Origin of the sequence: Streptomyces sp. NPDC004126, from assembly GCF_050275515.1 — a bacterium.
Lineage (GTDB): Bacteria > Actinomycetota > Actinomycetes > Streptomycetales > Streptomycetaceae > Streptomyces.
On record NZ_JBNNPF010000058.1, the window covers coordinates 1 to 46,305 of the forward strand.

Annotated in this window: 36 protein-coding genes and 1 riboswitch; of the genes, 16 read left to right on the forward strand and 20 right to left on the reverse strand. The window is 74.2% G+C overall.

The features are described from left to right. Positions 1 to 194: 194 nt before the first annotated feature. From ACQKM2_RS34635 to ACQKM2_RS34650, 4 genes are read left to right on the forward strand one after another with little or no spacing between them, the layout of a single operon-like run. Positions 195 to 1,415 (forward strand): MFS transporter, encoded by a 1,221-nt coding sequence (locus tag ACQKM2_RS34635; protein WP_427716911.1) that lies wholly within the window; start codon positions 195 to 197, stop codon positions 1,413 to 1,415. Then, on the forward strand, positions 1,412 to 2,716 hold the full coding sequence (gene cbiE, locus ACQKM2_RS34640) for a precorrin-6y C5,15-methyltransferase (decarboxylating) subunit CbiE (protein WP_427716913.1): 1,305 nt from the start codon (positions 1,412 to 1,414) through the stop codon (positions 2,714 to 2,716). Before ACQKM2_RS34635 ends, cbiE begins: the two co-directional genes overlap by 4 nt. Beyond that, entirely contained in the window at positions 2,713 to 3,462 is a 750-nt protein-coding gene (gene cobM / locus ACQKM2_RS34645) for a precorrin-4 C(11)-methyltransferase (RefSeq protein WP_427716914.1), read from the forward strand. Before cbiE ends, cobM begins: the two co-directional genes overlap by 4 nt. Then, positions 3,452 to 4,225: a cobalt-precorrin-6A reductase gene (locus ACQKM2_RS34650; protein WP_427716915.1), complete on the forward strand. Its 774-nt coding sequence runs from the start codon at positions 3,452 to 3,454 to the stop codon at positions 4,223 to 4,225. The genes cobM and ACQKM2_RS34650 overlap by 11 nt, the downstream gene beginning before the upstream one ends. A 57-nt stretch (positions 4,226 to 4,282) precedes the next feature. On the opposite strand, the gene ACQKM2_RS34655 is transcribed toward ACQKM2_RS34650, so the two are convergent. Genes ACQKM2_RS34655 through ACQKM2_RS34665 form a run of 3 tightly spaced genes read right to left on the reverse strand, consistent with a single transcriptional unit; the run spans position 4,283 to position 7,723 of the window. Continuing rightward, a complete protein-coding gene (locus ACQKM2_RS34655) occupies positions 4,283 to 5,803 on the reverse strand; it encodes a precorrin-2 C(20)-methyltransferase (RefSeq protein ID WP_427716917.1) in 1,521 nt (506 codons plus the stop codon). After that, positions 5,800 to 6,447, reverse strand: a complete 648-nt coding sequence (locus ACQKM2_RS34660; protein WP_007267284.1) for a precorrin-8X methylmutase — start codon at positions 6,445 to 6,447, stop codon at positions 5,800 to 5,802. Before ACQKM2_RS34660 ends, ACQKM2_RS34655 begins: the two co-directional genes overlap by 4 nt. A 4-nt stretch (positions 6,448 to 6,451) precedes the next feature. Then, positions 6,452 to 7,723, reverse strand: a complete 1,272-nt coding sequence (locus ACQKM2_RS34665; protein WP_427716918.1) for a cobalamin biosynthesis protein CobG — start codon at positions 7,721 to 7,723, stop codon at positions 6,452 to 6,454. Between the two features lie 415 nt (positions 7,724 to 8,138). Beyond that, positions 8,139 to 8,238: riboswitch (cobalamin riboswitch) on the forward strand. A gap of 53 nt (positions 8,239 to 8,291) precedes the next feature. Here ACQKM2_RS34665 and cobN point away from each other — a divergent pair. Together cobN and ACQKM2_RS34675 are read left to right on the forward strand one after the other, a co-directional pair. After that, a complete protein-coding gene (gene cobN / locus ACQKM2_RS34670; RefSeq protein ID WP_427716919.1) occupies positions 8,292 to 11,912 on the forward strand; it encodes a cobaltochelatase subunit CobN in 3,621 nt (1,206 codons plus the stop codon). Positions 11,913 to 12,118: 206 nt separating this feature from the next. Further along, positions 12,119 to 14,341 carry a terpene synthase family protein gene (locus ACQKM2_RS34675; RefSeq protein ID WP_427716921.1) on the forward strand — a complete coding sequence of 741 codons (2,223 nt, stop codon included), beginning with the start codon at positions 12,119 to 12,121 and terminating at the stop codon, positions 14,339 to 14,341. 3 nt (positions 14,342 to 14,344) lie between these two features. On the opposite strand, the gene ACQKM2_RS34680 is transcribed toward ACQKM2_RS34675, so the two are convergent. The 7 genes from ACQKM2_RS34680 to ACQKM2_RS34710 form a co-directional block, all read right to left on the reverse strand. Beyond that, the gene (locus tag ACQKM2_RS34680) at positions 14,345 to 15,580 is read right to left on the reverse strand and encodes a GNAT family N-acetyltransferase (RefSeq protein ID WP_427716922.1); all 1,236 of its coding nucleotides are present in this window, start codon (positions 15,578 to 15,580) and stop codon (positions 14,345 to 14,347) included. Positions 15,581 to 15,695: 115 nt separating this feature from the next. Continuing rightward, on the reverse strand, positions 15,696 to 16,961 hold the full coding sequence (locus tag ACQKM2_RS34685) for a YncE family protein (RefSeq protein ID WP_427716924.1): 1,266 nt from the start codon (positions 16,959 to 16,961) through the stop codon (positions 15,696 to 15,698). 126 nt (positions 16,962 to 17,087) lie between these two features. Then, positions 17,088 to 18,239, reverse strand: coding sequence for an XdhC family protein (locus tag ACQKM2_RS34690; RefSeq protein WP_427716925.1), 1,152 nt, complete (start codon positions 18,237 to 18,239; stop codon positions 17,088 to 17,090). A gap of 76 nt (positions 18,240 to 18,315) precedes the next feature. Continuing rightward, positions 18,316 to 19,779, reverse strand: a complete 1,464-nt coding sequence (locus ACQKM2_RS34695; RefSeq protein WP_427716926.1) for an NCS2 family permease — start codon at positions 19,777 to 19,779, stop codon at positions 18,316 to 18,318. A gap of 330 nt (positions 19,780 to 20,109) precedes the next feature. Further along, positions 20,110 to 22,509, reverse strand: coding sequence for a xanthine dehydrogenase subunit D (gene pucD, locus ACQKM2_RS34700; protein ID WP_427716928.1), 2,400 nt, complete (start codon positions 22,507 to 22,509; stop codon positions 20,110 to 20,112). Positions 22,510 to 22,511: 2 nt separating this feature from the next. Next, positions 22,512 to 23,111 carry a (2Fe-2S)-binding protein gene (locus ACQKM2_RS34705; protein WP_007267275.1) on the reverse strand — a complete coding sequence of 200 codons (600 nt, stop codon included), beginning with the start codon at positions 23,109 to 23,111 and terminating at the stop codon, positions 22,512 to 22,514. Positions 23,112 to 23,113: 2 nt separating this feature from the next. Continuing rightward, entirely contained in the window at positions 23,114 to 24,007 is an 894-nt protein-coding gene (locus tag ACQKM2_RS34710) for an FAD binding domain-containing protein (protein WP_007267274.1), read from the reverse strand. A gap of 253 nt (positions 24,008 to 24,260) precedes the next feature. Between ACQKM2_RS34710 and ACQKM2_RS34715 the strand changes: the two genes are divergently transcribed. Together ACQKM2_RS34715 and ACQKM2_RS34720 are read left to right on the forward strand one after the other, a co-directional pair. Then, positions 24,261 to 25,937, forward strand: a complete 1,677-nt coding sequence (locus tag ACQKM2_RS34715) for a PucR family transcriptional regulator (protein ID WP_427716931.1) — start codon at positions 24,261 to 24,263, stop codon at positions 25,935 to 25,937. Positions 25,938 to 26,129: 192 nt separating this feature from the next. Continuing rightward, positions 26,130 to 26,885 (forward strand): hypothetical protein, encoded by a 756-nt coding sequence (locus tag ACQKM2_RS34720; protein ID WP_185899378.1) that lies wholly within the window; start codon positions 26,130 to 26,132, stop codon positions 26,883 to 26,885. A 224-nt stretch (positions 26,886 to 27,109) separates the two neighbouring features. On the opposite strand, the gene ACQKM2_RS34725 is transcribed toward ACQKM2_RS34720, so the two are convergent. Beyond that, positions 27,110 to 27,805, reverse strand: a complete 696-nt coding sequence (locus tag ACQKM2_RS34725; RefSeq protein WP_427716932.1) for a GntR family transcriptional regulator — start codon at positions 27,803 to 27,805, stop codon at positions 27,110 to 27,112. 131 nt (positions 27,806 to 27,936) lie between these two features. Between ACQKM2_RS34725 and ACQKM2_RS34730 the strand changes: the two genes are divergently transcribed. Both ACQKM2_RS34730 and ACQKM2_RS34735 read left to right on the forward strand, forming a co-directional pair. Then, positions 27,937 to 28,782, forward strand: coding sequence for a (2Fe-2S)-binding protein (locus ACQKM2_RS34730; protein ID WP_427716933.1), 846 nt, complete (start codon positions 27,937 to 27,939; stop codon positions 28,780 to 28,782). 192 nt (positions 28,783 to 28,974) lie between these two features. After that, a complete protein-coding gene (locus tag ACQKM2_RS34735) occupies positions 28,975 to 30,033 on the forward strand; it encodes a DUF2637 domain-containing protein (RefSeq protein WP_427716934.1) in 1,059 nt (352 codons plus the stop codon). A gap of 59 nt (positions 30,034 to 30,092) precedes the next feature. Here ACQKM2_RS34735 and ACQKM2_RS34740 read toward each other — a convergent pair whose 3' ends face one another. From ACQKM2_RS34740 to ACQKM2_RS34750, 3 genes are all read right to left on the reverse strand, one after another. Then, complete coding sequence (locus ACQKM2_RS34740; protein WP_427716953.1) at positions 30,093 to 30,500, reverse strand: ATP-binding protein; 408 nt, start codon at positions 30,498 to 30,500, stop codon at positions 30,093 to 30,095. 183 nt (positions 30,501 to 30,683) lie between these two features. Then, complete coding sequence (locus ACQKM2_RS34745) at positions 30,684 to 32,426, reverse strand: pyruvate dehydrogenase (RefSeq protein ID WP_427716936.1); 1,743 nt, start codon at positions 32,424 to 32,426, stop codon at positions 30,684 to 30,686. A gap of 66 nt (positions 32,427 to 32,492) precedes the next feature. After that, the gene (locus ACQKM2_RS34750; protein WP_427716937.1) at positions 32,493 to 33,803 is read right to left on the reverse strand and encodes a protein phosphatase 2C domain-containing protein; all 1,311 of its coding nucleotides are present in this window, start codon (positions 33,801 to 33,803) and stop codon (positions 32,493 to 32,495) included. 233 nt (positions 33,804 to 34,036) lie between these two features. Here ACQKM2_RS34750 and ACQKM2_RS34755 point away from each other — a divergent pair, with 233 nt between their 5' ends. Beyond that, the gene (locus ACQKM2_RS34755; RefSeq protein ID WP_427716939.1) at positions 34,037 to 34,996 is read left to right on the forward strand and encodes a helix-turn-helix domain-containing protein; all 960 of its coding nucleotides are present in this window, start codon (positions 34,037 to 34,039) and stop codon (positions 34,994 to 34,996) included. A 24-nt stretch (positions 34,997 to 35,020) separates the two neighbouring features. Beyond that, complete coding sequence (locus tag ACQKM2_RS34760; protein WP_427716941.1) at positions 35,021 to 35,506, forward strand: DUF456 domain-containing protein; 486 nt, start codon at positions 35,021 to 35,023, stop codon at positions 35,504 to 35,506. Positions 35,507 to 36,089: 583 nt separating this feature from the next. Here ACQKM2_RS34760 and rsgA read toward each other — a convergent pair. The 4 genes from rsgA to ACQKM2_RS34780 form a co-directional block, all read right to left on the reverse strand. After that, positions 36,090 to 37,196 (reverse strand): ribosome small subunit-dependent GTPase A, encoded by a 1,107-nt coding sequence (rsgA, locus tag ACQKM2_RS34765; protein ID WP_427716942.1) that lies wholly within the window; start codon positions 37,194 to 37,196, stop codon positions 36,090 to 36,092. 234 nt (positions 37,197 to 37,430) lie between these two features. Next, complete coding sequence (locus tag ACQKM2_RS34770) at positions 37,431 to 38,096, reverse strand: response regulator (RefSeq protein WP_427716944.1); 666 nt, start codon at positions 38,094 to 38,096, stop codon at positions 37,431 to 37,433. Next, the gene (locus tag ACQKM2_RS34775) at positions 38,093 to 39,181 is read right to left on the reverse strand and encodes a sensor histidine kinase (protein WP_427716945.1); all 1,089 of its coding nucleotides are present in this window, start codon (positions 39,179 to 39,181) and stop codon (positions 38,093 to 38,095) included. The genes ACQKM2_RS34770 and ACQKM2_RS34775 overlap by 4 nt, the downstream gene beginning before the upstream one ends. Before the next feature lie 34 nt (positions 39,182 to 39,215). Beyond that, positions 39,216 to 39,680, reverse strand: a complete 465-nt coding sequence (locus ACQKM2_RS34780; RefSeq protein WP_427716947.1) for a DUF1453 domain-containing protein — start codon at positions 39,678 to 39,680, stop codon at positions 39,216 to 39,218. A gap of 230 nt (positions 39,681 to 39,910) precedes the next feature. Between ACQKM2_RS34780 and ACQKM2_RS34785 the strand changes: the two genes are divergently transcribed. After that, complete coding sequence (locus tag ACQKM2_RS34785; RefSeq protein WP_427716948.1) at positions 39,911 to 40,309, forward strand: VOC family protein; 399 nt, start codon at positions 39,911 to 39,913, stop codon at positions 40,307 to 40,309. On the opposite strand, the gene ACQKM2_RS34790 is transcribed toward ACQKM2_RS34785, so the two are convergent. Together ACQKM2_RS34790 and ACQKM2_RS34795 are read right to left on the reverse strand one after the other, a co-directional pair. After that, positions 40,243 to 40,974 (reverse strand): helix-turn-helix domain-containing protein, encoded by a 732-nt coding sequence (locus tag ACQKM2_RS34790; protein ID WP_427716949.1) that lies wholly within the window; start codon positions 40,972 to 40,974, stop codon positions 40,243 to 40,245. The two genes, ACQKM2_RS34785 and ACQKM2_RS34790, sit on opposite strands and share 67 nt — an antisense overlap. A 27-nt stretch (positions 40,975 to 41,001) precedes the next feature. Beyond that, positions 41,002 to 42,126: a YihY/virulence factor BrkB family protein gene (locus tag ACQKM2_RS34795; RefSeq protein ID WP_427716950.1), complete on the reverse strand. Its 1,125-nt coding sequence runs from the start codon at positions 42,124 to 42,126 to the stop codon at positions 41,002 to 41,004. A 17-nt stretch (positions 42,127 to 42,143) separates the two neighbouring features. Between ACQKM2_RS34795 and ACQKM2_RS34800 the strand changes: the two genes are divergently transcribed. The 3 genes from ACQKM2_RS34800 to ACQKM2_RS34810 all read left to right on the forward strand — a co-directional run bounded on the left by ACQKM2_RS34800 (position 42,144) and on the right by ACQKM2_RS34810 (position 46,034). Then, the gene (locus ACQKM2_RS34800; RefSeq protein WP_427716951.1) at positions 42,144 to 43,799 is read left to right on the forward strand and encodes an acyl-CoA dehydrogenase family protein; all 1,656 of its coding nucleotides are present in this window, start codon (positions 42,144 to 42,146) and stop codon (positions 43,797 to 43,799) included. Positions 43,800 to 44,199: 400 nt separating this feature from the next. Continuing rightward, positions 44,200 to 45,465, forward strand: a complete 1,266-nt coding sequence (locus ACQKM2_RS34805) for a GAF domain-containing protein (RefSeq protein ID WP_427716955.1) — start codon at positions 44,200 to 44,202, stop codon at positions 45,463 to 45,465. Positions 45,466 to 45,470: 5 nt separating this feature from the next. Continuing rightward, positions 45,471 to 46,034, forward strand: coding sequence for a GNAT family N-acetyltransferase (locus tag ACQKM2_RS34810; RefSeq protein ID WP_427716952.1), 564 nt, complete (start codon positions 45,471 to 45,473; stop codon positions 46,032 to 46,034). Positions 46,035 to 46,305 lie beyond the last annotated feature (271 nt).

The following is a 46,305-nucleotide window of genomic DNA, read 5'->3' on the forward strand; positions in this document are numbered from 1 at the left end:
GAATTTCGCTGCGCGAAATCCAGCCCGCGCGGCGGTTGAGGCGGAACGGGGTCAGGGGCGGAGCCCCTGGGAACGGTGGAAGGGCGGGTAGGGGACAGCCCCGCAGGGCCCACCCACCCGCACCGGCACCCGCTGGCTTTCGCGTGGGCGCGAAACTCTGCGGGGCCGGGCGGCCCCCGTCGCAGACTCCCCGCATGTCGCGCAGCTATCGCTCCCTCCTCGTCCGCACCCCCGAGTTCGGCCCCTTCTTCCTCGCCGCCGCCCTCCGCGTCGCCGCCTCCACCACCGGTGGGCTCGCCCTCGGGGTGCTGGTCTACGGGCGGACCGGCAGCCCCCTCCTGGCCTCCCTCGCCATGTTCGGCCCCTCCCTCGCCCAGGTGCTCGGCGCGACGCTGCTGATGGCCGCCGCCGACCGGCTGCCCCCGCGGGCCGCGCTCGCCGGGCTCGCCGCCCTCGCCACGGCCGGGACCGGGCTGCTCGCCGTGCCCGGGCTGCCGCTGTGGGCGGTGTTCGCGGTGCTGCTGGGGCAGGGGCTGGCCGACTCCCTCACCGGCGGGGTCTGGTACGGGCTGCTCACCGAGATCCTGCCCCCCGGGGACTACCTCCTCGGCCGCTCCCTCCTCGCCGTCGCGGCCGGTGTCACGCAGGTCGCCGGCTTCGCCGCCGGCGGGCTGCTGCTGGGCGCGCTGTCCCCGCGCGGGGTGCTGCTGGTGTCGGCCGGGCTCGGGGCGGCCGCCGCGCTCACGGTCCGGTTCGGGCTGCGCCGCCGGGCGCCGCGGGCCGGGGGCCGGCCGTCGCCCGCCGAGACCTGGCGCGTGAACGCCCTGCTGCTGTCCGACCCGGCCCGCCGGACCCTGTACCTCGCCCTCTGGGTGCCGAACGGGCTGATCGTCGGCTGCGAGTCGCTGTTCGTCCCGTACGACCCCGCGCACGCCGGGCTGCTCTTCGGCTGCGCCGCCGCCGGGATGCTGGCCGGGGACACCGTCGCGGGCCGCTGGCTGCCCGAGCGGTGGCGCGCGCGCCTGGCGGCCCCGCTGCGGCTGCTGCTCGCGCTGCCCTACCTGGTGTTCGCCCTGCAGCCGGGGCCGGTCCTCGCGACGGCCGCCGTCGCCCTGGCGTCGACCGGCTACGCGGCCGGGCTGCTGATGCAGGAGCGGCTCGTACCGCTGCTGCCCGAGGGGACGCAGGGGCAGGCGCTCGGTCTGCAGTCGGCCGGGATGCTGACGATGCAGGGGGTGTGCGCGGCCCTCGCCGGGGCGGTGGCGCAGTACACCTCGCCGGCGGCCGCGATCACCGTGCTGGCGGCGGTGTCCGTGGTGGTCACCCTGGCACTGGAGCCGGGTCTGCGCCCCGATAGGCTGCGGATCCGTCCGCCGCATTCCCCTTCTCCCGTTCCCCGAGGTACCGCGCAGTGAGCTCCGCAGCACCCCCCGCACCGGTGACGGTCGTCGGCCTCGGCGCCGACGGCTGGGCCGGGCTCACCGCCGGCGCGCGGTCCGCGCTGGCATCGGCCGAGGTGCTGATCGGCGGCCCCCGGCAGCTGGACCTGCTGCCGGGCGCGGACTGCGCCGGGCTGCGGGTGGCCTGGCCCAGCCCGCTGCGCCCGGCCGTGCCGAAGCTGATGGCCGAGCACGCGGGGCGCCGCATCGCCGTCCTGGCCAGCGGGGACCCGATGTTCTACGGGATCGGCCGCGCCCTCGCCGAGGAGCTGGGCCCGGACGCCCTGCGGATCCACCCGCACCCGTCGTCGGTGTCGTACGCGTGCGCCCGCCTGGGCTGGCCCGTGGAGGACACCGAGGTGGTGACGGTGGTCGGCCGGCCGGTGGCCCGGCTGGCGGCCGCGCTGCACGAGGGCCGGCGGGTGCTGGTGCTCAGCGCCGGAGCTGCGACCCCGGGCGAGATCGCCGCTCTGCTTCGAGAGCGGGGCTTCGGCCCGAGCCGGATGCGGGTGCTGGAACAGCTCGGATCCGAGCGCGAGGACGCGTACGAGGGCACCGCGGCGGACTGGCGGCGCGAGCCCGGCGACCCGCTCAACGTGGTCGCCGTGGAGTGCCGCCGGGACCCCGCGGCCGGGGTGCCCCGGCTCGGGGCGACCCCCGGCCTGCCCGACGCCGCGTACGAGCACGACGGCCAGCTCACCAAGCGCCACGTGCGCGCCGCGACCCTGTGCGCGCTCGCCCCGGCCCCCGGCGAGCTGCTGTGGGACATCGGCGGCGGCTCCGGGTCGATCGGCATCGAGTGGATGCGTACGCACCCGTCCTGCCGGGCGGTGGCGATCGAGCGGGTCCCGGAGCGGGCGGGGCGGATCAGCCGCAACGCCGCCGCGCTCGGCGTGCCCGCCCTGCGCGTGGTCGTCGGCGCGGCCCCGGCCGCCCTGGACGGGCTCCCGGCCCCCGACGCGGTGTTCATCGGCGGCGGGCTGACCGCGCCGGGGCTGCTGGACGCGGCCTGGGCGGCGCTGGCGCCCGGCGGCCGGCTGGTGGTCAACACGGTCACCCTGGAGTCGGAGGCGGTCCTCGCGGAACGCCACCGGCGCCACGGCGGCGAGCTGGTGAAGCTGGCCGTCGCGCACGCCGTGCCGGTCGGCGGTTTCACGGGCTGGCGGCAGGCCATGCCGGTCACCCAGTGGTCGGTCACGAAGCCCGTGGCGGACACGCAGCCCGCGCCGGACACGCAGTCGGCACCGGACGCGAAGACACAAGGAGAAGCAGCATGACCGTGTACTTCATCGGCGCGGGCCCCGGCGCCGCCGACCTGATCACGGTGCGCGGTGCCCGGACCCTGGCCGCCGCCCCCGTCTGCCTCTACGCGGGCAGCCTGGTCCCGCGCGAGCTGCTCGCCGAATGCCCCGACGGCGCCCGGCTGGTGGACACCTCGCAGCTGAACCTGGACGAGATCATCGCGGAGTGCGTGCGCGCCCACGCGGCGGGCCTGGACGTGGCGCGGCTGCACTCGGGCGACCCGTCCATCTTCAGCGCGGTCGCCGAGCAGATGCGGCGCCTGGACGCGGCCGGAATCCCCTACGAAGTGGTGCCGGGCGTACCGGCGTTCGCGGCGGCGGCCGCCGCCCTGAAGCGGGAGCTGACGGTCCCCACCGTCGGCCAGACCGTGATCCTGACCCGGATCGCCCAGCAGGCCACGCCCATGCCGCCCGGCGAGGACCTGGCCACGCTCGGCCGCAGCGGTGCGCTGCTGGTGCTGCACCTGGCCACCCGGTACGTCGACCGGGTGGTGGACGAACTGCTGCCGCACTACGGCGCCGAGTGCCCGGTGGCGGTGGTGGCGATGGCCAGCCGTCCCGACGAGCTGATCCTGCGCGGGACCCTGTCCGACATCGCGGCGCAGGTGAAGGCGGCCGGGCTGGTGCGGACCGCCGTCATCGTGGTGGGCCGGACGCTGGGCGCCGAGCAGTTCCGCGACAGCCACCTGTACTCGCCCGAGCGCGACCGGCATGTCTGCTGAACCGGCCGGAACCGGCGCGGCCGCCGGTCGGCACGTCCTGATCCTGGGCGGTACGACGGAGGCCCGCCGGCTGGCGGAGGCGCTGGCCCGCGAGACCTCGTACCGGGTGACGACCTCGCTCGCGGGCCGGGTCTCCGCGCCCGTGCTCCCGCCGGGCGAGACCCGGATCGGGGGGTTCGGCGGCGTCACGGGACTCGCCGCCTGGATCGTCGCCAACGACGTCACGCACGTGGTCGACGCCACGCACCCCTTCGCGGAGCGGATGAGCTTCCACGCGTCGGAGGCGGAGGCTTACACGGGCGTGCCGCTGCTGGCGCTGCGCCGTCCCGGCTGGACGCCGGGGCCGGGCGACGACTGGAGGTTCGCGGACTCCCTCGCCGACGCGGCCGCCGTGCTGCCCTCGCTCGGCGGCCGGGCGTTCCTGACCACCGGCCGGATGGGGCTGCACGCCTTCGCGCACCTCACCGGCACCTGGTTCCTGGTGCGTTCGGTGGACCCTCCGGCCGCTCCGATGCCGCCGCGGCTGGAAGTGCTGCTGGCGCGGGGCCCGTTCGGGCTGGACGAGGAGCGGGAGCTGCTGGCCCGGCACCGGATCGACGTGCTGGTCACCAAGGACAGCGGCGGCGACGCCACCTCCCCCAAGCTCACCGCCGCCCGCGAGGCCGGGATCCCGGTCCTGGTCGTACGCCGGCCCCCGGTCCCGGAGCACGTGCCGCGGGCGGCTTCGGTGGGGGCGGTCCTGGACTGGCTCCGCCGGGACTGAGGCCGGCCGCGGCCCGGGCGGTCGTCCCGCCCGGGCCGCGGCCGGCCTCCCGTCGGCTCACGGGTAGCGGCGCGGCGTCCACGTCACGTGCGAGCCGTCGGGCCGCGTGGTGACCTGGGTCTGCGAGGAGCCGATCAGCAGGATCGTCCGCATGTCCACCTCGGACGGGTCCAGTTCGGCGAGCGTCAGCACGCGCACCGACTGCTCCGGGCCGCCCACGTCCCGTGCCACGACCACCGGCGTCTGCGGCGCGCGCAGCTCCAGCAGCAGTTCCCGCGCCTGGGCGACCTGCCAGGTCCGGCTGCGCGAGCCCGGGTTGTACAGGGCGAGCACCAGGTCGGCGGCGGCGGCCGCGCGCAGCCGCTCCGCGATGACCTCCCACGGCTTGAGCCGGTCGGAGAGCGAGATGGTGGCGTAGTCGTGGCCCAGCGGGGCCCCGGCGGCGGCCGCCGCCGCGTTGGCGGCGGTGACGCCCGGCAGCACCCGTACGGGGACGTCCTCGTACGGGGCCTGCCCGGCCACTTCCAGGACGGCGGTGGCCATGGCGAACACCCCGGGGTCGCCGCCGGAGACGACGGCCACCCGCTTGCCGCGGCGGGCGAGGTCGAGGGCGAACTCGGCGCGCTCGGACTCCACCTTGTTGTCGGAGCCGTGCCGCACCTGGCCCGGCTTGACGGGCACCCGGTCCAGGTAGGTGGTGTAGCCGACGAGGACCTCCGCGTCGGCCAGCGCCCGCCTGGTCTCCGGGGTCAGCCACAGCGGTCCGGCCGGACCGGTGCCGACGACCGCGACCTCGCCGGGGCCGGACGGCACGCTGCCCGGGTTGCCGATGCGGCTGGGGACGACGGCGACGGCGAAGTACGGAACGCTGTCGGGGTCGGTGTCGGCGAGGACGCCGGTCCGCTCGCCCTCCATGGTGGCGCGCTCGACGTAGCGGGCCTCGGCGAGCCGGCCGCTGTTCTCCATGGCGCGGCGGACGGCGGGGAAGGTGCGGCCGAGCTTCATCACGACCGCCGAGTCGGTGGCGGCGAGGCGCGCGGTGAGCTCCTCCTCGGGCAGGGTGCCGGGCAGGATCGTCAGCACCTCCTCGCCCTCGACGAGGGGGGTGCCGAGGCGGGCGGCGGCGGCGCTCACGGAGGTGACGCCGGGGATCACCTCGGCCTCGTACCGGTCCGCGAGCCGCTTGTGCATGTGCATGTACGAGCCGTAGAAGAGCGGGTCGCCCTCCGCGAGCACGGCGACGGTGCGGCCGGCGTCGAGGTGCGCGGCCAGGCGGGCGGCGGAGGCCTCGTAGAACTCCTCCATCGCGCCCTGGTAGCCGCCGGGGTGGTCGGTGGTCTCGGTGGTGACCGGGTAGACCAGCGGTTCCTCGACGTGGTCGGAGCGCAGGTGCTTCGCGGCGATCGAGCGGGCGATGGAGCGGCCGTGGCGGGCGCTGTGGTAGGCGACGACGTCCGCTTCGGCGATCACCTCGACGGCCCGCAGGGTCATCAGGGAGGGGTCGCCGGGGCCGAGCCCGACGCCGTACAGCTTGCCCTTCACGGCGCCGTCCTCACGCGGTTCCTGACGGTCGCTCATTCTTCCTCGCTCGCGATCGCGTTGATCGCGGCGGCCGCGATGGCGCTGCCTCCGCGCCGGCCCCGCACGATGAGGTGGTCGAGGCCCGAGGGGTGGGCGGCGAGTGCGTCCTTGGACTCGGCGGCGCCGATGAAGCCGACGGGCACGCCGATGACGGCGGCGGGGCGCGGGGCGCCCTCCTCGATCATCTCCAGCAGCCGGAACAGGGCGGTCGGCGCGTTGCCGACGGCGATCACGGAGTTCTCCAGCAGGCCCCGGTCGCGCCAGACTTCGAGGGCGGCGGCGCTGCGCGTGGTGCCCATCTTCGCGGCGAGGGCGGGGACGGCCGGGTCGGAGAGGGTGCAGACCACGTCGTTGTCGGCGGGCAGCCGCTTGCGGGTGACGCCGCTGGCGACCATCTGCACGTCGCACAGGATCGGCGCGCCGGCGTGCAGGGCCGCGCGGGCCCGCAGGACGACGTCGGGGGTGTAGCCGAGGTCCTGGGGGAGGTCGGTCATGCCACAGGCGTGAATCATGCGCACCGCGACCTGGGCGACCGATGCGGGCAGCCCGGAGAGGTCCGCCTCGGCGCGGATCGTGGCAAAGGACTGGCGGTAGATCGCGGCGCCGTCCTTCTCGTACTCGAACACGGTGTACTCGCTCATTTCTTCACTGCGATGCGGGTGGTGTGGTGGTGCGTGCGGCCGTGAGGGCGGCCGCGAGGTCTGCGAACGGGGTGGGCCGGCCGTCGAGTTCGTACCCGTCGGGGGTGGCGACCAGGTCCACCCAGGCGGTGCCGCGGGGGTGTCCGCACCGGCGGGCGCACCCGGACCAGTGCACGGGCAGCGCGGCCGCGGAGTGGTCTTCCGTGGTGACGGCGCGCGCGTCGGCGCGTACGTCCGCGAGGGATTTGGCGCAACCGGGCCTGCCCGTACAGGCGGTGACGGACTGCCAGGGCCCGCCGGGTCCGGTCACCAGGCCGGCCGCCTCCAGCGCGGCGTGGCCGTCGACGTGGCCGCGGGTGGCCGCGCCGGGCAGGACGACGCTGCGCCACGGAGTGACGCGCAGCCCGCCGCCGGCGGCGTCGGCGGCCCCGGTCAGCGCCCGCCACTGGGCGGAGCCGAGCCGGCCGAGCGGGGGCAGCACGCACAGGGCGTCGCCGTGGACGCCGGGCCGGGGCGGTTCCGCGTGCGGCCACGCCACCTCGGGCAGGCGGTCGGCGCGGATCCCGGCGGCGGCCAGCCGCAGGGCGAACTCCCCGTCGTCCGGGGCGTGTCCGTCGGGCAGCTCGGCGACCCGCCAGGCCCGGGTCCCGGCGGCGTCGGCGGCGTCGAGGAAGTACTCGGCGGCCAGCAGCGCCGCCCGGGGCGCGTCGTCCGCGGTCACCTCGACGGCGCCGGCCGCGGCTCCGACCCGTACCAGCACCCGGTCGCCGCTGCCGAGGACGGTCACGTCGGGGTCGAGGGCGGCGACGTCCCCGCGCCCGTCGTCGAGGGCGAACAGGAACCGCCCGGACAGGCCCGTGGCCCGGATACTGGCGCACAGCAGGCGGTCCAGCTCCCGGACCCGGTGCACGACGCGGGGCCCGCCCAGCGGGGAGGCCACGACGTTGCGGACCCGCTCGTGTCCGGGCGCGGGCAGCAGCCCGGCGCCGTCGAGGAGCTCGGCGAGGCCGGTGCCGCAGCCGTCGGCGAGGCCGCGCAGCTGGACGTTGCCGCGGGAGGTGAGTTCCAGGTGCCCGTCCCCGAACCGGTCCGCGGCGAGCCCGAGCGCGGACGCCTGCGCGGTGGTGAGCAGCCCGCCGGGGATCCGGACGCGCGCCAGGTACCCGTCGGCGGCGGCGTGCAGCCGCAGCGCGCCGGGGCAGGCGTCGCCGCGGTCGCGTATGGCGGGTTTGTCCCGCGACGCGGCGGAGGGGGGCTGGGGCATGGCCGCGAGCATACCCACGATTCCCGACCCCCGACCTGTGTCCGTCACCACCCCGACCAGCCCGTCCACCCCGCCCACCTCCCGCACCCCACCACCCCCGGAGGCCCCGGAGCCTCGGGGCCCGGCCCGACCGGGGCCGAGACCCGGCCCCCACCGGGGCCCGGGGCGCAACCCCCAGGGGGCCGGGGCGCAGCCCCCAAGCGGGCCCGGGGGCGCAGACCAGAAGCGGGCCCGGGGCGCAGCCCCGGGGAACGGGCGAAGGGCGGGGCGGGGAGCAGCCCGCGCAGCGGCCCCGAGCGGCCCCCGACCCACACCACCCACACCACCCGGCCCACCCGGCCCGCGCGGCACCACCCCACCCACCCCCACTCCCGGCCAGGGAAAAGGCCGCCTAAGATGACCTTCCGACGGACCGTTCGGCCCGTCATCGCCGAGGACGGCGACATGGGAGGAAGCCCGGTGCGATTCCGGCGCGGTCCCGCCACTGTGAACCCCGCGGAGCGATCGGCCGGGTGAGTCAGGAACTCCCGCCGTCCTCACTGCCCGGGGCGCGGAAACCCCGAGGAAGGCCTGCCGCCGCATGATCCTGCTGCTGTCGACGTCCGACACCGATCTGCTCAGTGCCCGCGCCGCGAACGTCGCCGGCGGCCCCGTGCCGTACCGGTTCGCGAACCCCTCCCGCCTCCCCCTGGACGACCTGCCCGGTCTGCTCGACGGGGTCGGGCTGGTCGTCGTACGCCTCCTCGGCGGCCTGCGCGCCTGGCAGGAGGGCCTGGACGTGCTCCTCGCCGCCGGGCAGACCCGCCCGGTGGTCGTGCTGACCGGCGAACAGGCCCCCGACGCGCAGCTGATGGAGGCCTCCACGGTCCCGATCGGCATCGCCGCCGAGGCGCACCGCTACCTCGCGCACGGCGGCCCGGCCAACCTCGAACAGCTGGCCCGCTTCCTCTCCGACACCGTGCTGCTCACCGGTCACGGCTTCGAGCCCGCCGCCGCCTCCCCCACCTGGGGCGCCCTGGAGCGCCCCGCCACGGAGGCGACCGGCCCCCAGATCGCGGTGCTGTACTACCGCGCGCACCAGATGAGCGGCAACACCGCCTTCGTGCACGCCCTCTGCGACGCCGTCGAGGCCAAGGGCGGGCGGCCGCTCCCCCTGTACGTCTCCTCGCTGCGCACCCCGGAGCCGGAGCTCCTCCAGGCCCTGTCCTCCGCCGACGCGATCGTCACCACGGTCCTCGCGGCCGGCGGCACCCGCCCCGCGACGGCCTCCGCCGGCGGGGACGACGAGTCCTGGGACGCGGGCGCGCTCGCCTCCCTGGGCGTGCCGATCCTGCAGGCCCTGTGCCTGACGGGTTCGCGCGGCAACTGGGAGGAGAACGACGAGGGCCTGTCCCCGCTCGACGCCGCCACCCAGGTCGCCGTGCCCGAGTTCGACGGCCGTCTGATCACCGTCCCGTTCTCCTTCAAGGAGATCGACGAGGACGGCCTGCCCGCGTACGTGGCCGACGCCGAGCGGGCCGCCCGCGTCGCCGGCATCGCGGTGCGCCACGCCCGCCTGCGGCACATCGAGCGCCGCGACAAGAAGATCGCCCTGGTCCTCTCGGCGTACCCGACGAAGCACTCCCGCATCGGCAACGCCGTCGGCCTGGACACCCCGGCCAGCGCCGTGGAGCTGCTGCGCACCCTCATCTCCCACGGCTACGACTTCGGCCCCGCGGCCGAGATCCCCGGCCTGGTCTCCGGCGACGGCGACGAGCTGATCCGCGCCCTGATCGAGGCCGGCGGCCACGACCAGGACTGGCTGACCGAGGAGCAGCTGGCCCGCAACCCCGTCCGCATCCCGGCCGCGGACTACCGGCGCTGGTTCGCCGAGCTGCCCGCCGAGCTGCGCGGGAGCGTCGAGGAGCACTGGGGCGAGGCCCCGGGCAACATGTTCGTGGACCGCTCCTCGAACCCGGACGGCGACATCGTCCTGGCGGCCCTGCGCCGCGGGAACCTGCTGATCCTCATCCAGCCGCCGCGCGGCTTCGGCGAGAACCCGATCGCGATCTACCACGACCCGGACCTGCCGCCCTCGCACCACTACCTGGCCGCGTACCGCTGGATCCAGGCGGCGGCCGAGGACGGCGGCTTCGGCGCCGACGCGATGATCCACCTGGGCAAGCACGGCAACCTGGAGTGGCTGCCGGGCAAGAACGCCGGCCTGTCCGCGTCCTGCGCCCCGGACGCGGCCCTCGGCGACCTGCCCCTCGTGTACCCGTTCCTGGTGAACGACCCGGGCGAGGGCACGCAGGCCAAGCGCCGCGTGCACGCCACCCTGGTCGACCACCTGGTGCCGCCGATGGCCCGCGCCGAGTCGTACGGCGACATCGCGCGCCTGGAGCAGCACCTGGACGAGTACGCCCAGATCAGCTCCATGGACCCGTCGAAGCTCCCCGCGATCCGCGCCCAGATCTGGACGCTGATCCAGGCGGCGAAGCTGGACCACGACCTGGGTCTGCAGGAGCGCCCGGACGACGACGGCTTCGACGACTTCCTGCTGCACGTCGACGGCTGGCTGTGCGAGGTCAAGGACGCCCAGATCCGTGACGGCCTGCACGTCCTCGGCGGCGCTCCGACCGGTGAGGCCCGGGTCAACCTGGTCCTGTCCATCCTGCGGGCCCGTCAGATCTGGGGCGGCACCTCCGCCCTGCCCGGCCTGCGCGAGGCCCTCGGCCTCGACGAGTCGGCGGCGACGCGTACCGCGGCGGACACCGTCGAGGAGACGGCCCGCGCGCTGGTCCAGGCGATGGAGGACGCGGGCTGGTCCCAGGACGCGGTCGCCGCGGTCGCGGCGGGCCACCCCCAGGCGGTCTCCGACATCCTGGCCTTCGCGGCGAACGAGGTCGTCCCGCGCCTGGCCGGCACCACGGACGAGATCGCCCACGTCGTGCGGGCCCTGGACGGCGGGTTCGTCCCGGCCGGTCCGTCGGGCTCGCCGCTGCGCGGCCTGGTCAACGTCCTGCCGACGGGCCGCAACTTCTACTCGGTCGACCCGAAGGCCGTGCCCTCCCGGCTGGCGTGGGAGACGGGCCAGGCCCTCGCGGACTCGCTCCTGACCCGCTACCGCGCCGACCACGACGGCGAGTGGCCGGCTTCCGTCGGGCTCTCCCTCTGGGGCACGAGCGCGATGCGCACGGCCGGCGACGACGTCGCCGAGGCCCTGGCCCTGCTCGGCGTCCGCCCGGTCTGGGACGAGGCCTCGCGCCGCGTCACCGGCATCGAGGCGATCCCCCTGGAGGAGCTCGGCCGTCCCCGCATCGACGTGACGCTCCGCATCTCGGGCTTCTTCCGTGACGCGTTCCCGCACGTCATCGGCCTCCTGGACGACGCGGTCCGGCTGGCGGCCTCGCTGGACGAGCCCGCGGAGTCGAACTTCGTCCGGGCCCACGCCCAGGCCGACCTGGCCGCCCACGGCGACGAGCGCAGGGCCACCACCCGCATCTTCGGCTCCCGCCCCGGCACCTACGGCGCGGGCATCCTCCAGCTGATCGACTCCCGCGACTGGCGCACGGACGCCGACCTGGCGGAGGTCTACACGGTCTGGGGCGGCTACGCGTACGGCCGCGGCCTGGAGGGCCGTCCGGCGCGCACCGAGATGGAGACGGCGTACAAGCGCATCACCGTCGCGGCGAAGAACACGGACACCCGCGAGCACGACATCGCCGACTCCGACGACTACTTCCAGTACCACGGCGGCATGGTGGCCACCGTCCGCGCCCTGCGCGGCACGGCCCCCGAGGCGTACATCGGCGACTCGACCCGCCCGGAGACGGTCAAGACCCGCACCCTGGTGGAGGAGACCTCCCGCGTCTTCCGCGCCCGCGTGGTCAACCCCAAGTGGATCGAGGCGATGCGCCGCCACGGCTACAAGGGCGCCTTCGAACTGGCGGCGACGGTCGACTACCTGTTCGGCTACGACGCCACGACGGGCGTGGTCGCGGACTGGATGTACGACAAGCTGACGGAGACGTACGTCCTCGACCCGACGAACCGGGCCTTCCTGGAGGAGGCCAACCCGTGGGCCCTCCACGGCATCGCGGAACGCCTCCTGGAGGCCGAGTCGCGCGGCATGTGGGAGAAGCCGGACCCGCAGGTCCTGGAAGCGCTGCGCCAGGTCTACCTGGACACGGAGGGCAACCTGGAGGGCGAGGCCGAGTAGCCTCGGCCCGCACGCCGGAAGGACAGCCCGGTCTCCGCACGGAGGCCGGGCTGTCGCCGTCCGTGCCCGCTGCGCCCCCGGTCACCCGGTCACCCGAAACGGTGAACTCCCCCTCGTCCGGGCGACGCCGCGGGCGGGGCAGTGCTGATCTCGTGCGGGGGGCCGGAACGCCTGCCCCCGTACCTTGACGAAAGGCCGGCCCCGCAGTGACGCAGCCGTTCCGACTGCCGGAGTTCTACGTGCCGTACCCGGCGCGCCTCAACCCCCACCTGGAGGAGGCGAGGACCCGCAGCAAGCGGTGGGCGCGGTCCTTCGGGATGCTGGAGGGGTCCGGGGTCTGGGAGGAGTCGGACCTCGACTCGCACGACTACGCGCTGCTGTGCTCCTACACGCACCCCGACTGCGACGCCGAGGCGCTGTCCCTGGTCACCGACTGGTACGTGTGGGTGTTCTTCTTCGACGACCACTTCCTGGAGATGTTCAAGCGCTCCCAGGACCGGGCCGGCGCCAAGGCCTACCTGGACCGGCTGCCCGCCTTCATGCCGATGGACCTGGCGGAAGGTTTCCCCGAGGCCACCAACCCCGTCGAGGCGGGGCTCGCCGACCTGTGGGCGCGTACGGTCCCGGCCATGTCGGCGGACTGGCGGGAGCGGTTCTCCCTCTCCACGAAGAACCTGCTCGACGAGTCCATGTGGGAGCTCGCCAACATCGGCATCGGGCGGATCGCGAACCCCCTGGAGTACATCGAGATGCGCCGCAAGGTCGGCGGCGCGCCCTGGTCGGCCGGCCTGGTCGAGTACGTGGCCGCCGAGGTGCCGGCGCGGGTGGCGCACTCGCGGCCGCTGGGCGTCCTGCGCGACGCCTTCTCCGACGCCGTGCACATCAGGAACGACGTCTTCTCCTACCAGCGCGAGGTGGAGGACGAGGGCGAACTCTCCAACGCCGTCCTGGTGCTGGAGACCTTCCTCGGCTGCACCACCCAGCAGGCCGCGGACATCTCCAACGACCTGATCACCTCCCGGCTCCAGCAGTTCGAGCAGACCGCCCTCACCGAACTCCCCCGCCTCTTCGCCGAACACTCCCTGGCCCCGGCCGAGACCGCGGCCGTGCTGGCCTACGCGAAGGGCCTGCAGGACTGGCAGTCCGGCGGCCACGAATGGCACATGGCCTCCAGCCGCTACATGAACGAGGGGGCCCGCGCCACCGGCCGGACGCCCCTGCCCTTCCTCCCCTCCGCGCCCGGCACCAGTACCTTCGACCTGCGCTCCGCCTTCACCCGCCGCTCGGTGGAGCTGCGCCGCCGCTCCTTCTCCTTCACCCCCTACGAGCGCACCGGCCCGTCGGTGGTCCCGGACATGCGCCTGCCCTTCGAGCTGTCCCTCAGCCCGCACCTGGCACACGCGCGCGAGGGCTCGGTGGAGTGGGCCCGCCGGACGGGGCTGCTGGACCCGCAGCCCGGGGATCCCGGCTCGGCGGTCTGGTCCGAGGAGCAGCTGCGCGGCTTCGACCTGGCGCTCTGCTGCGCGGGCATCGCCCCCGCCGCCGGGCGCGACGCCCTGCTGCTCATCACGCTCTGGATGATCTGGGGAACGTACGCGGACGACTACTACCCGCTGGTGTTCGGACGGAGCGGGAACGTCGCCGGGGCCGAGGCGGCCACCGCGCGGCTGACCGCGATGATGCCCCTCGACACCACCGCACCCGCGGTGGCACCGGTCATCGCGATGGAGCGCGCCCTCGCCGACCTGTGGCTGCGCACCGCACCGGGCCTGGACCCGGCCGTGCGCGCCGAGTTCCGCGCGGCCGTCGTGGACGTGCTGGAGAGCTGGACCTGGGAGGTGGACAACCGTGCCCACCACCACGTCCCGGACCCGGTGGACTACGCCGAGATGCGCCGCCGCACCTTCGGGACGCGGCTGACCCTGCTCATGTGCCGGCTCGGCCGCGAAGGCGGCCGGGGTGTCCCGGACGAGGTCCTGCGGTCGGGCACGCTCCGGTCGCTGGAGAACGCGGCGGCCGACATCGGCTGCATCATGAACGACGTCTTCTCGTACCAGAAGGACGTGGAGTTCGAGGGCGACATGCACAACCATCTGGTCGTCACCCGGCACTTCTTCGACATCGGGTATCCGCAGGCCCTGCACATCTGCCACTCCCTCATGGACCAGCGCACCGGGGAGTTCCGGCACCTCGTCGCGGAGCAGCTGCCGCAGCTCTGCGAGGACCTGGGGCTGGACGCCGGCGCCCGGGCCGCCGTCGACGCCTACGTGGGGGAACTGCGGGACTGGCTGGCCGGGCTCCTCAACTGGCACCAGAACGCGCGGCGTTACCGCGAGGAGGACCTGCGGCCCCAGGGGGACCGGCTGTCCACCGCCGTGCTGGGCAGCGGCTTCGGCATGGCGGCGGCGCGGATTCCGGGACGCCGGTAGGTGCTAGAACTCGTCGGACGTGTGCGGCAGCGGCCCGGTGCGCAGCGCCGCGTCGAGGGCGGCCGCGGCGCCGGGCCGGTGCTCGGTGACCAGTCCGGCGGCGACGAGCTCCTCCACCCGGGTCCCGCCCAGGTAGCAGGCGGCCAGCTCCCGTACGTCCAGGGACAGGTCGGGTTCCGCGCGGGCGGTCTCGCAGGTCGCCCCGCCGGGCCCGGCCTTGAGCCGGAACCGGCCGGCGTTCGCGGGCAGCCGTACGTCGGACAGTTCCAGGACGAGTTCCACGGGCGCGGCCCACGAGCGGGCGGTGAGCGCCGCCCCGACGTCGACCAGGCGCAGCCAGAGCGCCGGGAACTGGGCGGTGACCCTGACCTGGTCGCGGTCGGCGGCGAAGTGCAGTAGCGAGTCGTCCGGGGGGCGGCCCCACGCGGACACCTTGCCGGTCAGGTCGAGGGAGGCCAGGTACTGCCACAGCGCGGCGGCGACGGCCGGGGTCTCGGCTTCCAGTTCGTCGACGCGGACGAGGCCCGGGCTGCGGGCGGGTGCCCCGTCGTCCTCGTGCTTGGTGCGGTAGAGGACGTAGCCCGCCACCGGTTCCCCTGGGTCGCCGAGGGCGATGATCCTGGGCGGGCCCAGCTCCTCGTCCTCCTCGTCCTGTTCGCAGAGCCATTCCTCGGCCCAGCGCTGCTCGCTCCGGCCGGGCCTGCCGGCCCGGGTACGGCGGGCGGCCTCGTGGAAGGGGGCGATGAGGGTGGGGACCTCGTCGGGGCCGACCAGCCGCAGCGGGCGCGGGTCGGGGTCGATGCGCAGGGCGAGGGGCCGGGTGGAATCGATCTCGATGGTGGCGCCCTGGGTGGCGGCGCCGTAGCCGAAGCGGCCGTAGATGGCGGCTTCGGAGGCCCACAGGACGACGAGGGGGCTGCCGTCGGCGCCGGCGCGGCGCAGCTGTTCGTCCATGAGGGCGGTCAGGACGCCCCGGCGGCGGTGGGTCGGGGCGACGGAGACGAAGGTGAGGCCGGGGCTGGCGAGGTCGGTGCCGCCGGGCACGGAGAGGTGGAAGGGGTGGGCGGCCATGAAGCCGACCAGGGCGTCGCCGTCGTAGGCGCCGAGGCGGGCGCAGCGGGCGAGCAGGGAGTGGTGCCGTTCGCGCGTCTCCGGTTCCGGGCGGTCGTGGAAGACCAGGTAGGCGAGCTCCTGAGCGCGGTCGATGTCGGCTTCGGGTACCTCGCGGATGTCCACCATGATCGGGAGACTAATCGGTCATCGCGGACTGCTCACACCATATTGGCCGGATCTGCCCGTCCGGCCGGTCCCGCTGCCGGGTCCGGCCGGTGTCCGGGCCTGTCGGCAGGGGTCCTCAGCGGGTGGCGGGCCCGCTCCAGTCCGCCGGGACGTGACCGATTCGTACCCGTTGGGGGTGGTCGCCGACGGGGACGGAGACGCGGGTGGTCCCGGTGGCGAAGTCGATGGCGGTGACCCGGTCGGCTCCGCTCTCGGAGATGACGCAGGCGGTGCCGTCGCCGTTGACGGTGGCCCAGTAGGGCTTGGCGGCGGGGACGAGCGGCCCCTCGGCGAGGGTGGCGCGGTCGACGACGGTGGCGTAGTCGTCCATGGTGCCGGCGATGCAGAGCTTGCTCCCGTCGGGGCTCATGGACATGCCGTGGTGGCGGGAGTCGTTGACCCACTTGGTGCGGTCGGCGGGGGTGGCGGGGTTCTCGGGGAGGGTCTTGACGCGGGTGATCCGGTCGGAGGGGACGTCGTACTCGACGAACCCGTTGAAGAAGGAGACCTGGAAGTAGAGCTTGGTCTCGTCGGGGCTGAAGGAGACCGGCCGTACGGCGTCGGAGAGGTCCCCCCGGCCGAAGGCGTCGAGGCGTTCGCGCATGTCGATGACGCGGACGGTGCGGAAGGTCCCGGTGTCGACGACGGTGATCTTCCGGTCACCCTTGGTCCAGTCGAGCCAGGGGGCGTCGAGGGCGGAGGTGACGTCGCCGATGGCGCTGTTCCAGAGGTACCGGCCGCCGTCGGTGAAGGTGTTCTCGTGGGGTTTGTCGCCGGTGGTGAAGGATCCGGTCTGCCGGCCGGTGGCGATGTCGAGGACGTGGACGGTGTTGGCGGTGGAGGCGGAGACGGCGACGCGGGTGCCGTCGGGCGAGACGGCCATGTGGTCGGAGCGGTATCCGGCGACCGGGAAGCGCCAGTTGATCCGGCCGGTGCGCAGGTCGATGGAGACGACGTCGGCGAAGCTGGGGCGGGAGACCACGACGGCGGAGCCGTCGGGGGTGGTGTACATGTCGTCGACGAACTGGTCGTGGCCTTCGCCGGCCGTGGCGCGGATGCCGAGGAAGAAGCCGAGCTTGACGGGGTTGAGGTAGATCTCGCGGAGGCGTTCGGCCTTGTCGGGGACGACGTCGATCCGGCCGACGCGGGCGAGGTCGCCGGTGGAGGCGAGGACGTCGGCGGTGCCCTCCCAGTTGTTGCCGACGAAGAGCACCTCGCGCAGGCCGCCGTCCGGCGGGGTCGCCGCCCGCGAGGCGGGGCCGAGGGTGGCCGCGAGGCCCGCCAGCGCCAGGGCGCACGTCAGGCGGAGGGCGCGTGCGGGGGTGTGACGGGTCCGGGACATCCGCTCAACTCCGATACGGGAAAGCGCTGTTACCGGCCGGTAAAATAGGCGGGACATGCAGAAGGCGCAACCCCCGGGAGGGTCGCGCCTTCGCTCGTGTCAGGGGGTCGCCCTTCAGGTCGCCCTTCAGGCGACCGAACCGATCCTGCCGATCACCGTGTTCGAGGTGTCGTGGTGGATCGGGATGTGCGCGCCGGTGAGGGCGGCGCCGCTGCCGCCGCGGCGGTTCGCGACGATCTCGGCGGCGATGGACAGCGCGGTCTCCTCCGGGGAGCGGGCGCCGAGGTCCAGGCCGATCGGGGAGCGCAGCCGGGCCAGTTCGAGCTCGGTCACGCCGACCTCGCGGAGCCGCTTGTTGCGGTCCTCGTGGGTGCGGCGGGAGCCCATGGCGCCGACGTAGGCGACGGGGAGCTTGAGGGCCAGTTCGAGGAGCGGTACGTCGAACTTGGCGTCGTGGGTGAGGACGCAGAGCACGGTCCGGCCGTCGACCCGGGCGGTCTCCAGGTAGCGGTGCGGCCAGTCGACCACGATCTCGTCGGCCTCGGGGAAACGCTTCTTCGTCGCGAAGACGGGCCGGGCGTCGCACAGCGTCACGTGGTAGCCGAGGAACTTGCCGATCCGCACCAGGGCGGAGGCGAAGTCGATGGCACCGAAGACGATCATCCGCGGGGGCGGGACGCTGGACTCGACCAGGACCTTGAGCGGCTCTCCGCAGAGCCGGCCGTCGGCGCCGATCTCCAGCACGCCGGTCTTCCCGGCGTCGAGCATGGCGCGGGCCTCTTCGGCGAGGGTCCGGTCCAGCTCGGGGTGGCCGCCGAAGCCGCCCTCGAAGGAGCCGTCGGGGCGCACCACGAGGGCGCGGCCCGTCAGCTCGGCCGGGCCTTCGGCGATCCGGGCCAGCGCGGCGGCCTCACCCTGCGCGGCGGCACGCAGCGCGGTGGCGAGCACCTCCCGCAGGGGGGAGCCCACGGGGACCGGGGTGACCAGGATGTCGATGATCCCGCCGCAGGTCAGACCCACGGCGAAGGCATCGTCGTCGCTGTAGCCGAAGCGCTCCTGGACGGTCTCGCCGTCCTCGATCGCCTGCCGGCACAGCTCGTACACCGCGCCCTCCACGCATCCGCCGGAGACCGATCCGATGGCCGTGCCCTCGCCGTCGACGGCGAGCGCGGCTCCGGGCTGCCGGGGAGCGCTCCCGCCGACCGCCACCACGGTGGCGACGGCGAAGTCACGTCCCTGCTCGACCCACCGGTTCAGTTCTTCGGCGATGTCCAGCATGTGCGGCCTCCTCGGAGAGGTTTCGGATTCCAGTATCGGATGCGTGGAGGGTCAGGTGGTGCCCACGGGCCTTGCCCTACTTGACGCCGAGCCACGCCTCGATGGGGTGGAGGGCGAAGAAGACCAGGAAGATCCCGGTCAGGACCCACATGAAGGCGCCGATCTCGCGGGCCTTGCCCTGCGCGACCTTGATGGCCACGTAGGAGATCACACCGGCGGCGACACCGGGGGTGATCGAGTAGGTGAAGGGCATGATCACCACGGTCAGGAAGACCGGGATGGCGGTGGCGGCGTCGGCCCAGTCCACGTGGCGGGCGTTCTGCATCATCATCGCGCCGATGATCACCAGGGCCGCGGAGGCGACCTCACCCGGGACGATCTGGGTGATCGGGGTGAAGAACAGGCAGGCGGCGAAGAGCAGACCGCTGACGACGGAGGCGAGACCCGTGCGGGCACCCTCGCCGACGCCGGTGGCGGACTCGACGAAGACCGTCTGGCCGGAGCCGCCGGCGATGCCGCCGATGGCGCCACCGGCGCCGTCGATGAACAGCGCCTTGGACAGGCCCGGCATGCGGCCCTTGTCGTCGGCCAGCTTGGCCTCGGTGCCGACGCCGATGATGGTGGCCATCGCGTCGAAGAAGCCGGCGAGCACCAGCGTGAAGACGATCATGCCGACCGTCATGACGCCGACGTCGCCCCAGCCGCCGAACTCGACCTTGCCGAAGAGCGAGAAGTCCGGCATCGAGACCGCAGAGCCGTCGAGGGTCGGCGGACCGTTCTTCCAGGCCTTCGGGTCGATGTCCACGACGGCGTTCAGGATCGCCGCGAGGACGGTGCCGCCGACGATGCCGATCAGGATGGCACCGGGGATCTTGCGGGCCTGGAGCATGAAGATGCCCAGCAGGGTGACGCAGAACAGCAGGACCGGCCAGCCGGCGAGCTCGCCGACCGAACCGAGCTGGACCGGGGGACCGAACTCGGGGCCCTTGCCGACGAAGCCGGCCTTAACGAGACCGATCAGGGCGACGAACATGCCGATGCCCATGGTGATCGCGTGCTTGAGCGCGAGGGGGATCGCGTTCATGATCATCTCTCGGAGGCCGGTGACGACCAGGAGACAGATCACGACGCCGTACATGACGCACATGCCCATGGCCTGCGGCCAGGTCATCTGCGGGGCGACCTGCCCCGCGAGCACGCCGGAGACGGAGAGGCCGGCGGCGAGGACCAGCGGGACCTTGCCGATGAAGCCCATCAGGAGGGTGGTCAGGGCCGCGGCGAAGGCGGTGGCCGTGATCAGGGCCTTCTGGCTCATCGTGTCCCCGGCGACGTCCTTGCCGGAGAGGATCAGCGGGTTGAGCAGGAGGATGTACGCCATGGCCATGAAGGTCGTGACGCCGCCACGAATTTCATTGCCTACGTTCGACCCTCTGTGGGTGATGTGAAAGTAACGGTCGAGCCAAGAACGCCCAGCGGGGTTCAGAGTGCCGTCGCCGGCCTCTTCCGCGGTGGTCTTGGGCTCCACTGACGACTGGGTCATGGTGCCTAACTCCCAAGGTTCAAAGGGGCACCCGCATAAAGATTGGAGACGCGGGATTTGGGAAACTGCGTTGGCTGCACGACCCGGGGTGACGGCCCGAGGCGACGCGAAATGTGCACTGCGTGTACTGCGGGTAGTGCGGGGGTGACCGCTGGTACTACGTGGGGGTTTTGCAGGGGTTCTGCCAAGTGACGGGGACCGCGAGCGGTGCGGTACCGCGTACTTCGTGCTCCGGGCGGTGCGGCGTGAAGTGTGACGTTCCCGAGTCACACCGCCCGGAAATCCGAGGGGTGCGGTCCGGGGGCCTGGCGGCCCCCGGACCACTGCGTCCTAGAGGGTCCCGGTAAGGGCTTCCGGACGGATCGGCGTCTTGTTGAGCTCCAGACCGGTCGCCTGCCGGATCGCCGCGAGGACGGCCGGGGTGGACGAGAGGGTCGGGGCCTCGCCGAGACCGCGAAGGCCGTACGGCGCGTTCGGGTCGGCCAGCTCCAGGACGTCGACCGGGATGGTCGGGGTGTCCAGGATGGTCGGGATCAGGTAGTCCGTGAAGGAGGGGTTGCGCACCTTCGCGGTCTTCGGGTCCACGATGATCTCTTCCATGACGGCCACGCCGAGACCCTGGGTGGTACCACCCTGGATCTGGCCCACCACGGAGAGCATGTTCAGCGCCTTGCCGACGTCCTGGGCGGTCGCCAGCTCGACGACCTTGACGAGGCCGAGCTCGGTGTCCACCTCGACGACCGCGCGGTGCGCGGCGAAGGTGTACTGGACGTGGCCGTCGCCCTGGCCGGTCTTCAGGTCGAACGCGACGGTCGGGCGGTGACGGAACTCGAGTTCGAGGTCGATCGCGTCCTCGCCCTCCAGGATGTCCGCCAGGTCCGCGAGCACCTCGCCGCCGTCGGTGACGACCTTGCCGCCCTCCAGGAGCAGCTCGGCGGTCGCCCACGCCGGGTGGTAGGAGCCGTTCTTGCGGCGGCCGATCTCCAGGACCTTCTCGCGGACGGCCTCGCAGGTGTTCTTCACGGCGCCACCGGTCATGTACGTCTGCCGGGAGGCGGACGTGGAACCGGCGGAGCCGACCTGCGTGTCGGCCGGGTGGATGGTCACCTGCGTGACGCCCAGCTCGGTACGGGCGATCTGCGCGTGGACGGTGACACCGCCCTGGCCGACCTCCGCCATGGCCGTGTGGACCATCGCGACGGGCTGGCCGTTGATGACCTCGAGGCGCACGCGGGCGGTCGAGTAGTCGTCGAAGCCCTCGGAGAAGCCGACGTTCTTGATGCCGACCGCGTAGCCGACGCCGCGGACGACGCCCTCACCGTGGGTGGTGTTGGAGAGGCCGCCGGGCAGCGCGCGGACGTCCGCGCTCTCGCCGGCGGTCTCCCACTGGCGCTCCGGCGGCAGCGGGCGGGCCTTGACCCGGCGCAGCAGCTCGGCGACCGGGGCCGGGGAGTCCACGACCTGGCCGGTGGGCATGATCGTGCCCATCTCCATGGCGTTCAGCTGGCGGAACTCGACCGGGTCCATGCCCAGCTTCGCCGCGAGCTTGTCCATCTGGGCCTCGTACGCGAAGCAGGCCTGGACGGCGCCGAAGCCGCGCATCGCGCCGCAGGGCGGGTTGTTCGTGTAGAGCGCGATCGCCTCGATGTCCACGTCGTCGATGACGTACGGGCCCACCGAGAGGGAGGACGCGTTGCCGACGACGGCCGGGGAGGCCGACGCGTAGGCACCGCCGTCGAGCACGATCTTGCACTTCATGTGCGTGATCTTGCCGTCCTTGGTGGCGCCGTGCTCGTACCAGAGCTTCGCCGGGTGGCGGTGCACGTGGCCGAAGAAGGACTCGAAGCGGTTGTAGACGATCTTGACCGGCTTGTTCGTGGCCAGGGCCAGGAGGCAGGCGTGGATCTGCATCGAGATGTCCTCGCGGCCGCCGAAGGCACCGCCGACGCCCGAGAGCGTCATGCGGACCTTCTCCGGCGGCAGGCCCAGGACCGGGGCGATCTGCTGGAGGTCCGAGTGCAGCCACTGGGTGGCGACGTAGAGGTCGACACCGCCGTCCTCGGAGGGCACGGCGAGACCGGACTCCGGACCGAGGAAGGCCTGGTCCTGCATGCCGAAGGTGTACTCGCCCTCGACGATCACGTCGGCCCGCTTGCGGGCCTCCTCCACGTTGCCGCGGATGATCGGCTGGCGGTGCACGATGTTCGGGTGCGGGACGTGACCGGAGTGGTGGTCGTCGCGGCCCTCGTGGATCAGCGGCGCGTCGGGGGCGAGGGCGGATGCCTCGTCCGTGACGAGCGGCAGCTCCTTGTAGTCGATCTTGATCTTGGCGGCCGCGCGGCGGGCGGTCTCCGGGTGGTCGGCGGCCACGAGGGCGACCGGCTCACCGTGGTGGCGTACCCGGCCGTTGGCCAGGACGGGGGTGTCCTGGATCTCCAGGCCGTAGTTCTTCATCTCGGCCGGCAGGTCGTCGTACGTCAGCACCGAGTAGACGCCCGGCATGGCCAGGGCCTCGGAGATGTCGATGGAGACGATCTCGGCGTGGGCGACGGTGCTGCGCAGGGTCTGGCCCCACAGCATGTCCTCGTGCCACATGTCCGAGGAGTACGCGAACTCGCCGGTGACCTTGAGGGTGCCGTCCGGGCGGAGCGTGGACTCGCCGATGCCGCCCTTGGTGTGGTTCTGGGTGACGTTCTTCGGCGTGCCGACGGTGCGGGTGTCCTGAGCCATGATCAGACCGCCTCTCCCTGACGGGCGGCCGCGAGGCGGACCGCGTCGAGGATCTTCTCGTAGCCCGTGCAGCGGCAGAGGTTGCCGGACAGGGCCTCACGGATGTCCTGGTCGGACGGGTCGGCGTTCTGCTCCAGGAGAGCGTCGGCCTGGACCAGCAGACCCGGGGTGCAGAAACCGCACTGGACCGCGCCGGCGTCGATGAACGCCTGCTGGATGTTGGAGAGCTCGCCGCCCTCACCGGTCTGGGAGTCGGTGCCCTTGGCGGACCACTGCTTGGCCTCGTCCGTGGAGACGCCCTTGCCGCCGCCGCACGCGCCGGTGCCGCAGGCGTGGCCGTGCTCGTCGCGCTGCTTGGCGAAGTCCGCCAGGCCCTCGACGGTCACGACGTCGCGGCCCTCGACCTGGCCGGCCGCGACCAGGCAGGAACAGACCGGCACGCCGTCGAGGCGGACGGTGCAGGAACCGCACTCGCCCTGCTCACAGGCGTTCTTCGAGCCGGGCAGGCCCAGGCGCTCACGCAGGACGTAGAGGAGGGACTCGCCCTCCCAGACGTCGTCGGCTTCCTGCGGACGGCCGTTGACAGTGAAATTGACGCGCATGGTTACGCAGCCCCTTCAAGCGAGCGGCCGTTGGTGCCGCGGTACTGCTCCCAGGTCCAGACGAGCTGGCGGCGAGCAAGGATGCCGACCGCGTGGCGGCGGTACTTCGCCGTGCCGCGGACGTCGTCGATCGGGTTGCACGAGGCGGACGCGAGCTCACCGAACTGCTTGGCGATCGACGGGGTGATGACCTTGCCGTTGTCCCAGAAACCGCCCTCTTCGAGCGCGGCGTTCAGGAACTCCTCGGCGGCCTTGGCCCGGATCGGGGTCGGGGCCGCCGAGGCGATGCCCGTACGCACGGTGCGGGTGTCGGGGTGCAGCGCGATGCCGAAGCCGCAGACGGCGATGACCATCGCGTTGCGGGTGCCGACCTTGGAGTACTGCTGCGGGCCCGTGGCGTTCTTGATGTGGACCGTCTTGATGAGCTCGTCGGCGGCGAGCGCGTTGCGCTTCACGCCGGTGTAGAACTCGTCGATCGGGATCAGGCGGGAGCCGCGCACCGACTCGACCTCGACGTGGCAGTCGGCGGCGAGCAGGGCGGGGTGGGAGTCACCGGCGGGCGAGGCGCAACCGAGGTTGCCGCCGACGCCGCCGCGGTTGCGGATCTGCGGGGACGCGACCGTGTGCGAGGCGAGCGCGAGACCCGGCAGCGTCGCGCGCAGGTTCTCCATGATCTGGGTGTACGGGACGGAGGCGCCGAGCTTGGTGACCTCCTCGCCGACCTCCCACTCCCGCAGCAGTTCGATGCGGTTGAGGTCCAGGAGGTATTCCGGACGGCGGTGGTCGAAGTTGATCTCGACCATGATGTCGGTGCCACCCGCAATCGGCACAGCTGTGGGGTACTCGGCCTTGGCGGCGAGTGCCTCCTCCCAGCTGGCGGGGCGAAGGAAGTCCATGTGCGGCTCTCTTCTTCTTAATCGGGTCGTTCACTTCAAGCCAGGAGGCCGAAGGCCCTCGACTGGTCGTTCACGTGCTGTTAACGCGGTGTGGAGCCAGTACACAAGCCCGGTGTCCCTCGGGTGCAGTCACCGAAACCATGAAGGAGTTGGCTGGCGGCCTCCTTCGTCTTGTAGATTCGTATGAAAGGCAGGATGCGACGACCTGCCCGATTTCCAACGGCAACATTCGAGACAGATCGGCGGCGACATCATGCGGCTGCGCGCACTGCTGGAAACCGAGGCGCTGGGGCTGCGGCTGCTGGGCGGCGAGGAAGAACTCGACCGGACGGTCCGCGGGGTCATGACGACCGACCTGAGGGATCCCAGCCGATACCTGACCGGGGGAGAACTTGTCCTCACGGGCCTGGCATGGCGAAGAAATTCAGCCGACTCCGAGCCATTCGTACGAATCCTCGCGAGTGCGGGGGTGGCGGGCCTCGCGGCCGGCGAAGCGGAACTGGGCGACATCCCGGACGATCTGGTTTCGGCCTGCGTGCGAAACCGGCTGCCGCTCTTCGCGGTGAACGAGGACGTTGCATTCGCCACCATCACGGAATACGTGGTGCGGCAGGTCTCCGGGGAGCGCGCGGGCGACCTCGCGGCGGTCGTGGACCGCCACCGGCGTCTGATGACCTCGGGTCCCGCGGGCGGCGGACCCGATGTGGTGCTGGATCTGCTCACCACGGACCTCGATCTGCGGGCCTGGGTGCTCTCCCCCACCGGCCGGCAGATCGCCGGAGCGGGCGAGCCGCTGGCGCCGGGGATCTGCGCGACGCTGGCGAGCGAACACCTCGCGGCGGTCCGGACGGGCCGCAGGGGCCCGCACCGGCTGTCCATCCAGGGTATTACCTACTCCCTCTTCCCGATCAGGGGACATGGTCGCGGCCCTGGTCAGGCCACCCGCGACGTACGCGAGAGCGTGCTGTCGGACTGGCTGCTGGCCGTCGAGGCGGACGCGGGCGACTGGCCCGCCGAGCGACTGGACCTGCTCCAGGGCGTCACCCAGCTGATCGCGGTCGAGCGGGACCGCCGCGACGCGGCCCGCACGGTGCGCCGCCGGCTGGCGCAGGAGGTGCTGGAGCTGGTCCAGACGGGCGCCCCGCCCGCCGAGATCGCCGCCCGCCTGCGGGTGGCGGCCCCGGTGCTGCTGCCCGGACTGGGCGCGGCCCCGCACTGGCAGGTCGTGGTGGCGCGGGTGGACTGGGAGGGCGGGGACATCCCCGGCGGCCCGGTGGCCCAGTCGCTGCTGGAGGAGATCCTGGTCGACCCGTCGATGTCCGGACCGGAGCCGTCCGACCGGATCGCGGTGGCCCACGCCGGCGACGAGGCCATCGCGCTGGTGCCGCTGCCCGCGCTCTCCGGCGACGCCGGGGAGGACAAGGGCCCGGACTCCGCCCTGCACGCCGACGCGCTCCTGGCGGCCGTACGGGAGCCGCTGGCGGCCGGCCTGGCCGACGACGGCCGGCTCACCCTCGGCGTCAGCGCGGCCGTGCACTCCGCCGAGGGGCTGCGCGGGGCGCTGGAGGAGGCCCGGCACGCCCGCCGGGTCGCCGCCGCCCGTCCCGGCCGGGTCTGCGCGGCCGGCCACCACGAGCTGGCCTCGCACGTCCTGCTGCTGCCGTTCGTGCCGGACGACGTCCGCCGCGCCTTCACGGCCCGGCTGCTGGACCCGCTGCGGGACTACGACCGCCGGCACCGCGCGGAGCTCATCCCGACCCTGGAGGCGTTCCTGGACTGCGACGGCTCCTGGACCCGCTGCGCGACCCGGCTGCACCTGCACGTCAACACGCTGCGCTACCGGGTCGGGCGAATCGAGCAGCTGACGGCGCGCGACCTTTCGCGCCTGGAGGACAAGCTGGACTTCTTCCTGGCACTGCGCATGAGCTGACCCCCGGGCCCTCCCATCTGCGCACTCCCCACGAAGGGGCCGGGCAGGGGCGGCTGACGAGCCGTCCGGACTTTGTGAAAGAGTTCACCCGACCCCTTGGCCGAGGCAGCCGATCCGTGCTCTCATTTCGCCCCAGGGCTCAACGACGTGCTGCTTGGTTGCTTCGGGGAGGGCAATGTGGCGGATACCGCCATGTCCGGTGCGGGATCAACGGGGGGCGACGACCCCCTCCAGCGGGCGATATGGCGGCTGCGCTCGCGCGGCTGTTGGACGGACGCGGCGGCCCTGCTGACGCCGCACGCGCACGACGCGGGGGCGGCGGTGCAGCGCACCGCGCTCCTGGTGGAACGGTGCCTGTTCACCGGCCAGGGCTGGTCGGACGCGGAGGACGCGCTGCGGGCGGCCGAGGCCGTGGCCCGGGACGACGACGAACGGGGCGCGGCGGCCTGCGAGCGGGGCCAGCTGGCGTACGCGGCGACCGTGCTCGGGGTACGGGACCGCGCCGACGAGGCCCGCTCGGCACTGGGCCGCGCGGCGGCGCTGCTGTCCCCGGGGTCGCGGACGCGCCCGCTGCTGGACTTCCGGCGGGGCCTGGTGGCCGAGCACCTGGCGGACGCCCCGCAGGCGGCCCGGCCGGCGTACCACCGCGCGCACGCGGGGGCGGTGACGCACGGGGACACCCTGCTGCTGTCGTTCACCTGGCGGCACCTGGCCGCGCTGGCGCTGCGGGACGGCGAGGTCGCCGAGGCGCGCAAGGGCTTCGCGGAGTCCCTGCGGATCCGGGAGGACCTGGGCTTCCTGGTCGGCACCGCGCCGGCGCTGGCGGCCCTGGCGGAGGTCGAACCGGAACCGGAAGCCGCCCGGCTCCGCGCGGAGGCCCGCCGCCTGTTCCACCTCCTGGGCGGCATCCCGACCTGGCTCGCGGACCAACTGGCCCCGGCCGCGTAACCCTGCGGGGCTGGTCCCCTACCCTCCCCCAGACTCCGTCCGGGGGGACCCCCACTTCCACCGTTCCCAGGGGCTCCGCCCCTGACCCCGGTCCTCAAACGCCGGACGGGCTATAGACAGCCCCGCCGGCGTTTGAGGCGCGGGGTCCGGGGCGGAGCCCCGGTGAGCGGGAGAGGGGCGGGTAGGGGACCAGCCCCGCGCAGCGGGACCCCCGGCGGGAGCGGCTAGGAGCCCGCGAAGTGCGCGCGCACGAGCCGCTCCACGGCCGCGAGGTCCTGCGCGGCCAGCGCGTCCAGCAGGGCCGAGTGCTCCGCCGCGTCGGCGACCAGGTCACCCCGCCGCACCCGCGGAGCACCCGGCAGGGGCCACTGCGCGCGCCGGTGCAGCTCCTCGGCGATCCGCGCCAGCTGCCCGTTGCCCGACAGCGAGAGCACCGCCCGGTGGAAGGCCCGGTCGGCGTCCGCGTACCGCGGCAGGTCCCCCTCGGCGGCCGCCTCCGCCGCGGCCTCGGCGGCCGGCCGCAGGGACTCCCAGGTCGCGGCCGGCACCGACCGGGCCAGCCGCAGCATCACCGGCACCTCGATCAGCGCCCGGACCTCGGACAGCTCCGCCTGGCTGCGCCGGGTGCGGGTCAGCACGCGGAAGCCCCGGTTGGGCAGGCACTCCACCGCCCCCTCCAGCGCCAGCTGCTGCATCGCCTCCCGGACCGGGGTCGCGGAGACCCCGAACCGCTCGCCGAGCGCGGGGCCCGAGTAGATCTCCCCCGGCACCAGCTCCCCGTCCACGAGGGCGGCGCGCAGCGCGTCCAGGACCTGCCCGCGCACGGAGTGCCGCAGCACCTTCTGCGGCGGGATCAGGGGCTCCCCCGCCGCGCACTCCGACTCCGCCTCCGACACCGGGGCGTGGGCCGCTCCGTTCACTCGGTCCTCCTCCGGGTCTCGACCGGTTCCGAGGATAGGCGGAACTCGGGCGTCCCCGGGCTCCCCACACCCCCCGAGATCAGCTAAGGTAAGGCTTACCTTTCCTCACGACGCGTGATTCGGTGGTCCGCATGCTCCTGTCCGCACCCGCCCCGGCCGGCTCTCCGGTGGCCCGTGCGTACGAGCGCCTGGCGGACGCCTACCCCGGCCTGCGGGCCGAGGAGCGCGGCGCGCACGAACCCCTCCCTCGCGGTGTGGGCTGGGTCGGCGCGCACGAGCTCGCGGCGGGCGGGGCGGCCCTGGACGCCCACCTCGCGTGGGACGAGGCCCAGGTGCTGCGGGACTACGGGCGCCGGGCGCGGCCCGACGTGGTGGCCGGGTTCGGCCTCCACCGGTACGCCTGGCCGGCCTGCCTGCTGATCACCGTCCCGTGGTTCCTGGAGCGCCGGGTGCCCCGGCTGCCCGTGGACCGGGTGGCCTTCCACCGGACCCGCGGGCTGATGTCCGTACGCGTGGAGGAGTTCGCCTGCCTGCCGGACGACCCGGCGGCCTCCCTCCCCGGGGCGCGGGTCGTCCCGGGCGAGGAGGCCCTGCGCGAGGAGGTGCGGGCGGCGGTGGCCCAGCACCTCGGACCGCTGCTGGAAGGTTTCGGCACGCGGATGCGGCGCGGCCGCCGCGCCCTGTGGGCGATGGCCGCCGACGAGGTCGTCGAGGGGCTCTGGTACCTGGGGAGCCTGCTCGGCGAGGAGCGGCGGGCCGTGCGCGAGCTGGAGCTGCTGCTGCCGGGCGCCCTCGCCCCGTACACCGGAGCCGCCGGCTTCCGCGCCCTTCCCGGCCCCGGCGGGGCGGAACTGACCACCCGGGACCGGGCGAGCTGCTGCTTCTTCTACACGATCCGGCCGGAGGACACCTGTACGACCTGCCCGCGCACCTGCGACGCGGACCGCGTCACCCGGCTCACGGCGGCCGACGGCTGAACCCACCCGTGCGGATGAAGTGGATTCGAACTCAACTCGACTCGTACGAGCGCCAGTTCGACCCACAACACCCTATCCGACGGGACCCGCCCCCCGATGGCGTCCACTTGCCCCGAAACCCACGTGCACCACTGACCGGCTGCGCCACTATGGCGCCCGGAAAGCCGCATACGCGAGGCAAGGGACATCCGCATGAGACTGACCGACATATCGCTGGACTGGCTGCTGCCCGGCAGCCTGTTGATCCTGGGCGTGCTTGCGGCAGTGGCGGTGGTGGCCCGGGGCAAGCGTGAGGGCGAGAAGGCGACGGCCGACGACAGCTGGGAACGCAGCGAGGAGCGCCGGCGCCGCAAGGAGGCCGTCTACGGCACCGCCTCGTACGTCCTGCTGTTCTGCTGCGCTGCGGTGGCCGCCGCGCTCTCCTTCCACGGGCTCGTCGGCTTCGGCCGGCAGAACCTCAACCTCTCCGGGGGCTGGGAGTACCTGGTCCCGTTCGGCCTCGACGGCGCCGCCATGTTCTGCTCGGTGCTCGCCGTCCGCGAGGCCAGCCACGGCGACGCGGCCCTCGGCTCCCGCATGCTGGTCTGGCTCTTCGCCGGGGCGGCGGCCTGGTTCAACTGGGTCCACGCGCCCCGGGGCACGGGCCACGACGGCGCCCCGCAGTTCTTCGCCGGGATGTCGCTCTCGGCGGCGGTGCTCTTCGACCGGGCCCTCAAGCAGACCCGCCGCGCGGCCCTGCGCGAGCAGGGCCTGATCCCGCGCCCGCTGCCGCAGATCCGCATGGTCCGCTGGCTGCGGGCCCCCCGGGAGACCTTCGGCGCCTGGTCGCTGATGCTCCTGGAGGGGGTGCGGACCCTCGACGAGGCCGTGGACGAGGTGCGCGAGGACAAGAAGGAACGCGAGCAGGACCGGCACCGCAGGCGGGAACAGCACCGCCTCGACCGCGCCCGCATCAAGGCGCTGGGCCGGCAGCACAGGGCGTTCGGGCGGGCCCGGGCGCGTCAGGTCGACCTGCCGGGGCTGACCCCCGGGACGGGCTCCGCGCCGGTCGGCGCGGAGCCGGCCATATCGGAAGCGGGACAGCTGCCCCTGCGAAAAAGGCCCTCTCTGCAGGCCGTGAACGGAACCGAATCCCCTGATCCGTCCGGGCCCCGGACGGTGGACCTCACCGCCGAGGACGACACCCAGACGATCCCCCGGCTCGACTCCCTGGAGCGCAAACTGAAGGACCTGGAACAGCAGTTCGGCTGACCGGACCGCACGGGCACGGAGGCGGGGCACCCCCCTGGGGGCGCCCCGCCCGCGCACGCTCAGGCCAGGGCCGCGCCCGCGGCCCCCGCCGCGGCCGGGGTCCCGAGCTCGAACCAGACGACCTTGCCGGACCCCATCGCGAGCGGATCCACGCCCCAGGCGTCGGCCAGCGCCTGCACCAGCACCAGCCCGCGGCCGTGCGTACCGTCGTCGGCGGACGGTACGTGCGGCCGGGGCAGGCGGGCGGCGTGGTCGCGGACCTCGACCCTGAGCCGGCCGGCCCGGACGGTCGCGGACACCTCGGCGCCCTGGTCGGTGTGGACGAGGGCGTTGGTGACCACCTCGGTGATCAGCAGCTCCGCCACCTCGGCCGTCTCGCCCCGACAGCGGTGGCGCACCAGCTCCCGCAGGGCCCGGCGGACCTCGCCCACCGCCTTCAGGTCGGCCCGGCGCACGCTCCGCGCCATCTCGGCGCGGTCCTGCCCGTCGCCCGCCGACGGCTCCCGCGCCACCGGCCGCTCGGTCCTCCACGTCTTCCCGGTCCTCGCCCCCACCCGCACGGCGACATACCTCCCCGTATTGCGCTGCCCGTGGTCTCGAACAGGTCTACGGAATGCATGCCCCCGGCGACGGTCCGCACTCCTTCGCGCTCAAGGCCTGGGCACGTTGCGTAGGTTGGATCGAGCCATCTGGATCATCCGGCCGACCCCGCCGTCCAGGACGATCTTGCTGGCGGACAGTGCAAATCCGGTCACCATCTCGGCACTGATCTTCGGAGGAATCGACAGGGCGTTGGGGTCCGTCACCACGTCCACCAGAGCCGGCCCCTTGTGCCGGAGAGCGTCCCGCAAAGCGGCCGTGAGCTGCTTGGGCTTCTCGACCCGGACCCCGTAGGCGCCCGCCGCGCGGGCGATCGCGGCGAAGTCCGGGTTCCGGTTCGTCGTTCCGTACGACGGGAGGCCGGAAACCAGCATTTCCAACTCCACCATCCCCAGGGAGGAGTTGTCGAAGAGAATCACTTTGACGGGTAGGTCGTACTGCACCAGGGTGAGGAAATCTCCCATCAGCATCGAGAAACCGCCGTCACCGGACATCGACACCACTTGACGGCTCCGGTCCGTGAACTGTGCGCCGATGGCCTGCGGGAGGGCGTTGGCCATGGAGCCGTGGCTGAAGGAGCCGATGATGCGCCGCTTGCCGTTCGGGGAAAGATAGCGCGCCGCCCATACGTTGCACATGCCCGTGTCGACGGTGAACACCGCGTCTTCGTCGGCGAGTTCGTCGAGGACGGACGCCACGTACTCGGGGTGGATCGGCGTGTGCTTCTCCACCTTGCGCGTGTACGCCTTCACCACCCCCTCCAGCGCGTCCGCATGCTTCTTCAGCATCCGGTCCAGGAAGCGGCGGTCCTCCTTCGGCCGCACCCGCGTGTTCAGCGCGCGCAGGGTCTCCCGTACGTCCCCCCACACCGCGAGGTCCAACTGCGAGCGGCGGCCCAGGTGTTCGGGCCGGATGTCCACCTGGACGATCTTCACGTCGTCCGGCAGGAAGGCGTTGTACGGGAAGTCCGTGCCGAGCAGCACCAGCAGGTCGCACTCGTGCGTGGCCTCGTAGGCGGCGCCGTACCCCAGCAGGCCGCTCATGCCGACGTCGTACGGGTTGTCGTACTGGATCCACTCCTTGCCGCGCAGGGCGTGCCCGACCGGGGCCTTCACCCGGCCGGCGAACTCCATCACCTCGGCGTGCGCGCCCGCGGTGCCGCTGCCGCAGAAGAGCGTGACCCGGTCGGCCTCGTCGATCAGCCGGACCAGCTTCTCGATCTCCCCGTCGCCGGGCCGTACGGTCGGCCGGGCCGTCACCAGGGCGTGCTGGACGGCCTTCTCCGGGGCGGGCTGGGCGGCGATGTCGCCGGGCAGCGCGACGACGCTGACGCCGCCGCGGCCGATGGCGTGCTGGACGGCGCTCTGCAGCAGCCGGGGCATCTGCGCCGGGTTGGAGATCAGCTCGCTGTAGTGGCTGCACTCGCGGAACAGCTGGTCGGGGTGGGTCTCCTGGAAGTAGCCGAGCCCGATCTCGCCGGAGGGGATGTGCGAGGCGAGGGCCAGGACGGGGGCCATGGAACGGTGCGCGTCGTACAGGCCGTTGATCAGGTGGAGGTTGCCGGGGCCACAGGAGCCCGCGCAGGCGGCGAGCCGCCCGGTGATCTGGGCCTCGGCGCCCGCCGCGAACGCGGCCGTCTCCTCGTGCCGGACCTGGATCCACTCGATGCCGCCGGTGCGGCGGATCGCGTCGACGACCGGGTTCAGGCTGTCGCCGACGACCCCGTACATCCGGCGCACGCCCGCGCGCACGAGGATGTCCGTGAACTGCTCCGCCACGTTCTGCCTGGCCATGGATGGACGCCCTCTCCGGTTCCCCGCGAGCCGTGTGCGTCTTCCATCCACGCACGTCCCGTGCGGTTACGCCTCCCAGAGCGCGGCGGCCGTCCGGTCGTCGGCATAGCCCTTGAGGCGGAGCTGGGTGTCGGCGAGGAACGCCGCCAGGCCCGGCGGCTCCCCCTGCGACCATCGGGCGGCGAGCTCCGCCGGGAGCAGGCCCTCCTCCCGCATGGGCTCCGCGAGGCCGCCGGAGCAGAGCAGCAGGGTGTCACCCCGGCGGGCCACGGAGGCGCGGAACCGGAAGCCGGTGCCGCCGGGCGTGCCGCCGTCCTCCTCCAGGTCGCGCCAGCGGCCCCCGCGCAGCCGGAAGACCCCGCCGGCGCCGGCGCCGAAGCAGATCCGGTTGGGGCAGTCCGGGTCCAGCGGCAGCAGGAGCCCGCGCAGCCCCGCGGTGTACGCCTCCTCGGCGAGCCCGAGCTCGGCGGCGCGGGCCCGCAGCCGCCCGTAGCCCCGGTCGGTGAGGCGCTGCAGCCCCGACAGCAGGGCCTCCCGCCGGCCCGCCCGGATGTCGTCGGCGAGCCGCTCCCGGCTGCGCCCGACGGCCGCCGCGACGAGGTGGCCCAGCTCGGCGGCGGCCTCCCGGGCGCCGGGGGCGGCCCGGTCCCCGCCGGCCAGCACCACCAGCACCAGGGCCTCGTCGCCGCTGCCGAAGCGGGCCGTGAGCAGGAAGTCCCGCCGGGCCTCGCCCCGGTAGCGGGCGGAGTCCCCCCGCAGGGAGGCGGCCCGCAGGGTGTACGTGCCGTAGCGGGCGCCCTCCAGGACGGTGTCCGGGGTCAGGAAGTCCAGCGCGGCCGGGTCCGCGGCGGGCAGCGCCCCCGGCTCGGCGGCGTAGGTGGGGGCGCGGTCGCCGAGGTACCGCACCGCGGGCCGCCCGGGCGGCGGCGGGGCGGCCGCCTCCCCCGGAGCCTGCGCCGGAGCGGGCGGCACGGCCAGGTCCCCCTGTGCGTACCCGGTCTCCCCGGCCACCCGCGGGTCCGGCGGGGCGGGGGGAGCGGGCGGCTGCGGTGGTTCCGGCGGCTGCGGCTGCGGCGGGGCGGCGGCCCGGTACCCGGGCGGTGGCGGCGGTACGGCCATCCCGGCGGGCGCCTCCCGGCGCGGACCGGGCAGGGACGGCTGCCCGGACGGGGCCGGCTCGGGCGGGGCCTGGCCGGGCGGGGCCTCGCCGACCGGGGCCTCGCCGACCGGGGCCGGATCCGTCACCAGGACCACCGACGCCGAGCGGAAGCGCTGGTCCAGGGTGTCCCCCGGGTCCGGGGCCGGGTCGTGGGCGGGGCCCGCGTCGGGGTCCTCGTACAGCTTCTGCCACCAGTCCTGCGCGTCCTGCTGACTCATGCCCCCATTCTGGGCGCGACCGGGCGGCGGAAAACCCCGAATCCGGGAAAAGGCCCCACCGGGCCGCCACCCCGCGCACCCGCCCCGCACCACCCGCACATACGGGCGGAATCAGTACACCGGATCGACTGCTCTCCCGGCCTGGGCGGCACCTCCTTGGCGGACGGGCGGGGGATGCGGCGAAGATGTCGCCGGGAACGGGGAACGGCACCGGGAAGTGGGGGGTGGACGGGTTGCTGGGAGCGATAGGCCTGGACGAGGGCCAGGAGACGGCGTACCGGGCGCTGGTGGCACTGGGCGCGGCGGAGGTGCCCGACCTGGCACACCGGCTGACGCTGCCGGTACCGCAGACGGAGCGGGCGCTGCGGCACCTGGAACGCCACGGGCTGGCGGCCCGCTCCCCGGCCCATCCGGGCCGCTGGGTGGCGGCCCCGCCGGACGCCGCCCTCGGAGCCCTGCTGGCCCGGCAGCGGGACGAACTGGAACGGGCGGAGCGGGCCGCGACGCTGCTGGCCCTGGAGTACCGAGCGGAGGCCGCCGAACCGGCGGTGCACGACCTGGTGGAGGTGGTGACGGGCGCCAGCGCCGTGGCCCGCCGCTTCCAGCAGCTCCGGCTGGGCGCCACGCGGGAGGTATGCGCGCTGGTGTCCGCCCCGGAAGGGGACGGCGGGGACCGGGCGGCGGCCGTCCGGGGCGTCGCGTACCGGGTGGTCATCGAGCGCGAGCTGCTCACCCTGCCCACCGGTGTGCGGGAGGCCTCCAGCGCGCTGGCCCGCGGCGCACGGATCCGGGTGTCGCCGGCGGTCCCCACCAGACTCCTGATCGCGGACGGCAGCCTCGCCATGGTCCCGCTGACGGCCCCCGGCGCGGAGCCCGCGGCCCTGGTGGTGCACGCGTCGGGCCTGCTCGAATCGCTGCGGGGCCTCTTCGAGGCGGTGTGGCGGGAGTCCCTCCCGCTGCGGCTGGGCGTCACCGGCCACCCCGAGGAGGGCGACGGCGGCCCCGACACCACCGACCTGGAGATCCTCTCCCTGCTGCTGGCGGGGATGACGGACGCGAGCGTGGCCAAGCACCTGGAACTGGGCCTGCGGACGGTGCAGCGGCGCGTGAAGGGGCTGATGGAGCTGACGGGCGTGACGACCCGGCTCCAGCTGGGCTGGCACGCGTACGAACGGGGCTGGGTGGCCCGATAGCCCGGGTTCGGTCACGCTGGCCGCATGGATCTGCCGCAGCTGCTCCTGGTGGGGCTGGTGCTGCTGCTCGGGGTACTGGGGGTCCTGGTTCCGGGGGTGCCGGGGACCTTGCTGGTCTGGGCCGGGCTGCTGTGGTGGTCCCTGCACGAGCGGTCCGCGGCGGCGTGGGCGGTGCTCGTCGCCTCGACGGCCCTGCTGCTGGTGGTGCAGGTGGTGAAGTGGCAGCTGCCGCCGAGGCGGCTGCGGGGCGTCGGCGTCACCCGCCGGATGGCGGCGTACGCGGGCGCGGGCGCGGTGGCGGGCTTCGTCCTGCTGCCGGTGGTGGGGGCGGTGCCGGGGTTCGTGGGCGGCGTCTACCTGTGCGAGCGGCGTCGGCTGGGGACGCACGGGGAGGCGTGGGCGTCGGTCCGGGCGGTGATGCGGGCGGTGGGGACGAGTGTGCTGGTGGAGCTGCTCGCCTGCCTTTCGGTGACGGCGGCGTGGCTCGGCACGGTGCTGTCCGGTCCCTGACGCGCCGCACGCCTTCTTCACGCGCCGCTCGCGCGGCTCGGCGCCGGGGCGCCTCCCCGGCTTCGCGCCGCTGCGCCGGACTCCGTCCGTCGGGTGTCGGGCGGGGCCGGTTCGGGTGGCTCGTGCCGGTGGGTCAGGTGCGGACGGTGTGCCGCTGCGCGGAGCTTGGCCCCTCCCCGCCCTTCACCCGTTCTCGCCTCAAGCGCCGGCGCGGCTGAAAGACCCCGGGGCTCCGCGCCCGGTGCGCTCAAACTCCCCCAGCTACCGCTGGGAGGTACCCCCAGCGCGGGCTGGAAGTGCGCTGCGCGCACTCCAGCCCGCCGGGCGGCACGTACGTTCCAGGCTCAGCCAAATCCAGCCCCGCCGGCGTTTGAGGCGCGGGTCCGGGCGGAGCCCGGGGAACGGTGGAAGGGGGGGTAGGGGACCGGCCCCGCGCAGCGGCACACCCCGCCCGGCACCGCGACCCGGCACGACGCGCCCCCGCCCTGGTCGGGGCAGGGGCCGGTACCGCGCCGCGCCGGCAGCGGCCGGCCCCGAGCCCGGGGCCCGGCAGGGCAAGCGGGCCTGCCGGGGCCGGCCGCGGTCAGCGGCCGCGCTTGGCCGCGTAGTTCGCGCGGCCCACCGCCGACTTCATCCGCCAGTCCCGCGCGAGCTCCGCCCGCAGCCGGGCGTCCGTCTTAGCGACGATCCGCTGGTTCTCGCGCAGCAGCTTCCGGTAGCTGTCCAGGCGGCGCTCCGGGAGCGCCCCCTCGGCCACCGCCGCCAGCACCGCGCACCCCGGCTCCGACTCGTGCGCGCAGTCGTGGAAGCGGCACTGGGCGGCGTACTCCTCGATCTCCGAGAACACCTGCCCCACCCCCGCCTCCGCGTCGAAGAGCCCGACGCCGCGCAGCCCGGGGGTGTCGATGAGGACGCCCCCGCCCGGCAGGGCGAGCAGGTTGCGGGTGGTGGTGGTGTGGCGGCCCTTGCCGTCGACCTCGCGCGTCTCCTGGACGTCCATGACCTCCGCGCCGAGCAGCGCGTTCGCCAGCGTGGACTTGCCCGCGCCGGAGATGCCGAGCAGCACGCTCGTGCCGTCGGCGACGACCGCGGCGAGCACGTCGGTGCCCTCCCCGGTGTGGGAGGAGACGGTGAGGACCTGTACGCCCGGGGCGGCGGTCTCCACGTCCTGGACGAGGTACGCCAGGGCGGCCGGGTCCGGGACGAGGTCCGCCTTGGTCAGGACGACCAGCGGCTGCGCCCCCGACTCCCAGGCCAGCGCGAGGAACCGCTCGATGCGGCCGAGGTCGAGCTCGACGGCGAGCGAGACCGCGATGACGGCGTGGTCGACGTTGGCGGCGAGGATCTGCCCCTCGGACCGCTGCGAGGAGGTGGACCGTACGAAGGCGGTCCGGCGCGGCAGGTACGCCTTCACGTAGCGCGGGTTGCCGGCTGTCTCGACGGCGGCCCAGTCGCCCGTGCAGATGACCCGGAGCGGGTCGTGGGGGGTGACGAACGCGGTGTCGGCGCGGATCACGCCGTCCTCGGTCATCACGTCGCACTGTCCCCGGTCGACCCGCACGACGCGGCCCGGGACGAGTCCCTGGGCGGCGTACGGGGCGAACTCGGCGGCCCAGGCCTCGTCCCAGCCGTAGGCGGCGAGGGAGGTGGAGGAGGACTGGGAGGAGAACGAAGAAGAGAGGGAAGTCAAGGGGGACCCTTCACAGGGTGGCCCCGGCAGCGCCCGCTCGGCGGCGGTGCGAAGGATGTGAGGTCAGCCGGAGACCACAGGGGCGGAAACGATGACGAACTCCTGAATGCGGGCAGTGCCCGTCTCCGTGACAGTCATCAATGTCCTCACCTCCTGCTTCCTGCCGGCGTCGTTCTGCCGTTCGTCCGGAACCCTAGCCCGCCCCGGACGGCGGCACCACCGAATTAATCCGCGTCATTCCGCGAGGCCGTTGCGGTAGGCGTAGCGGACGGCCTGGGCGCGGTCGCGGACGCCCGTCTTGGCGAAGAGGTTGTTGATGTGCGTCTTGACCGTGGACTCGCCGATGGTGAGCCGCCGGGCGATCTCGGAGTTGGAGTGCCCTGCGGCGATCAGGGTGAGCACCTCGCCCTCACGGACCGTCAGGCCGTCGGGCAGGCCCGTGCGCGGGCCCGGCGGCGGCTCCGTGGCGACGGCGGCGGCCAGCAGGCGTTCCTGCGCCGCCGGCCCCAGGCCGGTCGCGCCGTCCCGTACGGCCGTGAGCGCGCGGGCGATCTCCTGCGCGTCGGCGTCCTTGGTGAGGTAGCCGCGGGCCCCGGCCCTGAGGGCGGCGAGCACGGACTCGTCGTCGCTGTAGGTGGTGAGGACGACGACCCCGGTGCCGGGGTGCTTGCCGGTGATCAGCCGGGTGGCCTCCACCCCGTCCATGCGGGGCATGCGCAGGTCCATCAGCACCACGTCGGGGGCGTGTTCGGCGACGAGCCGGACCGCTTCGGCGCCGTCCGCGGCGGAGGCGACCACCTCGGTGCCGGGGAGCAGGCCGAGGAGGAGCACCAGGCCCTCCCGTACGACGGTCTGGTCGTCGACCACGAGCACGCGGATCGGGGGGCGGGTGTCGGTCACGGTGACAGGGGTCCTTCCAGCCGGACGCGGAAGCCGGTGCCGTACGGCCCGGCGTCGAGGGCGGCTCCGATGAGTTCGGCCCGTTCGGCCATGCCGACGAGCCCGTACCCGCCGCCGGAGGCGGTGTGGGGGCCCGGGCCGGTGCCCCCGGAGTCGGTGACGCACAGTTCCCAGCGGTCCGCCGGGTAGGAGAGGGTGATCACGACGTCGGCCCCGGCGGCGTGCCGGCGGGCGTTGGTCAGGGCCTCCTGGGCGGTGCGGACGACCGCCAGGGCGGCCTCGGGCGGGAGCGGGCGCGGGCCCGGGGTGACGGTGAGGGCGCACGCGGAGCCGGTCGTACGGGAGTACTCCTCGGCCAGGCCGGCGAGGGCCTCCTGGGGGGCGGGGACGTCGCCGCGCAGCACGGCGACGGCGCGGCGGGTCTCCTCCAGGCCGCCCTTGGCGAGGGCGCGGGCCCGCTCGACGAGGGCGCCGGCCTCCTCGTAGCGTCCGGCGGCGAGGGTCAGGCGGGCGCTCTCCAGGTGGATGAGCTGGGCGGAGAGGGAGTGCGCGAGGATGTCGTGGACCTCGCGGGCCACGTGGGCGCGTTCGGCCAGGACGGCGCGTTCGCGTTCGGCCTCCTCGGCGGCGCGGCGGGCCCGGCCGGCGCGGACGTAGGCGTACATGCCGCAGAGGCCGACGACGTTCCACAGTTCGACGGGGTCCCGGTCGCGCAGCAGGGTGACGGCGGCGACGGCGGCCGCGCCGCAGCCGAGGAGGACGGCGGCGACGGCGGTGCCGTGGCGGGCGGCCGCGAATCCGCAGGCGGCGAAGACGAGGACGACCCACGGGGTGCCGGGTGCCAGCAGGCCGGTCGCGCAGGCGGCGGCGAGCGCCGCACCCAGGGCGGCCGCGCCGGCGGGGGTGCGGTCGAGGGCGGTGAGCCCGAGGACGATCAGGCCGAGCCCGGCGAGCCCGCAGGCGAGGGCGGCGGCGCCGGGCGGCGGGGTGAGCAGGCCGTGCAGGAACCAGCCGAGGAGCGCTACCTGCACGGCGACCCTGATGTGGGTGGTCGTGACCTGGGGCAACGGGCGTGGCATCGGCATCCGGCCCACTCTAGGCCGTGGGGCGGCGTGTGGATCATGCCGGCAGCGGGACTCGGCGGGCCCGGGCGGCCAGGACCAGGCCCTGGGCGAGGATCCAGGCGGCGAGGGTCAGCAGCAGCGCCCCGGTGTGCGGGGCTATGCCGCCGGCGCGGCCGAGCAGGGCCAGGCCGGCGCGGGTGGCGAGGGAGAGCACGAACAGCCCGAGGACGACCCGGTTTCCCTTGGCCCAGAGGGTCCCGTCGGGCTCCCGCCAGACGGTCATGGCGCGGCCCATGAGGAGGCCGAGCCCGAAGGCCACCCCGGTCTCGGCGGCGAGCAGCAGGACGGCCGCCACGGGGTGCCGGGGCTCGACCAGCCCACCGCCGGCCACGGCGAAGAAGGCCAGCGCGGCGGGCAGTATCCAGAGGCGCTCCTGCTCCTTGACGGGCCGCCCGGTGAACCGGCGGACCACGACCAGGGCGATGACGAGGGCGGTGACGAGAAGGCGTGCGGCATCCATGCGTTCCACGCTAGGAGCGGGCGGGGCGGCTGTGATCGGCGCCGGGGTGGATCCCGGGTGGACCTCCCCCCTCCACCCAGGGGTGGACCCCGCCGACCCACCGGTCCCCGGGTCGGGGCGCCGGGCCGGGGCGGGGGGCGGGGGGGCTCCCGGGCCGCCTGGCCTTGGGCGGGCGGGCGGTGTCCGTTTCGTTCAAGACCGCCGGGTGGCCGCGCGCCTAGCCTGCGGGCATGACTCCACGACTCGACATGATCGGCCTGGTCGTCTCCGACATGGCCGCCTCGCTCGCCTTCTACCGCCGGCTCGGCCTGGACGTCCCGGCCGGTGCCGAGGAGCAGCCGCACGTCGAGGCCGTGCTGCCCGGCGGGCTGCGGATCGGCTGGGACACCGAGGAGACCGTCCGGTCCTTCGACCCGTCCTGGACCCCGCAGAGCGGCGGGCAGCGCCGGGAGCTCGCTTTTCTGTGCGAGTCCCCCGCGGAGGTGGACGCGCTGTACGCGGAACTGACGGGCGCCGGGTACGCGGGGCACCTGAAGCCCTGGGACGCCTTCTGGGGCCAGCGCTACGCGGTGGTGCTCGACCCGGACGGCTGCGGGGTCTCGCTGTTCGCGCCGGCCGACGCCGTGTAGGCCCCGAGGGTGGTCCCGGCGAGCGCGCGCACCTCGCGGGCCAGGTGCGCCTGGTCGGCGTACCCGGCGGCGCAGGCCACCTCGGCCTGCGGCAGCCCGCGCCGGGCCAGGGCCAGTGCCCGCTGGAGGCGCAGGACGCGGCCCAGGGTTCGGGGGCCGTACCCGAAGGCGTCGAGGGAGCGCCGGCGCAGCTGGCGTTCGCCGAGCCCGACGGCCCGGGCGATCTCGGCGACGGGCTGTCCGGCGCGGAGCCGGGCCGTCACCTCGGCGGGGAGCGGGTCGGGCGGGCCGGCGGCGGCGAGGCGGCTCCGGGCCAGGTCTTCGAGGGCCGCGCGCGGGTCCGCGTACGCGGCGGTGCGCCCGGTGAGGCGGCGCACCTCGCGGCCGGGCCACAGGTCGGCCAGGGCGACGCGCCGGTCGAGCAGTTCACGGGCCGGTACGCCGAGGAGCGCGGGTGCGGTGCCGGGGGCGAGGCGGATTCCGGCGAAGGCGCGGCCGGGGACCTCCCCGGCGGGGTGCGGGCCGGTGTCGGGGCCGGCGACCAGCAGCCGGCCGTCGATCCAGAGCAGGTCCATGCACCCGTCGGGCAGCACGACCCCGCCGGGCCCTGCGGCCCGCCAGAGCACGGCTCCGGGTACGGCCCGGGACGGCGTCTCCTCGTACACACCGCCACCGTAGGCCGTGGCCGCCGGTCAGTGCTTGCGCAGGCGGGAGGTGTAGTCGTCGGGCGGCAGGAAGTTCGACCAGCGTTCGGGGAACTCGGAGGGCATCCCGGCGTCCTCGTCGTCCTCGGACTCCCCCTCGGCGAGGGCCCGCCAGGCGGCGGCGCGGGCGACGAGCTGGGCGGCCTCGGCCTCGCGGACCCGTTCGTTGGCCTCGCGCGCGGCGGCCGTGGCCACCGAGGGCCAGACCCGGTCGATCGCGGCGTTGACGGCGGCGCCGACGAGCACCGCGAAGGCCGAGATGCCGATCCACAGCAGGATCGCGACGGGCGCGGCCAGCGACCCGTAGATGGTCGGGCCCTCCACCGTGTTGGTCAGGTAGATCCGCAGCAGGAACGATCCGAGCACCCACATCGCGAGCGCGACGAGCGCGCCGGGCACGTCCTCGATCCACGGCGAGCGGACGGGGACGGAGACGTGGTAGAGCGTCGTCAGGAAGGCGATGGAGAGCAGGGTGACCACCGGCCAGTACAGGACGGCGATCACCTCGGTGCTCCAGGGCACCAGGCGGACGACGGCGTCGGGTCCGACGACCATCAGCGGCAGCACGATCGCGCCGATCAGCAGGGCGATCACGTAGAGGAGGAAGGCGAGCAGCCGCGTCTTGACGATGCCCCGCTGCCCGTCGAGCCCGTACATGACGGTGATGGTGTCGATGAAGACGTTGACGGCGCGGGAGCCGGACCACAGGGCGAAGGCGAAGCCGAGGGAGATCAGGTCGGGGCGGCCGCGGCTGGTGACGTCGTCGAGCATGGGTCTGGCGATGTCGTTGACGCCGCGGTCGGACAGGACGGTGCCGACCGCGCCCAGGATGTTCTCCTCGATGCTGGCCACGGACTGGGTGTTGGTCCAGCCGTCCACGTAGCCGAGGAGGCCGAGCAGGCCGAGGAAGAGCGGGGGCAGGGAGAGCAGGGTGAAGAAGGCGGCTTCGGCGGCGAGGCCGAGGATCCGGTACTCGATGCACGAGTTGACGGTGTCTTTGAGGAGCAGCCAGCCCATCTTGCGCTTGGAGACGTTGCGGTAGAGGGCGCGGGCCCGGTGGAGCCTGCCCGGGCGTACCGGGGTCCCCTCGGGTGTTTCTTTTGCTGGCTGCACGTCCTTACGGTATCCGCATGGCAGCCACCACCCACACAGTCAGCAACCAGGCCCCGCCGCTCGTCGGGTACGAGGTCTACCTCGGCGACCGCGCCCTCAGCGAGGGCGTGGAGCGGCACCTCGCCGACGCGGCGCCCGAACTCCGGGACGAGGTACGGGGGGAGCTCACCGCTCTCGGGCGCGCCGCGGGTTCGTCGCAGGCCCAGCGGTGGGGCCGGGAGGCGAACGAGAACCCGCCGGTGCTGCGGACGCACGACCGCTACGGGAACCGGATCGACGAGGTGGAGTTCCATCCGTCGTGGCACCGGCTGCTCGGGCACGCGGTCGGCGCCGGGCTGACGGACGCCTGGGGGCGTCCGGCCGGGCACCTGCGTCGGGCGGCGGGCTTCTTCCTGTGGTCGCAGGCCGAGGCGGGGCACGGCTGCCCGGTGTCGATGACGCACGCGGCGGTGCCGGCGCTGCGGGCCGATCCGGAGCTGGCGGCGGAGTGGGAGCCGCGGCTGACCTCGCACGTGTACGAGGAGGGGCTGCGGCCGGCCGGGCAGAAGGCCGGGGTGCTCTTCGGGATGGGCATGACGGAGAAGCAGGGGGGCAGCGACGTACGGGCGAACACGACGGCCGCGGCTCCGCTGGACGCGTCCGGGGAGTACGTGCTGACCGGGCACAAGTGGTTCTGCTCGGCGCCGATGTCGGACGGGTTCCTGGTGCTGGCGCAGGCAGCCCCCTCGGGGAGGAACAGCCTGACCTGCTTCCTGGTGCCGCGGGTGCTGCCGGACGGGACGCGGAACGCGTTCGCGATCCAGCGGTTGAAGGACAAGCTGGGCAACAAGTCGAACGCGTCGGGGGAGATCGAGTTCTCCGGGACGTGGGCGCGGCGGGTGGGCGAGGAGGGCCGGGGGGTGCGGACCATCATCGAGATGGTCGCGGCGACCCGGCTGGACTGCGTGATCGGTTCGGCCTCGCTGATGCGGCAGGCGCTGACGCAGGCCGTTCACCACGCGGAGCACCGCTCTGCTTTCGGAGCGCCGCTCATCGACCAGCCGCTGATGCGCAACGTCCTGGCGGACCTCGCCCTGGAGTCGGAGGCCGCCACCGTCCTGACGCTGCGCCTCGCGGCCGCGTACGACTCCGGCACCGACCAGGAGCGGGCCTTCCTGCGCCTCGCGGTGCCCGCCGCGAAGTACTGGGTGACCAAGCGGTGTACGCCGATGGTGGCGGAGGCCCTGGAGTGTCTGGGCGGCAACGGCTACGTCGAGGAGTCCGGACTGCCCAGACTGCTGCGCGAATCCCCGGTGAACTCCATCTGGGAGGGCTCGGGCAACGTCCAGTCCCTGGACGTGCTGCGCGCGCTCCAGCGCGAACCCCAGGCCCTGAACGCGTTCCTCCAGGAGATCGGGCAGGCCAGGGGCGCGGACCACCGGCTGGACGCGGCGATCAAGAACCTGCTGACGGAGCTGGCCGACCTGGACGGGATCGAGGCCCGGGCCCGCCGGGTGGTGGAGCGGATGGCCCTGGTGCTGCAGGGTTCGCTGCTGGTCCGCTGGGCCCCGCCGGAGGTGGCGGACGCGTTCTGCGCGTCCCGGCTCGGCGGTGACTGGGGGGCGGCCTTCGGCACGCTGCCGCACGGCCTCGACCTGGCCCCAGTGGTGGCACGGGCGCGGATCGCGGGCTGACGGCGGTCCCCAAACCACCGTGCTCCCTGGCCGCGGTGGTCCCCAAACCATTGCGCGGCCGACGGAGCGGTCAGCGCCGGATCCGAGCCCGTGGAGGTGGGACCCGGGGTGGCGCCGCGCCGACTCGGCACCACCCCTGATCCAAGAGCCCCGAGGAAGGAGCTGTCACGCCGCTCGGCGGCGTGCCGATAGTTTCGGTCGGGTGACCGGGGGTTGGCGAGGGTTGCATACCGTTGCAACCCTGCATTCCTTACGGCTCGGAATTCGCCCGCCGCATGTGCCCGGGAAGTACGCGCGTGCGCCACGGGGGGCGGCTTGCGCAGTACGTCCTGTTCAGCACGGGGAGGTTCCGGTGGCCAACACCGCAGGCAGCACGGTCGACGTGGCGCGCATCTCGGCCATGGACGCGCGGGAGGCGACACGGCTGCTGAAGGGGGTGCGGGCCGCGGCACTGGCCGGGGACCGCCCGCCGGCCGCCCCCCGCCCCGAGATCGCCGAGTCCTGGCGGCGGATGCTCGCCGGCGGGGTGCACCCCGACCGGGACGCCCGCTCGCGGATGCTGTCCGCCGCCGAGACGGAGGAGCGCCGGCAGGTCTCGCCGCTGCGGGAGGTCCTGCCGGTGCTGCGCGAGGGGCTGCTGCCCGCGCTGGACGAGGCCCTGCACATCATGGTCGTCGCCGACGCCGACGGGCGGCTGCTGTGGCGGGAGGGGCACCGGTCGATCCTGCGCAAGGCGGACCGGCTGGGCTTCACGGTGGGGGCCGACTGGGACGAGGCCGTGGTCGGCACGAACGGGGTGGGCACCGCCCTGGTGACGCGGCGGCCGGTCCAGGTGTTCTCGGCGGAGCACTTCGTCTCCAGCCACCACGACTGGACCTGCGCGGGGGCGCCCGTGCACGACCCGAGGGACGGCCGGCTGCTGGGCGTGGTCGACGTCAGCGGGCCGCTGGACACCATGCACCCGGCCACCCTGGCCTGGGTGAGCGCCGTGGCCCGGCTCGCCGAGCGGGAGCTGCGGGTGCGGCACCTGGAGTCCCTGGAGCGGCTGCGGGCCGTGGCGGCCCCGCTGCTGGCCCGGCTGCCCGGGCGCGCCGCGGTCGTGGACCCGCACGGCTGGACCGCGGCGGTGACGGGGCTGGCCCCCGCCGACCGGGTCGCCCTGCCGAAGGGGCTGGGCCCCGGCCCGGTGTGGGTCGCGCAGCTGGGCGACTGCGTCGCGGAGCCGCTGCCCGGCGGCTGGCTGCTGCGGCTGGCCGAGGCTCGGGGCGCCGCGCCGGCGGTGAGCCGGGTGGTGCTGGACCTGAGCCGGCCCCGGTCCTGGTCGGCGACCGTGTACGGGGCCGCCGGCAGCTGGTCCCAGGAGCTGAGCCCGCGCCACGCGGAGCTGCTGTTCCTGCTGGCGGAGACCCCGCGGGGTCGGTCGGCGGCGGAGCTGGCCGCCGAGCTGTTCGGGGACCCGACGCGGACGGTGACGGTCCGCGCCGAGCTGTCCCGGGTGCGCAGGCACCTGGCCGGGGTGCTGACGCACCGGCCGTACCGCTTCGCGGAGGACGTGGAGGTGGAGCTGATCCGCCCGGCGGACCCGGGCCGGCTGCTGCCCCACTCCACCGCCCCGGCCGTGATCAGGGCCCGCCTGGGACGCGGCGGGGCGCCCGTGGTTCCCTGAACGGCATGAGCACCATCACACTCACCACCTGGTCCCTGGAGATGACCTCCCCGGCGGACCTCGTTCCGGCGGCCGTGCCGGGCCCTGAGATCACCATCACCCGCGCGGAGGTCCCGTCCCCGGAGCTGAGCCGCTTCCTGTACGCGTCGGTGGGCGGTGACATCCACTGGACGGACCGGCTGTCGCTGACCCGCGCGCAGTGGGTGGAGCTGCTGGAGCGGCCGGGGGTGGAGACGTGGGTCGCGTACGACCGCGGCACCCCGGCGGGCTACGTCGAGCTGGACCCGCAGCCCGACGGCGTGGTGGAGATCATGTACTTCGGGCTCCTCCCGGACTTCCGGGGCCGCCGCATCGGAGGCCACCTGCTGGCGTTCGGCACGGCCCGCGCCTGGGACCTCGCGTCCCGCTGGCCGGACCGCGAGCCGACCCGCCGGGTGTGGGTCCACACGTGCAGCCAGGACGGCCCGACGGCGATGGACAACTACCGGCGCCGCGGCTTCAAGGTCTTCAAGACGGAAACGGAACCGAAGGAAGAATCCCCGACCCCGGGCCCCTGGCCCGGAGCGTAGCCCCTGGCCGGGGGGTTTGCGGGTGAGCGGCGTCGCCCTGGCCGGGGGGGGCCGGACCGCGCGTCCTCCCGGACACTGGGCCGTCACCCCGGGCCGGGGCCCTGCCGGGCGGGGTGCGGGCGGGGTCGCCACCCCCGGATCGGCGTGTCGGGTGCGGGTGGGTTGTCCGCTGCGCGGGCTGCTCCCCGCCCCGCCCTTCGCCCGTTCCCCGGGGGCTCCGCCCCCGGACCCCCGCGCCTCAAACGCCGGCGGGGCTGATTTCAGCCTCGCC

Bases quoted from the DNA above. Each gene is read 5' to 3' on its own strand.
- ACQKM2_RS34635 (WP_427716911.1), top strand. From the start codon at position 195: ATGTCGCGCAGCTATCGCTCCCTCCTCGTCCGCACCCCCGAGTTCGGC.
- ACQKM2_RS34740 (WP_427716953.1), bottom strand. From the start codon at position 30,500: ATGGCGCGGAGCGTGCGCCGGGCCGACCTGAAGGCGGTGGGCGAGGTC.
- ACQKM2_RS34655 (WP_427716917.1), bottom strand. From the start codon at position 5,803: ATGAGCGACCGTCAGGAACCGCGTGAGGACGGCGCCGTGAAGGGCAAG.
- ACQKM2_RS34690 (WP_427716925.1), bottom strand. From the start codon at position 18,239: ATGCTGGACATCGCCGAAGAACTGAACCGGTGGGTCGAGCAGGGACGT.
- ACQKM2_RS34715 (WP_427716931.1), top strand. From the start codon at position 24,261: ATGCGGCTGCGCGCACTGCTGGAAACCGAGGCGCTGGGGCTGCGGCTG.
- ACQKM2_RS34810 (WP_427716952.1), top strand. From the start codon at position 45,471: ATGAGCACCATCACACTCACCACCTGGTCCCTGGAGATGACCTCCCCG.
- ACQKM2_RS34650 (WP_427716915.1), top strand. From the start codon at position 3,452: ATGTCTGCTGAACCGGCCGGAACCGGCGCGGCCGCCGGTCGGCACGTC.
- ACQKM2_RS34705 (WP_007267275.1), bottom strand. From the start codon at position 23,111: ATGCGCGTCAATTTCACTGTCAACGGCCGTCCGCAGGAAGCCGACGAC.
- ACQKM2_RS34800 (WP_427716951.1), top strand. From the start codon at position 42,144: ATGGCAGCCACCACCCACACAGTCAGCAACCAGGCCCCGCCGCTCGTC.
- ACQKM2_RS34780 (WP_427716947.1), bottom strand. From the start codon at position 39,680: ATGGATGCCGCACGCCTTCTCGTCACCGCCCTCGTCATCGCCCTGGTC.
- ACQKM2_RS34775 (WP_427716945.1), bottom strand. From the start codon at position 39,181: ATGCCGATGCCACGCCCGTTGCCCCAGGTCACGACCACCCACATCAGG.
- ACQKM2_RS34695 (WP_427716926.1), bottom strand. From the start codon at position 19,779: ATGACCCAGTCGTCAGTGGAGCCCAAGACCACCGCGGAAGAGGCCGGC.
- ACQKM2_RS34710 (WP_007267274.1), bottom strand. From the start codon at position 24,007: ATGGACTTCCTTCGCCCCGCCAGCTGGGAGGAGGCACTCGCCGCCAAG.
- ACQKM2_RS34720 (WP_185899378.1), top strand. From the start codon at position 26,130: ATGTCCGGTGCGGGATCAACGGGGGGCGACGACCCCCTCCAGCGGGCG.
- pucD (WP_427716928.1), bottom strand. From the start codon at position 22,509: ATGGCTCAGGACACCCGCACCGTCGGCACGCCGAAGAACGTCACCCAG.
- ACQKM2_RS34730 (WP_427716933.1), top strand. From the start codon at position 27,937: ATGCTCCTGTCCGCACCCGCCCCGGCCGGCTCTCCGGTGGCCCGTGCG.
- cobN (WP_427716919.1), top strand. From the start codon at position 8,292: ATGATCCTGCTGCTGTCGACGTCCGACACCGATCTGCTCAGTGCCCGC.
- ACQKM2_RS34665 (WP_427716918.1), bottom strand. From the start codon at position 7,723: ATGCTCGCGGCCATGCCCCAGCCCCCCTCCGCCGCGTCGCGGGACAAA.
- ACQKM2_RS34660 (WP_007267284.1), bottom strand. From the start codon at position 6,447: ATGAGCGAGTACACCGTGTTCGAGTACGAGAAGGACGGCGCCGCGATC.
- ACQKM2_RS34685 (WP_427716924.1), bottom strand. From the start codon at position 16,961: ATGTCCCGGACCCGTCACACCCCCGCACGCGCCCTCCGCCTGACGTGC.
- ACQKM2_RS34785 (WP_427716948.1), top strand. From the start codon at position 39,911: ATGACTCCACGACTCGACATGATCGGCCTGGTCGTCTCCGACATGGCC.
- ACQKM2_RS34680 (WP_427716922.1), bottom strand. From the start codon at position 15,580: ATGGTGGACATCCGCGAGGTACCCGAAGCCGACATCGACCGCGCTCAG.
- ACQKM2_RS34750 (WP_427716937.1), bottom strand. From the start codon at position 33,803: ATGAGTCAGCAGGACGCGCAGGACTGGTGGCAGAAGCTGTACGAGGAC.
- ACQKM2_RS34805 (WP_427716955.1), top strand. From the start codon at position 44,200: ATGGACGCGCGGGAGGCGACACGGCTGCTGAAGGGGGTGCGGGCCGCG.
- ACQKM2_RS34745 (WP_427716936.1), bottom strand. From the start codon at position 32,426: ATGGCCAGGCAGAACGTGGCGGAGCAGTTCACGGACATCCTCGTGCGC.
- ACQKM2_RS34760 (WP_427716941.1), top strand. From the start codon at position 35,021: ATGGATCTGCCGCAGCTGCTCCTGGTGGGGCTGGTGCTGCTGCTCGGG.
- cobM (WP_427716914.1), top strand. From the start codon at position 2,713: ATGACCGTGTACTTCATCGGCGCGGGCCCCGGCGCCGCCGACCTGATC.
- ACQKM2_RS34735 (WP_427716934.1), top strand. From the start codon at position 28,975: ATGAGACTGACCGACATATCGCTGGACTGGCTGCTGCCCGGCAGCCTG.